We start from the raw sequence: 57,671 nt of genomic DNA, 5'->3' as shown, positions 1-57,671 counted from the left end.
CGTTGCGCGCCGAGGAATACGCCGAGGAAATCCAGTCCCCCGCGCAGCAGCAGGAATTCGTGCTGGCCCACTGCGACAACGTCGAGGCCGCTGGTTTCGTCTCGCACCTCAAGCTGCCGCACTACGTCGACTTCCAGTCCGAACTTGAACTGATCCGCAAACTGCGCAAGCCCTTCAACGGGCCGGCGCACGCCAAGGAGAACGGCCAATGAACGCCGCCACCCAACCCCGGCCCGCGCGGGACGAGGCTTACAACTTCGCCTACCTGGATGAACAGACCAAACGCATGATCCGCCGTGGCCTGCTCAAGGCCGTGGCGATCCCCGGTTATCAAGTGCCGTTCGGTGGCCGCGAAATGCCGCTGCCCTATGGCTGGGGCACCGGCGGCATGCAGCTGACGGCCGCGATTCTCGGCGCCGACGACGTGTTGAAAGTCACCGATCAGGGCGCCGACGACACCACCAACGCGGTGTCGATTCGCCGCTTTTTCGCCCGCACTGCAGGCGTTGCCACCACCGAGCGCACGCCTGACGCGACCATCATCCAGACCCGTCACCGGATTCCCGAAGTGCCCCTGCGTGCCGATCAGATCATGGTCTATCAGGTGCCCATTCCCGAGCCGCTGCGCTTCATCGAGCCGCTGGAAACCGAAACCCGGACCATGCACGCGCTCAACGATTACGGGGTGATGCACGTCAAGCTGTACGAAGACATCGCCACCTTCGGCCATATCGCCACGGCGTATGCGTACCCGGTCACGGTCAACGATCGCTATGTGATGGACCCGTCGCCGATTCCCAAATTCGACAACCCGAAACTGGACATGAGCCCGGCGCTGATGCTGTTCGGCGCCGGCCGCGAAAAGCGTCTGTACGCGGTGCCGCCGTACACCAAAGTCAGCAGCCTGGATTTTGAAGACCACCCGTTTGAAGTGCAGAAGTGGGAACACAGCTGCGCGATCTGCGGCAGCCACGACTCGTTCCTCGACGAACTGATTCTCGACGATCAGGGCACCCAGAGCTTCGTCTGTTCGGACACCGATTACTGCGCGCAACGCGTGCTTCACGGGGAGGGCGGCCAATGAATACGGTCCGTGCACTGAACGACGCGACGCCGATGGACCGTGCTACCGAGCGCGCCACCGACCGCGCGCAGCCGCTGCTCAAGGTCAGCGGCCTGGGCAAGTTGTATGGCCCGGACAAGGGCTGCCAGGACGTCAGTTTCGAGCTGTACCCCGGTGAGGTGCTGGGCATCGTCGGTGAGTCCGGTTCCGGCAAATCGACGCTGTTGTCGCTGCTCAGCGGCCGCTGCCCACCGGATGCCGGGCGCATCGATTACCGCCGCGCCGACGCCCGCAATGGCAACAGCGAGTGGCTTGACCTGTACAGCGCCAGCGAAGCCGAACGCCGCACCCTGCTGCGCACCGAATGGGGCTTTGTCGAGCAGAACCCCCGTGACGGCCTGCGCATGGCGGTCTCGGCGGGGGCCAATATCGGCGAGCGCCTGATGGCCCAGGGCGTGCGCAATTATCAGGCGCTGCGGGCGGCAGGGCTGGACTGGCTCAATCAGGTGGAAATCGACCCGGCGCGCATCGACGACCTGCCACGGACCTTTTCCGGCGGCATGCAACAGCGGCTGCAAGTGGCGCGCAATCTGGTGTCCGGCCCCCGTCTGGTGTTCATGGACGAACCCACGGGCGGCCTCGACGTGTCGGTGCAGGCACGGTTACTGGACCTGATGCGCGGCCTGGTGCGCGAACTCGATCTGGCGGTGGTCATCGTCACCCACGACCTGGCCGTGGCGCGCCTGCTGGCGGACCGGCTGATGGTGATGCGCCGTTCGCGGGTGGTGGAAACCGGCCTGACCGACCAGATCCTCGACGACCCACAACATCCGTACTCGCAGCTGCTGGTGTCCTCGGTCCTGCAACCGTGATCCGAACTTTGGGGTGCTTTTGATGAACATGCTGATCGAGGTCCGTGACCTCTCGAAAACCTTCACCCTGCACCAGCAGAACGGCGTGGTGCTCAACGTCCTGCGCGGCCTGAATTTCTCGGTGCGCGCCGGTGAATGCCTGGTGCTGCACGGCCAGTCCGGCGCGGGCAAAAGCACGCTGCTGCGCACGCTGTACGGCAACTACCTGCCCGCGGGCGGCAGCATTCGGGTTCAGCATCAAGGCCAATGGCTGGAACTGGTGGGCGCCGAACCCCGGCAAGTGTTGGCGGTGCGGCAGCAGACGCTGGGCTACGTCAGCCAGTTTCTGCGGGTGATCCCTCGGGTGTCGACGCTGGACGTGGTGATGGAACCGGCCATGGCCCGGGGCTGGGAACGCGCGGAGGCCAAGGCCCGCGCCGAACACCTGCTGGCGCGGCTGAACATCCCGCAGCGCCTGTGGCAGCTGGCGCCGGGGACCTTTTCCGGGGGCGAGCAACAGCGGGTCAATATCGCTCGCGGTTTCATGGTGCCGTGGCCGCTGATGCTGCTCGACGAACCCACCGCGTCCCTGGACGACACCAACCGCGAAGTGGTGCTTGAACTTATCAACGAAGCCAAGGCCGCCGGCGCCGCCGTGATCGGCATCTTCCACGACCGCCTGGCCCGTGAAGCCGTCGCCGACCGCCACCTGGACATGACCCCGGCCGCGCTGACCGCCAAGGAGTTGCTCGAATGCTGAACGAACAGATTCTGACCAATGCCCGCATCGTCACCGGCGACCGCATGTTCAACGGCACCGTGGTGCTGCGTGACGGCCTGATCAGCGAGGTCGACAGCGGCCTCAGCCGTTTGCCCCACGCCCAGAACCTGGGAGGCGATTACCTGCTGCCGGGGCTGGTGGAGCTGCACACCGACAACCTGGAAAAACACCTGAGCCCGCGCCCCGGCGTGGACTGGCCGTCGGCCTCGGCGGTGATGAGCCACGACGCGCAGATCATCGCGGCGGGCATCACCACCGTGTTCGACGCGCTGTCCATCGGCGACGTCAACCCCAAGGGCAAGCGCATGCAGCAGCTGCCGGGGATGATCGACGCCATCGCCAGGGCCAACGCCTCGGGCATGACCCGCGCCGAGCACCGCCTGCACCTGCGCTGCGAAGTCTGCCACCCGGACACCCTCAGCGTGTTCCGCGATCTGGTGGAGCAGCCGCTGGTGCAACTGGTGTCGGTGATGGACCACTCGCCGGGCCAGCGCCAGTTCGCCCTGGAATCCAAGTACCGCGAGTACTACATGGGCAAGTACCACCTGAGCGCGGCGCAGATGGACGAGTTCGTGGTGGAGCAGGTCGCCAACTCCAAGACCTACAGCGACCGTTACCGCAAGGCCATCGTCGACATCTGCCTGGCGCGCGGCCTGTCGGTGGCCAGTCACGATGACGCGACCCTGGCCCACGTGGAAGAATCGGCGGCCTACGGCATGTCCATCGCCGAGTTCCCGACCACCCTGGAAGCGGCCGAAGGTTGCCGCCGCCTGGGCATGAGCGTGTTGATGGGCGCGCCGAACATTGTGCGCGGCGGTTCGCACTCCGGGAACGTCGCGGCGGCCAGCCTCGCCAAAGAAGGGCTACTGGATATTCTGTCCAGCGACTATTATCCGGCGAGCCTGTTGCAGGCGGCGTTCGCGCTGGCCGCGCAATTGGACCAATCTGGTCAGGACGGCGGGCAGGACGCCGGTCTGGCGAAAGCCATGGACACGGTCAGTGGCGCGCCGGCCAGAGCTGCAGGCTTGAATGATCGCGGCGAAATCCGTGTCGGTCTGCGCGCCGACCTGATCCATGCCCGCAGCCATGTTCACAGCCACGGCACGCTGCCGGTGATCCAGCAGGTGTGGCGACAAGCGAAGAGGGTGTTTTGATGGCAGGCAGGTTGATCTATCTCATCGGACCGTCCGGTTCGGGCAAGGACAGCCTGCTGGACGCGGCGCGCGCACCCATGGCCGAGCGCGGCTGCCGGATCGTGCGCCGGGTCATTACCCGCTCGGCGGAGGCCAAGGGGGAGGCGGCCCAGGCGGTCAGCGTCGAGCAGTTCCTGACGCTGCAGGCTCAGGCCGCGTTTGCCCTGAGCTGGTTCGCCAATGGCCTGCATTACGGCATTCCGGTGGAGATCGACGCGTGGCTGGCGGACGGCCACGACGTGCTGATCAATGGCTCGCGCGGGCATTTGTCTCAAGCGCGCGAACGTTACCCGGACCTGCTGGCGGTGCTGTTGACCGTGGATCAGGCGGTGCTGCGTGAGCGCTTGCTGGCCCGGGGGCGGGAGTCGGTGGACGACATCGACGCGCGGCTGGCGCGCAATGCGCAGTTTGCCTCGGAGCTGATGGCCGGTGATGCGGGGCTGTTCCTGCTGGACAACTCCGGGCCCTTGACCGGCACCGTGGCGCGCTTGATTCACCGCATCGACCGGGAGCGGGCATGCGCCTGACCTTGCTCGGCACCGGCGATGCGCGCCAGGTGCCGGTCTACGGCTGCGAGTGCCCGGCGTGTCGGGCTGCGCACGCGGATGAGGGCAAGCAGCGATTGCCCTGTTGCGCCCTGGTGGAATGCGGCGACCAGCGCTGGTTGATCGACAGCGGCCTGACCGACCTCACCGAGCGGTTTGCGCCGGGCAGCCTGAGCGGGATTCTGCAAACCCACTACCACGCCGACCACGCCCAGGGGCTGCTGCATCTGCGCTGGGGGCAGGGCCTGGTGATCCCGGTGCACGGCCCGGCGGACCCCGAAGGGCTGGCCGATCTGTACAAGCATCCGGGGATACTGGATTTCAGCCAGCCGTTCCTGTCGTTCGAAACCCGCCTGTTGGGTGATTTGAGCGTCACGGCGCTGCCGCTGCTGCACTCCAGAATGACCCTGGGCTATCTGCTGCAAGGCGCCGGACGTCGTGTGGCGTACCTGACCGACACCGTGGGTGTTCCTGACGACACCCGCGCGCTTCTGCAGCAGCAGACGCTGGACGTGTTGATCCTCGACTGCTCGATGCCGCCGCAACCCCAGGCACCCCGCAACCACAACGACCTGAACCTGGCGCTGGTGATCATCGCTGACCTGAAGCCGCGTCAAGCCGTGCTCACCCATGTGGGGCATACGCTGGATGCGTGGCTGATGAGCGAACCGCGAACCTTGCCACCCAACGTGATCATCGCCCGCGACGGGATGGTGGTATAAACCTGTAGGAGCGCGCTTGCCCGCGATGGCGGTCTGTCAACGATAAATGCGTCGCCTGGCCCCCTCAATCGCGGGCAAGCGCGCTCCTACAATCTTCCTGCGTCACGAATGCTGCGTCTGGCGTGGGACCGCATTTTTCCGTGGGAGCGGACCTGTCCGCGAAGAGGCCTGAACCGCCAACGCAAGGCTCTAAAACAAGCACAATCCTTCAAGCGGCTTCGGCCATCAACGTCTAGGCTCAAGCGTTCTTGTTCGCCCATCCGTTCACCCACACGAGGACCGCTTCCCATGACCACCTTGACCCTGAAAGACGGCACCGAGTTTTTCTACAAAGACTGGGGCACCGGGCAACCCATCGTGTTCTCCCACGGCTGGCCGCTGGACGGCGATGCCTGGGACGCGCAGATGCTGTTCCTCGGTCAGAACGGCTACCGCGTCATCGCCCACGACCGTCGCGGTCACGGGCGTTCGGGCCAGACCTGGGACGGCAACGACATGGACACTTACGCCGACGACCTGGCGCAGCTGTTCGAGCACCTGGACCTGAGCGACGTGATCATGATCGGCCATTCCACCGGTGGCGGCGAAGTGGCGCGCTACATCGGCCGTCACGGCACCTCCCGCGTGGCCAAGGCGGTGTTGATCGGTGCCGTGCCGCCGATCATGCTCAAGACCGACGCCAACCCTGAAGGCTTGCCCATCGACGTCTTCGACGGCATTCGTGCGGGCGTCACCGCTGACCGTTCGCAATTTTTCAAGGACCTGGCGGTGCCGTTCTTTGGCTTCAACCGCGAAGGCGCGAAAGTCTCCCAGGGCGCCATCGATTCGTTCTGGGCCATCGGCATGCTGGGCGGCGTCAAGGCCGAGTACGACTGCATCAAGGCCTTCTCGGAAACCGACTTCACCGAGGACCTGAAAAAGATCGACGTGCCAACCTTGATCCTTCATGGCGACGAAGACCAGATCGTGCCTATCGTCGCTTCCGGCCTGAAAAGTCACGAACTGGTCCAGGGCTCGACCCTGCACATCGTCAAAGGCGGTTCCCACGGTATGTGCGCCGTGCAACCGGACGAGATCAACCAGATCCTGCTGGGCTTCCTCAAAGGCTGAGGCCATCTGAACATGCCCACGTTCCGCGTGGGCATGTCGCGCCACCTGCACCACACAACGACCGAATCAGGATCTTGCCGTGAACGCACCCTTGATCACCCAGCTGAGTCGCGACGACATCACCGCAACCCGCATGACCCACTCAGTGCCTGATCCGGAGCGGGTCATCGATATCCCGTGCGCGGATGCGTTTTCAATCATTGTGCAACTCCAGGATTTCTCGGATCACCGGCTCTGGCGCGGACAGCGCCTGAGTTACAGCGGCGGCTATCGGCAAGGCAGCGTGTCGCTGCCGTTCATGGGCGACGAGTTGCGTTGCCAGCACCGCACGGCCTACGACAACCTTCGGGTGAACATTCCCCGCCAGACGCTTGACCAACTGCAGGCCGAGCACGGCGGGGCGAAGGTCGACATGTTCCGCTACGAGCAAGGGGGCACCACAGATCCGGTGCTTTATCACCTGGCACACGCCATGCTGCCAGCACTGCAGCGTCCGGACATGGCCAATCGTTTGTTTGTCGATCACCTGTTGCTGGCGATGTGCGGGCACGCGTTGCAGCATTACGGCCGGGTACGACCCGCCTCGGGCAAGCCGTCAGCCAGCCTGACGCCGGTTCAACTGCGCCTGGCCAAGGAGTTGATCGCCAGCCAGTTGGGCAACGACTTGTCCGTGCAACGTATGGCGCAGGAATGCTCGCTGTCACGTAGCCACTTTTCCCGAGCGTTCAAACAGGCGACCGGCGTTGCGCCCCATACCTGGCTGCTGCACATGCGCGTCGAGCGCGCCAAGGCCATGCTGCTGGAGCAGCCCTTGATTCCGATGGCACGCGTGGCGCTGGAATGCGGTTTTGCCGACCAGCCGCACCTGACCCGGATTTTTACCCGTCATGTCGGTCAGACCCCCAGGGCCTGGCGCACAGGCCAGCAACGCCTGGTGTTCCTGCCGATTTGACGCTTGGTACACGTGGGGTGCGGACTGTCCCGGAGGCTGACTGCCGGGTTGGCGACAGGCCGCGCGCAGCACATTCGTCCAAGCCGCACCCGGCAGCGTTGTGTTCAGCTGGCACGCCAAATGCTTCAGAGGCTTTTCTCATCGCTGATCCCGGAACCCCTCCATGAACCGAAATGACCTGCGCCGCGTCGACATGAACCTGCTGGTGATCTTCGAAGCGCTGATGTTCGAACGCAACCTGACCCGCGTTGCGGAAAAGCTGTTCATGGGCCAGCCCGCCATCAGTGCGGCGCTGGCGCGGTTGCGGGACTTGTTCGACGACCCGCTGCTGCTGCGCAACGGCCGAGCGATGGAGCCCACTGCGCGGGCGCTGGCGATTCTCAAGGAACTGCAGCCGGCGCTGGACACCATTTCCGGGGCGGTCAGCCGGGCCAAGGAATTCGACCCGGCCAGCAGCTGTGACGTGTTCCGCATCGGCCTGTCGGATGACGCCGAATTCGGCCTGTTTCCGCCGTTGCTGACGCAGCTGCGGGAGGAGGCGCCGGGCATCATTGTGGTGGTGCGTCGGGCAAATTTCCTGTTGATGCCGGCGCTGCTGGCCTCCGGTGAAATCTCCGTGGGCATCAGCTACACCACCGAGCTGCCGGCCAACGCCAAGCGCAAGAAGCTGCGGGACATCGGGGTCAAGGTGCTGCGTGGCGACCAGCGCCCTGGCGAGCTGACGCTGGACGATTACTGCGCACGGCCGCACACCATGGTCTCGTTTTCCGGGGACTTGAGCGGCAACATCGACCTGGACCTGGCCAAGGTCGGACGGGCGAGAAGGGTGGTGGTGGCGGTGCCGCAGTTCAGCGGCTTGCGCCAGTTGCTGGCCGGCACCGAACTGATCGCCACCGTCCCCGATTACGCCGCCTGCGCCCTGGTGGAAGGCGGCGCACTACGGGCCGAAGACCCACCGTTCCCGATCGAGCCGGCCGAGCTGTCGATGGTCTGGAGCGGCGTCCACGACAACGACCCCGCCGAACGCTGGCTGCGTGCGCGCATCACCCGGTTTATGTCCCAGGAAACCCGGCCTATGCCGTGAGGGGCATCACCCACACCCTGTGCCAGGTTTGTATCAAGCCCGGAGATCAGCAGCGCCGCACCTTCACAGTGGGAGCGGACCTGTCCGCGAAGGCATTCTGCCCGGCGCTTAAGATGCATGAGCTGTACGGGCCTCTTCGCGGACAGGTCCGCTCCCACGGGTTTTGTGTCAGGCGTCGAATCTGCCGCAACCGCTGGACACCGCCGCCCTCCAGCCCGGCATGTGATCGTGCCCACGCAGAGAGTGGGAACAATCATCACCCACGTCAGAGCACACCTGTTCAATAACCGTTTTCCGACTATCGTCAAGATGGCATCGATCACTGCAGGAGCACCTGGTTATGCCCGATTCCCTGATTGAAGAAATGGACACTTCCCCCACCTCCGCGTTGGCAGCGGACGAGGTGGTCACGCTGGTGGTCAAGCACCGGATCAAGCAGGGGCAGGAGGTTCACTACGAGGCCTGGCTGCGTCGCACGGTGTCCATCGCCGCCGCTTATCCGGGCCATTTGGGCGTCGATGTCATTCGCGGCACTTCCGCCGGGCTGCACCTGTTTACCTGTGTCCTGCGTTACCGCTCCCTCGATGCGCTGCAAAGCTGGCTCGATTCCGCGCAGCGTCGGGCGCTGGTGGCGGAGGCCACGCCGATGCTGGCCGATGGCGACGTCACTCAGATCGAGCGCCACCACGAATTCTGGTTTGTCCCGCCCACCGACACGCCGCCACCGCCGCGCTGGAAGCAGGCCGTGCTGACCTTCTGCGTCATCTGCCCGCTGACCTTGCTGATCCCGCTGCTCTGGCAACCGGTGTTCAAACTGCACGCGCTGCTGAGCAATTACGTGATCAGCACCGCGCTGGTCACCGTGACCATCGTGCTGCTGGTGGTGTACCTGCTGATGCCGTTTGCTTCCCGACTCGCCGCGCCCTGGCTCAACGGCAAGCCGGCAGGTTGAACCTGCTCAATCCTCTGTCCAAGGAACTGCGATGAACGTCGATCTGATTCTCTTCAACGGCAACTTCCACACGGTTGATCACGAAAAACCTACAGCCAGCGCGGTCGGCGTGTCCGGTGGCAAATTCGTTGCGGTGGGCAGCGACGCCGAGGTCATGGCCCTGCGCGGCAACGCCACGCAGATCATCGACCTGCACACGCGCACGGTGATTCCCGGCCTCAACGACTCGCACCTGCACCTGATCCGTGGCGGGCTGAACTACAACCTCGAACTGCGCTGGGAAGGCGTACCGTCTCTCGCCGATGCGCTGCGCATGCTCAAGGCCCAGGCCGAGCGCACGCCGACCCCGCAATGGGTGCGTGTGGTGGGTGGCTGGAACGAATTCCAGTTCGCCGAAAAACGCATGCCGACCCTGGAAGAACTCAATCAGGCCGCCCCCGACACCCCGGTGTTCGTGCTGCATTTGTACGACCGCGCGCTGCTCAACCGCGCCGCGCTGCGGGTGGCCGGTTACACCCGCGACACGCCGAACCCGCCCGGTGGCGAGATCGTGCGCGACAGCAACGGCGACCCCACCGGCATGCTGGTGGCCAAGCCCAACGCGATGATCCTGTACGCGACCCTGGCCAAGGGGCCGAAGCTGCCACTGGAATACCAGGTCAACTCCACCCGCCAGTTCATGCGCGAACTGAACCGCCTGGGGGTCACCAGCGCCATTGATGCCGGCGGCGGTTTCCAGAATTATCCCGACGACTACGCGGTGATCGAGCAACTGGCCAAGGACAAACAACTCAGCGTGCGCATCGCCTACAACCTGTTCACCCAGAAGCCCAAGGAAGAGCTCACCGATTTCAAAAACTGGACCAGCACCGTGACCCTGCACCAGGGCGATGACTTTCTGCGGCACAACGGGGCAGGGGAGATGCTGACCTTCTCGGCCGCCGACTTCGAAGACTTCCTCGAACCGCGTCCTGACTTGCCAGCCGGCATGGAGCAGGACCTGGAACCGGTGGTGCGCCATCTGGTGGAGCACCGCTGGCCGTTTCGCTTGCACGCCACCTACGACGAATCCATCTCGCGCATGCTGGACGTGTTCGAGAAGGTCAATCGCGAGATCCCGTTCAACGGCATCCCGTGGTTTTTCGATCACTGCGAAACCATCACTCCGAAAAATATCGAGCGCGTGAAGGCATTGGGCGGCGGCATCGCGATTCAGGACCGCATGGCCTTTCAGGGCGAGTATTTCGTCGAGCGTTACGGCGCCAAGGCGGGGGAACACACGCCGCCGATCAAACGCATGCTGGCCGAAGGCGTGCCGGTGGGCGCGGGCACCGACGCCACCCGCGTGTCCAGCTACAACCCGTGGACCTCGCTGTACTGGATGGTCAGCGGCCGTACGGTGGGCGGTCTTGAGTTGTACCCGGAAGGCTTGTCCCGGGCCACGGCGCTGGAGCTGTACACCCGGGGCAGCGCCTGGTTTTCGTCGGAGCAGGGCAAGAAGGGCCAGATCAAGGTCGGCCAGTTGGCGGACATGGTGGCACTGTCCGCTGATTTCTTCAGCGTCGAGGAAGACGCCATCAAGTGGATCGAATCGGTGCTGACCGTCGTCGACGGCAAGGTGGTGTACGGCAGCGCCGAGTTCGATGACTTGTCGCCGCCCACCTTGCCGGTCATGCCGGACTGGTCGCCGGTGGCCAGGGTGCCGGGTCACTGGCGGCCGAATGCGCCCATGGCCGCCAGCGTTCACCAGTGCGCCGGGGCGTGCACGGTGCATGCCCACAGCCACGAACGCGCCCGGCTGTCCAACGTGCCGGTCAGCGATTTCCAGGGTTTCTGGGGCGCGTTCGGCTGTTCCTGTTTCGCGTTCTGACCGGTCGGCGCACCTCGTCGGCCTTATGACCTGTGTCTTTCCTAAAAGGAGTCAACCATGAGCACCCCCTACAAGCGTTTGAACAAAGATGATGCCGTTGTCCTGCTGGTCGATCACCAGACCGGCCTGATCTCGCTGGTGCAGGATTTCTCGCCCAACGAATTCAAGAACAACGTGCTGGCCCTGGCCGACGTGGCGAAGTTCTTCAACCTGCCGACCATCCTCACCACCAGTTTTGACAAAGGCCCCAACGGCCCGTTGGTGCCGGAACTCAAGGAGCTGTTCCCGGATGCGCCTTTCATTCAACGCCCGGGGCAGATCAATGCCTGGGACAACGCCGACTTCGTCAAGGCGATCAAGGACACCGGCCGCAAGCAAATCATCATCGCCGGCGTGGTGACCGACGTCTGCGTGGCGTTCCCGACCCTGTGCGCGCTGGAAGAGGGCTATGAAGTGTTCGTGGTCACCGATGCGTCGGGTACGTTCAACGAGACGGTTCAGCAGGCGGCCTGGTCGCGGATGACTGCCGCCGGCGCGCAGATGACCAACTGGTTCTCGGTGGCCTGCGAGCTGCAAGTGGACTGGCGCAACGACATGGAAGGCCTGGCCAACCTGCTGTCGCCGCGCATCCCCAACTATCGCAACCTGATGAACAGCTACTCGGCGCTGACTGCCAAGTAACGCCGTGTCTGATTGTTAGCCGCTCATGACGCGCCGCGTCGATCAGTATTCTGGCGTGAGGTGTTCGTAGACTGACCCACCGTCATCGCGGGCAAGCGCGCTCCTGCAGGGATTTTGAGGCCTTCAGGAAACCTGTGGGAGGGCGCTTGCTCGCGATGGCATGCTTCCTTCTCGCAGATGCATTGACTGACACACCGCTGTCGCGAGCAAGCGCCCTCCCTCAGGTTCACGGCGCGGCCACGGCTGCGCGCGACGCGCTGATCATCCAGCGGGAACTGCCGCAAGGTTTCATGGCCTCACGTCACTCGGGCGGCGTATCGTGCGGGTCTGTTCGTGTCCTAGTCGCTTTCGCGGTCAAGGGCACACCTGGTCCGAGATCGGCGACTCCGCCGTCCCACCGTCACACCTTTCTGGAGAGTTCCCATGGCTACTGCATCTGCAACCCTCAATCTGCCGGTATCCGCCGACACCGTCTGGCAATTGGTCGGCGGCTTTCTGTCCCTGCCGGACTGGCTGCCCTTCATCGCCAGCAGCGAGCCTGCCGAAGGCGGTCGCGTTCGCAAGCTGACCACCGAAGATGGCGCGTCGATCACCGAACGCCTGGAGTCCTTCGACAACCAGGCGCGGACCTACAGCTACTCCATCACCGAAGGACCGTTCCCGATCTCAGAGTACCTGGCAACGCTGCAGGTCACGGCCGTTGGCGACAACCAGACGCAGGTCACCTGGTCAGGCCGCTTTACCCCCAATGGCGTGTCTGACGCTGAAGTCACTGCCTTGTTCCAGGGCATTTACGACGGCGGGCTGGAAGCGCTGAAAGCGAACTTCTGAGGTGGCCCGTTCAACGCCTTACGAATAGGCGCAACGTAGATCCTGTGGGAGCGGACCTGTCCGCGAAGAGGCCGGTATGAACCCTAGAAATCGTCGCCCGGCCGACAGTCTTCGCGGACAGGTCCGCTCCCACGGGTCATGCATCGTCCGTTAACTCACTAGATCGTTCCTTACGCTCCGCGTGTGAATGGCTCCCTGGACGCCCCGCGTCCCATGACGAGCCCGCAGGACATTAAATTTTCCGAAACGGGCTGTAATACAATACGATTGCCGTGCGTGCCGCCCGTGATGAGGATCGGCGCGCTTGATCAGGTGATGGCCCGTGGGGCGTCGCAGCAATGAAGTACAGCTCTCAGGGAATTTCACATGAAAGTATTACGCCAGGCGTCTTCCTTGCGGCATCAGGTGCAGGATGCGCTGCGCAACGAAATCATCTCCGGCCGTTTCAAACCCGGCGACCGGCTGGTGGAGCAGCAGCTCTACACCGCGCTGGACGTCAGCCGCACGTCACTGCGCGAAGCGTTGCGTCAGCTGGAAGCCGAAGGGTTGGTGGAGCAGGTGCCCCATCGCGGGGCCTATGTGGCGTCGGTGGATGCCAAGGACGCGATTCAGATCTACGACGTGCGCGGCGCGCTGGAAGTGCTCGCCGTGCGCAATTTTGTGCGTTACGCCAGTGATGAAGACGTGGCCGAGCTGGCAGAAGTCTTCGACGAATTCGAGCTGCAATCACGCACCTCGAAAGTCGACGGCACCACCTTGCTGGACATCAAACGACGCTTTTATAACGTGCTGCTGGACATCGAGCAGAGCCGGGTGGTCGGCGGCATGCTGGAGCAATTGAACAACCGCGTCAGTCTGTTGCGCGCACTGTCTCTGGGGCGGGAAGGGCGCATGGTGCACACCCTGGCCGAGCTGAAGGAAATCGTGCGGATGATCCAGCTGCGCGACGAAACCGGCGCCTGTGCCGCCGCGCTGCTGCACGTCGAAAATGCCTCGAAGAACGTGTTGGAGTTGTTGGCGTTGAATGCTCACTCAACCCTCTGAATTCACGCGCACTCTGTAGGAGCTGACGAGCCCGAGCGAGGCTGCGATGCGGTACACCTGACACACCGCAATCGCAGCCTCCCGTTGGTCGTCAGCTCCTACATTTACCGCGTCGATCCTTCACTCAAGCCTCTGGCGAATACGCTGTCGACAACAAGAACTGGTTTTCGATGCGTTGCACGATAATCGCTTGGGCTTCGCTGGCTGCGCGTTTGGCGATCCACTCGGCGTCGCTCTGGAAGGCGTTCCACTTGGTTTCCCGGTCGGCCAGGCTGTCCCATTTGAGCATGTAGGTCAGGGTCTGGTTGCTCTCGCCGGTGAGCGAGGTCCAGAAGCCGATCGGCTCGATCCCGTATTTTTCGAAGAATCCCAACGTCGTACTGGTGAAGCGCTCGTGCAGCGCCGGCAGGCGGCCGGGTGCGCAGTGGTAAATACGTAGCTCAACGATCATGTCCAACTCCTCAATGCAGTGCCGATGATGAAATAGGCGAACTAGCCTATTGACCGATTGTATGACAGTCCTATAGTTTTGTGGCAACTGCTGGCGTGCACCGAGCAGAAAAAACCACCGGTGCCGCCGTGAACCCGCTGATGACAAAAACAATAGGGCACGATAATGACTCAACCACAACGGATTGGCTTCATCGGGCTGGGCATGATGGGCCTGCCGATGACCACCTGCCTGAGCAAGGCCGGCTTCGAGCTGTTCCTGTCGGACGCCGATGCCGGGCGCTTGCAGGACATCCAGGCCACCCTCGGCGCCAACGCGCTCACCCCTGAAAACGCCAACACCCTCGATGTATTGATCACCATGCTGCCCAACTCCGGCATCGTGGAAAGCGTGCTGCTGGGCGCAGACGGCCAATCGGGCTGGGCCGCGTCATTGGCCGCTGGCACCGTGGTCATGGACATGAGTTCTTCCGAGCCTGCACGCTCCCGCGCCTTGGGTGAAAAACTCGCTGCCCTTGGCCTCACGTATCTCGACGCACCCGTGTCGGGCGGCGTGAAGCGTGCGGTGGATGGCAGCCTGGCGATTCTGGTGGGCGGCGACCCGGCCGTGATGCAGCGCTGCCAGGCCGTACTCGACGCCATGGGCAAAAACATCCTGCACATCGGCGATGCCGGCGCCGGCCATGCGGCCAAGGCCCTGAACAACTTCGTCTCGGCGGCGGGCCTCATGGCCACCGTCGAGGCGCTGCACGTGGCCAAGCGCTTCGGCATCGACCCCGGCGTCATGGTCGATGTGCTCAACGCTTCCAGCGGCGGCAGCAACACCTCGCTGAACAAAGCCAGGCAATTCATGCTCAGCGGCACTTTCGGCTCCGGGTTCTCGATGCAACTGATGAACAAGGACTTGAAGATCGCCAAGGGCCTGGCCGACGGTCTGGATTACCCGCTGACGTTCGGCCAGCGCGCGATTCAGGTCTGGGACGAGGTGGCGCAGGGTGCCACGCCCACCACCGACCACACCGAGATGTACCGGATGCTGGCCAAAGAAGGCGAGTAACGCCGCCATCCCGCCTGATCCACCAGGGAGCACATCGCATGTCCCGAGCAGACAGTTTTTACATCGATGGACACTGGGTCGCACCTCACGCGCCGGCCTGGTTTGACGTGATCGACCCCGCCACTGAACAGGTGATCGACCGCCTGGCCCTGGGCGATGCCAGCGACGTGGACCGCGCCGTCGCCGCCGCCCGCAAGGCGTTGCCCGCGTATGCGCAGACCAGCGTCAAACAGCGCATTGATCTGCTGCGGCGGATCGTCTCGATCTACCACCGCCGCCAGGAAGAGTTCGCCCAGGCCATGCGCCAGGAAATGGGCTCGCCCATCAGCGCCTCGCGCAATTTTCAGGTGCCCCGGGGCTGGCTGCACCTTAACCAGCTGGTGGAAGTGCTTGAGCGTTTCGCCTTCGAGCAGCCCCAGGGCAGGACCGTGCTGCGCTACGAACCGGTTGGCGTCTGCGGGCTGATCACGCCGTGGAACTGGCCGATCAACCAGATCGTGGTCAAGGTCGGCCCGGCGCTGGCGGCCGGTTGCACCATGGTTCTCAAGCCCAGCGAGTATTCGCCGCTCAGCAGCCTGTTGTTCGCCGAGGTGCTGGACGAAGCCGGGGTGCCGGCGGGCGTGTTCAACCTGGTCAACGGCGATGGCCCCGGCGTGGGCGCGGCGTTATCGGCGCACCCGGACATCGACATGCTGTCGTTCACCGGCTCGACCCGGGCCGGGGTGCAGGTGGCCAGATCCGCCGCGGACACGGTCAAGCGCGTGGCCCAGGAACTGGGCGGCAAGTCGGCTAATATCCTGCTGGACGACGTCAATCTGCAGGACGCCGTGACCCGTGGCGTGGCGGCGTGCTTCACCAACAGCGGGCAGTCGTGTTCGATTCCGACACGGATGCTGGTCCCCCGCAGCCTGATGAGTGACGCCGCGCAGATCGCCCGGCACGCTGCCGAAGCCTTCACCGTCGGCGCCACGGACGATGAATCGACCCAGCTCGGGCCTTTGGTCAACCGCGCGCAATTTCGCCGGGTGCAGGCGCTGATTCAACAGGGCATCGATGAAGGTGCGCAGCTGGTCACCGGCGGCGTCGGCAAGCCGGAAGGGCTGCATCAGGGCTACTTCGTCAAGCCGACGGTGTTCGCCAACGTCACGCCGGGGATGAGCATCGCCCAGGAAGAAATCTTCGGCCCGGTGCTGTCGATGATCGCCTACGACAGCGAATCCGAGGCCATCGACATCGCCAACGGCACGCCGTACGGGCTGGCGGCGTACGTGCAATCGGCCGATCAACAGCGGGCCCGCCGTGTCGCTCGCGCCTTGCAGGCCGGCAGTGTGCATTTGAACTACCCGCCAGCGGATTTTTCCGCACCGTTCGGCGGCTACAAGCGCTCCGGCAACGGCCGCGAGTGGGGCGAGTTCGGACTGCGGGAGTACCTCGAAGTGAAAGCCATGGTGGGGTACGGCGATTGAGGCAAGTACCCCGGCGCCGGGCATTGCACAAAAAAATTTGGGTGTAACGACTGTATGACAATCAGTCGATCTTACGTAAAAGTGGAGATGAAGATGGACGACAACGAACGCTTCAATCAGGGCTTTAACAACCGCAAGGAAGTGCTGGGCGACCGCCACGTGGAGAAATCCTGGGCTGCGGCCGACGACTTCAACCGGCCGATGCAAAAGCTGGTCACCGAAGTCTGCTGGGGTGAAATCTGGGGTGACGCGACGTTGCCCTTCAAGACCAGGAGCATCATTAATCTTGCGATGCTCACCGCCCTCAGCCAGCACCATGAACTGGGCGTGCATGTGCGCGGCGCCCTGCGTAACGGCGTCACCAAAGACGAGATCCGCGCGGTGCTGATGCAGGCCTCGGTCTACTGCGGCGTGCCGTTGGGGTTGGCGGCGTTCCGGGTCGCGTCCGAGGCGATCAAGGCCTACGAAGCGGAAGTCGCGGCCGACTGACATAACCACACCTGCACACACTTGCCGTTCAACAATAATTATAAGGAACCGTCATGAGCACCATTGCCCAGGCCAGACCGCTGGCCGAGACCGATCAGTCGATCGAGAAGAAAAGAAGAAACGCTATCAAGGGCGCGTTCTTCTCCGAATACATCGATATGTTCGACATTTACCTGCCGGTCGTCGTGCTGTCCCCGGTGTTGTTCTTCTTCCAGCCAGCCCAGCTGTCGCCGGGCATGGCCGCGATTCTCGCTTCCCTGGTGTTCATCACCACGCTGCTGGGACGGCCCATCGGGGCATTGCTGTTCGGCATGATCGCCGACAAGACCGGGCGGCGCATGGCGTCGATCTACTCGGTGTCGGGCTTCGGGATCGTGACGCTGCTGATTGCCTTGCTGCCCGGCTACGAAACCATCGGCATCGCCTCGTACTGGCTGCTGGTGATTCTGCGCTTCGTCGACGGGATATTCCTCGGCGGCGGCTACACCGGCGCCATGCCACTGGCCATCGAGTACTCGAAAAAGCACCAGCGCGGCTTCGTCGGCGGCCTGATCATCGCCGGGTTCCCGCTGGCTTACGTCAGCATCAACCTGGTGGCGATGCTGATGTTCATGCTGTTTCCACTGGACGGTCCGGGTTCGCCGTACGTGCAGTGGGGCTGGCGGATTCCGTTCGTGATCGGCGCGGTACTGGCCGGGGTGCTGGCGCTGTACTACGTGTTCGCGGTCTCGGAATCGGAAATCTGGGAAGAAGACGCCGAGAAAAAGCCCCGGGAAAAACTGCCCCTGACCGACCTGCTCAAGGGCAAAAGCGGGCGCAACCTGCTGCAGGTGCTGCTGATGATGACCGGGTTCTGGCTGACCCAGAACATCATCACCATCTTCCTGCCCACCGGTTTGCTGGTGAACATCCTGCACCTCTCCGGGTTGCAAGTGACCGGCACGCTGCTGATCTGCTACTCGGTGCTGTTCTTCACCTACATCGGCTCGGGGATCATCGGCCAGAAAATCGGCCGCCGGCGTTTCTTCCTGACCCTCGGCCCGATCATCGCCACCGTGGGCGCCGGCATCATGTACGTGCTGGCCAACGTGCCGGGGCTGTCGCTGCCGGTGGTCATGACCCTGGTCTGCCTGATGTCGGTGCTGGTGACCTCGCCGTGGGGCGTGATCGTGACCTACATTAACGAGCGCTTTGTCACCGATGTGCGCGCCACCGGTTTCGGCGTTGGTTTCAGCCTGTCGGTGATCATCCCTTCGTTCTACGCGTTTTACATGGCCTGGCTGGGTCAGATCATTCCGTTCAGCGTGACGCCTGCGGTGCTGCTGGTGATTGGCGGCGTGATCGCGACGATTGGCGCGTACATGGGCCCGGAAACCAAAGACGTGGATTTCTGATGCGCGACCTCTATGGCGCGCGGCACACAGGAGAACAGTTGTGACGAACCAAACCATTGGCTTCATCGGCCTGGGCAACATGGGTGGCCGCATGACGCGCTGCCTGGTGGACGCGGGCCTCAACGTGATCGGCTACGACACCGACGCTGCGCGGGTGAAAACCGCAGGCGCGCAAGTGGCCGAATCCATCGCCACGGTGGCGGCCGAGTCCGGCGTGATTCTGCTGTCGCTACCGGACAGCAAGGTGGTCGAGGCGGTGGTCGAGGGCAGCGACGGTTTGCTGCGCCATTGCCGCGAGGGTCAGATCGTCGTTGACCTGAGCACCGCGGCGACGCGTTCGACGGTGCGCCTGCACGGCCTGTTCGCCGAGCGCGGTGTGCAGTACGTCGACGCCGGGATTTCCGGTGGCGCAGCGGCGGCGGAAAAGGGCGCCCTGACCCTGATGGTGGGCGGCGATGCGGCCACGGTCACCGCGCTGGACTGGGTGTTCGCGCCCATCGCCAGCAAGGTCTTCCGCATGGGCGATAGCGGCGCCGGGCACACCACCAAGACCCTGAACAACTTCCTCAATGCGGTGAGTCTGGCGGCCACCGCCGAGGTGATGGTTGCCGGCAAGAAAGCCGGGCTCGATCTGCACCAGTTGCTGGACGTGCTCAACAGCAGCAGCGGGGTCAATTTCGCCACGCAGAAGCGCTTTCCGTACATCGTCGAGGGCGATTACCTGGAGGGCGGGCTGACCGGCAAATTGATGAACAAAGACGTGGTGCTCTACATCGACCGTCTGCGGGAACTGGGCGTCGCGTCGCTCAACGCCTCCGGGCCGCTGGCGAGCTTCGGCTTGCAGGTGGCGCTGGGTTACGGCGATCAGATCAGCAACAAAGTCGTGGACGCCATCGGCGATATGTCGGGCGGCGTGCGGCTTCACGAACCCTATACAGGAGACAAGGCATGAAGGTTATTCACGGCAGCGCCCCGAGCGAAATGTCCGAGCAGCGCAGTGCAACGTTCACCGGCGTGGTCTGGGCCGACCCGGTGATGTCGAGCACCGACGGCGTGGCCATCAATAACGTGGCGTTCAACCCTGGGGCGCGTACGTTCTGGCACTTTCACGAAGTAGGGCAGGTGCTCTACGTCACGGCGGGCAGCGGCTGGATCTGTCTGGAAGGCCAGGAGCCCCAGGTGATCCGCCAGGGCGACACGGTGTGGATCGGCCCCAACGAACGGCACTGGCACGGCGCCAATACCGAGCATTTTATGGTCCACACCGCCACCTCCATCGGCAAAACCGTGTGGCAGGAAGAAGTGGCCGAACAGGATTATTTGCGCGCGGTGCGGTGAGCACCCCGGGCCGACGCGGACCTCTGTAGGAGCTGACGAGCCCGTGCGAGGCTGCGAAGCGGTTCACCTGACACACCGCAATCGCAGCCTCGCACGGGCTCGTCAGCTCCTACACGGTCATTGTCGTTCCACATCATGCGTCAAGAGGTAAACCCAATGAACCTCACACCAAAACAACAACACGCCAAAAACGCCTTCGAACGCAGCGGCAGTACCTGGAACCCGGCATGGGACAGCCTGCTGCGGCTGGACCCCGGCTTTGTCGAGGCTTATGCCGGTTTCGCTGCCGTGCCATGGCAAAAAAACCATCTGGAAAACAAGGTCAAGGCCTTCATCGGCATTGCGGCCTGTGCGGCGGCAACGCACCTGTTTCAGCCCGGCATCCAGGAACACCTGCGCATCGCCATCGCCCACGGCGCCACCCGCGCGGAATTGACCGAAGTGCTGGAATTGATCAGCACCGTTGGCATCCACGCGTCCAACGTCGGCGTGCCGGTGCTGCTGGAAGTGCTGGAAGAAGAGGGCCTGCGCGACGGCCCGCAGCCACTGGATGCCCGGCGCGAGACCCTGAAAGCCAGCTTCATCGAAAACCGCGGCTACTGGCATTCATCGTGGGAAGGCCTGCTGGAACTGGACCCCGAACTGTTCGAGGCCTACGTCGAGTTTTCCTCCGTTCCCTGGCGCACCGGCGTGCTGTCGCCGCTGGTCAAGGAGCTGATGTATTGCGCCTTCGACGCCGCCGCGACGCACCTCTACGTGCCGGGCCTGAAACTGCACATGCGCAACGCCCTGCGCTACGGCGGCAGCAAAGAACAGCTGATGGAAATGCTGGAAATCGTCAGCGTCATCGGCATTCACGGCGCGCTGGTGGCGGCGCCGATGCTGGAGCAGGCGCTGGGCGAGTCTGTCAGTCAGCCTTCCTGAACAACCGGAGTCGACATGAACAACAACAACCCGACTGCAGTAAAACCGAACTGGGTTAACCCCGAGGTGATTGTGGTGCGCTACGGCACCCGGCAGACCACCAAAGGCGAATGCTACTACAACTATGGTGCGTACCGGGAACCGGACGCCGCGCTGACCATGGATTACTTTTTCTGGATCTTCCGCACCGACGACCAGGTCATCGTCATCGACACCGGTTTCAGCCCGGAAGCGGCCATCGCGCGCAAGCGTCAGCCGGTGGTCAAGCCTGCCGATGCGCTGGCGCGGCTGGGCATCGATCCGGCGCAGGTGAAGCTGTTGGTGCTGACCCACGCCCATTACGATCACGCCGGGAATGTGGGCTTGTACCCCAACGCCGAGATCGTGATGTCGCGCCGGGAATTCGAGTTCTGGGGCACGGACATGGGCAAGCGCCCGCAGTACGCCCATCACATCGATCCACTGGACATCGAACGCATCCAGGCGCTGGCGGACGCCGGTCGCATTACCCTGCTGGACGGGCCGCGCAACACGCTGATCCCCGGCATCGAACTGCACGAGATCGGCGGCCACACGCCGGGGCAACTGGCGGTGGTGGTGGAGATGCCGGAAGGCCCGGTGATCCTTGCCTCCGACGCGGTGCACTACTACGAGGAGTTCGAGCTGGATCGGCCGTTCGCCGTGCTCGACCGGCTCTCCGACATGTACCAGGGCTACGAGAAGATACGCGAGTGGCTGCAGCGTCCGGGCGCGTTGATGATTCCCGGCCATGACCCGGAAGTGATGAAGCGCTTTGCTCCGGTGGACCCGGCGGATCCATCGATCGCCGTGCGCATTGATGCCTCGGGGGCGGGGGTATGAGGGGTAAGCGGGCGCTGATCACGGGATCGTCCGACGGCCTCGGTCTGGCGATGGCGTCGGGCCTGGCGGCGGCGGGGTGTGACGTGGTGCTTCATGGGCTGGAATCGCTGGCCGACATGCGCGAGACCTGCGAGGACCTGACGCGGCGATACGGCGTGTCCGCGAGCTATGTGCGGGCCGACCTGGCGCAGGCCGAGGGGGTCGAGGCAATGATGGACGCGGCGGGGGCGATTGATGTGCTGGTCAACAACGCCGTGGTCCGGCACTTTGCGCCGATTGAGGCGTTCCCGTTGGAGCGCTGGGATCAGGCATTGGCGGTGAACCTCACGGCGGTGTTCCGCGCGGTGCAACTGAGCCTGCCTGGCATGCGTGCCCGGGGCTGGGGGCGGATTTTCAATCTGTCCTCGGCGTATGGCTCGCGGGCCATTGCCAACCGTATCGACTACGTCACGACCAAGACCGCGCTGCTGGGCTTCACCCGCGCCGTCGCCCTCGAAACCCAGGGGCAGGGCATCACCTGCAACGCGGTGTGCCCCGGCTCCACGTTGACCCCGAATATCGAAGCGCGGCTGACCGAATTGATGGCCCGCAAACAGCTGGACCGTGACGCCGCCACCCGTGAGTTTCTGGTGGGCAAACAGGGCACCGGACGGTTCGTGGAAGCGCGGCATGTGGCGGATTTGATCGTGTTCCTGTGCAGCGAATCCGCCGCCTCCATCACCGGCGCGACCTTGCCGGTGGATGATGGGTGGTTGGCGGGGTGAGCGTTCATGCACCTGCATGTACGTTGCAACACGCCACACCGGGACACTGTTGGAGCGAGGCTTGCCCGCGAAGCGATGTGTCAGGCGATGCAGATGCAGCGGATGCACCGGCCTCTTCGCGAGCAAGCGCCCTCCCACCATGATTGCGGGTGTCGGGCTAATTCCGGTCGAACACAAAACCTGTGGGAGGGAGCTTGCTCGCGAAGCGCCAATAATCACAACAACGGAGTCACCATGAGTTCACCCGCTGTCACCCGCCCGCTCTGCGAATTCATCGCGCGCACGACCTGGGCCGACATTCCGCCCGTTGTCCGCCATGACGCCAAGCGCGCGCTGATCAATTACTTCGCCGTGGCACTGGCGGGCTGCAATGACCCCGACGTGGACAAAGCCGCCAGACTGTTCCAGCGCTTCAACGCCGGAAACTCGGCCCATGTCATCGGCCGATCAGACGCCACCGACATGCTCAACGCCGCGTCGCTCAACGCCATGAGCGCCAACGTCTTCGACTTCGACGACACCCACATCCCCACCATAATCCACCCGACTGCTCCGGTGGCTGCGGCCTTGTTCGCCCTGGCCGAAACCCAGCCTATGTCCGGCGAACAGTTTCTGCTGGCGTTCGTCCTGGGCGTCGAGGTCGAGTGCCGCCTGGGCATGGCCATCTCGCCGGAGCACTACCGCCGCGGCTGGCACATCACCTCCACGTGCGGCGTATTCGGCGCGGCCGCTGCCGTCGGCAAAGCCCTGAAACTGCCAACACAACAACTGGAATGGGCCATGGGCAACGCCAGCGCCCAAGCCTCCGGCCTGGTGGAAACCCTGGGCAGCGCGTCGAAAAGCCTCGGCGTTGGCAACGCGGCGCGCAACGGTCTGCTCTCGGCATTGCTGGCGCAGGACGGCTTCAGCGGGCCGCCGTTCCCGCTGGAAGGCGAGCGCGGTTTTCTCAACGTGGTGGGCGAGCAACCGCGCTTTGATGAAATCACCCAGGGCCTGGGCGAGCACTGGGCCTTGAGCGCCAACACCTACAAACCGTATCCGTGCGGTGTGGTGCTCAATCCGGTGATCGAGGCCTGTTTGCAGCTGTCGCTGAATCGCACGTGGGACCTGCACGACATCACCCGCATCGAACTCACTGGCCATCCCTTGCTGCGCCAGCGCACGGATCGTCCGGCTATCGAGTCCGGGCGCGAGTCCCAGGTCAGCGCGCAACATGCGGTGGCGGTGTCGCTGTCCACCGGCAGGGCAGGCTTGGCCGAGTTCAGCGATGCCGCCGTCGGCGACTCGGTGTTGCGGGCGATTTATCCGTTGGTGCAGTTCATCGACGACACCGCCTACGCCCTGGAATCGGCGCAGGTCAGGGTGACGCTGCGCTCCGGCGAAATCCTCACCCACTCGGTGGATGTGTCGCTCGGCAGCCTGGCTGCGCCACTGAGCGATGACTTTCTGGAAAACAAACTGCGCGAACTCGCGGCTTACGGCGGTTCCGGCTGCGCGACCCAGCCGCTGATCGATGCGCTGTGGTCGATCGATACCGCCACCGACGCCGCCAGCGTCATGCGCATTGCGCACCCTTGAATCCCCTTATTCATTCAGGAAACTCGTCATGACCAACACACTACTGGGCTTTATCGGCGTCGGCGTCATGGGCCGTCCCATGGCGCGACGGCTGCTGGAACAGGGCCATTCACTGATCATTTTCGACAAGGACCCGGCTGCGCTGGCCGAGCTGTCGGCGCTGGGCGCACAGGTGGCCGACAGCGTGCGGGCCGTGGCCGACAGCGCTGAAATCATCTTCACCAGCCTGCCCAGCCCGGCGATTTTCAAGGCGGTGGCGCTGGGGGCCGACGGGATCGTCGCAGGCTGCGCGGTGCGGATTCTGGTGGACCTGTCGACCGTGGGTTCCCGCGCCGAGCAGGAGGTGGCGGCCGGCTTGCTCGAACGCGGCATCGACACCGTCGACGCGCCCATCAGTGGTGGTGCGGCCGGCGCCAGCAAGGGCACGCTGGCAATGATGGTCGCGGGCAAACCCGAGGCGGTGGCGCGGGTTCGGCCGTTGTTCGACGTGTTCGGCAAGGTGTTCATCGTCGGTGAACAGCCGGGGCAGGGGCAGTTGCTCAAGCTGCTGAACAACATGCTGTCCACCACCGCATTCGCCATCACCAGCGAGGCGTTCGTCGCCGGGGTCAAGGGCGGGCTCGATCCGCAGGTGATGATGGATGTGATCAATGCCGGCAGCGGCAAGAACGGCGCGACCCTGGACAAGTTTCCCAGGCACGTGCTGCCGGGCACCTTCGATTTCGGCTTCCCGGTGTCCAGCGTGTGCAAGGACATCGGCCTGGCGGTCGAGGAATGCCAGGCGCTGGGCGTGCCCATGTGGCTGGGGCAGGCGGCGCGGCAGTTGTGGAACGTCGCTGCGCAGCAGGACGGCGGGGGGCGTGACCTGACCGAGCTGGTGCGGACGGTAGAAGGGTGGTCCGGGAAAGGCCCGGAACATTTGTAATCAGCGCAGGCAAAACCTAGTCTGTGGCGCACGCCCACCTTTCCCGGAGTCCCCATGACTTGGTCTGCCAAACAGTATTCGACCTTCGAACAGGAACGCACCCGCCCGGTCCGCGATCTGGTGGCGGCCATCGCCACACCCGACGTGCGTGTGGCGGTGGACCTGGGCTGCGGCCCCGGCAACTCCACCGAAGTGCTGGCCGAGCGCTTTCCCCAGGCCGACGTCACCGGCATGGACAGTTCCGACGACATGCTGGTCAGCGCCCGCGAACGGTTGCCAACGCTGAATTTTGCCCTGGCGGACATCGCGTCCTGGAACCCCGGGCAGAGGTTCGACGTGATCCTGGCCAACGCCTCGCTGCAATGGGTGCCGGACCACGCCGAGCTGTACCCGCGCCTGCTGGGCCAGCTTAATCCCGGCGGCAGCCTCGCCGTGCAGACCCCGGACAACATGCAGGAGCCGTCCCACCGCCTGGCCCGGGAAGTGGCGGCGCAGGGCCCGTGGGCGAGCAAGATCGGCGAGGTGCGCCATCCGCCGCGCCACGACGCGACCTTCTACTACGAACTGCTGCAACCGCTGTGCGCGTCGGTGGATGTGTGGCGCACTACCTACCACCATCCGCTGAAGGGCGGGCATCAAGCGGTGGTCGAATGGTTCAAGGGCTCGGCGTTGCGCCCGTATCTGGCGCCGCTGGACGAGGGCGAAAAGGCCGCGTATCTGGCGCAGTATCTGGAGGCGATCAGCGAAGCGTATCCGGCGCTGGCCGACGGCACCGTGCTGCTGCCGTTTCCGCGGTTGTTCGTTGTAGCGCGGCGCTGCGCACAATCTGAATCGGATGCATAACTCGTGGGAGCGGACCTGTCCGCGAAGAGGCCAATACAGGCGCTGTATCTCCGTTGCCAGACACATCGCTTCGCAGCCTTCGGCGGCTCGTCAGCGCCTACAAAAGCGGGTGCCTGGCTGAGCATCCCGGTCCGCTCCCACAATGATCGTTCCTGTGGGTGTGGGCACGATCAATACCGGCTGAACTATCCGCGCCGGTTTCAGGTCGGTTTTACACGATTGATGAAACTGACTCGGAGCCGAATATGAAGCCTTACGTGATCTGCCACATGATGTCGTCCCTGGACGGCCACGCGCTGACTGACGGTTGGGACCGGCCGTTCAAGAAGGCCGCCGGCGAGTTGTATGAAAAGCTCGCCGACACCTTCGCCTTCGATGCCTGGGTGTGCGGTCGGGTGACGATGCAGGAAGTCGCCCACGACGAGGGCTATCCGTCGGGCCTGGCAACTTCGCCGATCCCGCGCACGCACCATTTCGCCAAGCGCGACGCCGACAAGTACGCCATCTCCATCGACCCCCACGGCAAGGTCGGCTGGAAAAGCAGCGAAGCGTTGGGCTCCCACGTGGTGGAAGTGGTCACCGAAGCGGTCTCGGACGACTACCTGGCGTACCTGCAATCCATCGGCGCGTCGTACCTGTTCGGCGGCAAAACCGAGATCGACCTGCACACCGTGGTGGACCTGCTCGCCAACGAACTGGGGATCAAGCGCATCGTGGTCGAAGGTGGCCCGAACGTCAGCGGGTCGTTCGTGGCGGCCGGTCTGGTGGACGAAGTCAGCGTGCTGCTGTTGCCACTGATCGACGGGCGAGGGGCTCACCCGGCGTCGTTTGAAATCTCGCCTGACGCCTGGAAGCAACCGGCGCACCTGGTCCTGAACTCGGCTGAAGTCCAGGAAGGCGGCGGCGTGTGGTTACGCTACCGCACTGCGGAATAAACCCTGTCTGAGCACGGCTAATCAGGCCAGCGCTTCCACCGGCATGGGTTGCAGCAACTCGATCAGCGCGTTCAACGCCGGTGAACGCTGCCCCCGACGCCACGCCAGCCAGATGTTCAGGTAACGAAACGCCTCGCCCAACGGGTAGGCGTTGACGTTGCGGCTGCCCGGCATGCTTTCGAGCATGCTGCGCGGCACCATCGCGATACCGGCCCCGGCCGTCACGCAGGCGAGCATGCCGTGGTAGGACTCCATTTCGAAAATCTTGCCCGGTGTTGCCAAATCCGCCTTGAACCACGACTCGAAATGCCGACGGTACGAGCAGTTCTGCCGGAACGCGTACACGGTCTTGCCGCTGACATCCTGCGCCCGCCCGACCGCCGCGTGGCTGGTCGGCGTGATCAGCACCATTTCCTCTTCGAACAGTTCGACGCCTTCCAGCTCCGGATGACGCAGCGGGCCGTCGACGAACGCTGCACTCAACCGACCCGACACCACGCCGTCGATCATGTCGCCGGACGGGCCGGTGGACAGCGCCAATTCGACCTTGGGGTAGCGCTGGTGATACCCGGCGAGCAGGGCGGGGATGCGCACGGCGGCGGTGCTCTCCAGCGAGCCCAGGGTGAAGATGCCCTGGGGTTCGCTGCCCGATGTGGCCTGCCGGGCTTCTTCCACCAGTTCGAGAATCCGCCGGGCGTAATCGAGGAAGGTGTGGCCAGCGGCAGACAGCCGCAGGCGCAGCTTTTCCCGGATGAACAGGTCGACGCCCAGTTCCTGCTCCAGCTGCTTGACCCGGGTGGTCAGGTTCGAGGGCACGCGGTGCAGGCGTTGCGCGGCGGCGGTGATGCTGCCTTCTTCGGCGACGGCTTTAAACAGTTCAAGCTGGGTCAGGTCCATGCTTTCTCCGATAGAGAATAAATCTTTGATTATTATTCATTATTAAATTAATTCGCCGCAGCCTATCGTGGTGGTCAGTTTCAAGCAATAGACGGCCGTAACCCACCGACGGCACGCCCACGAATTTGGAGAACACCTCATGTCAAAGCACGCCTCCGCGTCACACGCCATTTCCCTGAACCCGGCCACCGGGCAGGTGTTTGCCGAGTACCCGTTTGAAAGCGCCGAGCAGTTGGAACAGTCCCTGGTCCGCGCCGCTTCGGGCTTCAAGGTCTGGCGTGATCAGCCGGTCAGCGCCCGCGCCCAGATCCTGCTGAACCTGGCCAAGGTCTTGCGTCAGAACGCCGAAGCCATGGCGCAGATGATCACCGCTGAAATGGGCAAGCCGATTGCCCAGGCCCGCGCCGAAATCGAAAAATGCGCCGTGACCGCCGAGTGGTACGCGGCCAATGGCCCAGCCATGCTGACGCCGGAAAAGACCTCGGTGGAGAACGACAAGGCCTACATCGCTTACCAGCCCCTGGGCCCGGTGCTGGCAGTGATGCCGTGGAATTTCCCGATCTGGCAGGTGCTGCGCGGCGCGATCCCTATGATCCTGGCGGGCAACGGTTATGTGCTCAAGCACGCGCCGAACGTCATGGGTTGCGCCTTCTTGCTGCGTGATGCGTGGCGTGAAGCGGGCCTGACCGAAGGCGTGTTCGAGGTGATCAACGTCACCAACGAAGGGGTTTCCAAGGCCATCGCCGACCCGCGCATTGCGGCGGTGACGGTGACCGGCAGCGTGCGCGCCGGATCGGCCATCGCCAGTCAGGCCGGTGCTGCGCTGAAAAAGTGCGTGCTGGAACTGGGCGGCTCCGATCCGTTCATCGTGCTGGCCGACGCGGACCTGGACGAGGCGGTCAAGGCGGCCATGGTCGGGCGCTTCCAGAACAGCGGGCAGATTTGCGTGGCGGCCAAACGCATCATCGTCGAGGCCAGTGTGCTGTCGGCATTCACCGAGAAGTTCGTTGCCGCGGCCAAGGCCCTGAAGGTCGGCGACCCGCTGAGGGACGACACCTACGTCGGCCCGATGGCGCGCTACGACCTGCGTGACGAATTGCACGGTCAGGTCAAAGCGACGTTGGCCGAAGGCGCGGCGCTGTTGTTGGGCGGCGACGTGATCGAAGGCGAGGGCAACTACTACGCGCCGACCATTCTCGGTGACGTGCGCCAGGGCATGACCTCGTTCAAAGAGGAATTGTTCGGGCCGGTGGCCTCGCTGATCGAAGCCCGTGACGCCGAGCATGCGGTGGAACTGGCCAACGACAGCGAGTTCGGCCTGGCCGGCAGCGTCTGGACCGCCGACGAAGCGCTCGCCCAGCGCATCGCATCACGCCTGGAGACGGGTGGGGTGTTCATCAACGGCTACACCGCGTCCGATGCGCGGGTGCCGATTGGTGGCGTGAAGAAAAGTGGTTTCGGCCGCGAGCTGTCGCACTACGGCATCCGCGAGTTCTGCAACGCGCAGACCGTGTGGATTGATCGCCGCTGATCGATGGCTGCCCCGCAAAACCCGCCCGGCTCGCCGCGCGGGTTTTTTGTTGTCTCAACGGGGGTGAGGCGTCGATCGATCCTGCAGGTTTGATTGCACCACAAGTTCGGGATAGCACCGCATCTCCCCGTGGGAGCGGACCTGTCCGCGAAATGGCCGGTACATCCGGTACATCCCTGCCGGCTGAACCCTCGCATTCGCTCCCGCAGGGGAGGTCCGGTTTATCCAGCGTGAGCGGCGTGCGTTATGATGGCCGCGTTCCGGGCCAGATGCTGCGCTCCGGGCATGCCTCAAATTCTGGAGCCCGTACCAAGATGTTCAGCATCACCCATTTCGAAACCCCGCCCCCCGAGTCCGTCGACAGTCAGATCATGCAGATGGTTGTGGATTACCTGACCGATATCAGCATGGTCGCCATCGCGCCGAGCAATCCGCTCTACCCGCTGTACCAGTACGGCGTCGGCTATGAGATTCACCTGTACCTGGAAGCCATGAACGGCGCCAAAGGCCTTTTGGTCGAGCTGATCGTGGCCTTCGATGAAAAGGATCCGGAGCAGGTGATCGGCTTTGTGTTGTACCTGCCGGTCACCGACGACCCGCAGGCATGCGCGGTGGCCTACATGGCGGTGCGTGCGACCCATCGGCGTAAAGGCGTCGCGCGGCAGATGCTCAGTGAAATGACCGCCCGTTATCCCCACGCCGAACTCGGCTGTTTCGTCTCCAAAGTGCCGGCCTTCGAAGCCATGGGCTTCCAGGTGTTGGGTGTGCGGGGGCCGCAGGTGCTGATGAACACCCGCGACCACGTCACCGAAGGGATGGTGGCAGTGCTGGACATCGCACCGATCTACCAGACGCTGGAAGTTCGGCAGATCCACACCTACCTGCTGGGCCTGCACGGCAAACGGGTCATGGCCGATGCCGAGAAGCAGCGCGATCGACAATTCGACCGGATGATCCGTCACGCCAGAAGCTTTGTCGAACAGCGCCTTGGCCAGCATGCGGTGCCCTATATCGGCAACGCCCCGCGCCGGGTCTGACCGGTTAAACGAACCTCAACGACGACCGCTGCGGGTGCTGACGTCGACCCACACGGCCAGCACCAGGATGCTGCCCTTGACGATCATCTGCCAGTAGCTGTCGACGTCGAGCATCGACATGCCGTTGTCCAGGCTGCTGATCACCAGCGCCCCGAGCAACGCGCCGTACACCGTGCCCGAACCGCCGCGCATGGAGGTGCCGCCGATGAAGCAGGCGGCGATGGCGTCCAGCTCGCCCATATTCCCAGCCGATGGCGAGCCAGCGGCCAAACGCGCGGTGTTGACCAGCCCGGCCAGCGCGCACATGACGCCCATGATCCCGAAAATCCACAGCTTGACCGCCTGCACGTTGATGCCCGACAGCCGCGTCGCCTCCATGTTGCTGCCCACCGAGTAGATGCGCCGGCCAAACACGGTCTGACTGGTGACGTAGCTGAACACGCCCAGCAGGATCAGCAGCAGCAAGACCGGCACCGGAATCCCGTCGTAGCTGTTGAGGGTGTAGACGAAGCCCGCCAGCACCACGGCGATCACCACCACCCGCACGCCGTCCCGCGCCCACGAATGCTGTTTCAGGCCGTGGAGCGCGCGGTTGCGGCGCTGGCGCCAGGTCAGAATCAGCGTCAGCGCGAACAGCACCAGCCCGAGAATCACCCCCACCACTGGCGGCAAATAACCCTGGCCGACATACACCAGCCCCGGCGACACCGGCGCAATCGTGGTCCCGCCGGTGATGCCCAGCAGCACGCCGCGAAACGCCAGCATCCCGCCCAGGCCGACGATAAACGACGGGATGCGCAAGTAGGCGGTCATGTAGCCGTTGCTCAGGCCGATCAGCAAACCGCAGAACGCAACGATGGCCAGGTTCAGGGGCAACGGCACGTGATAGACCACGTCCAGAATCGCCGCGACGCCGCCCAGTAAACCGAGCATCGAGCCTACCGACAGGTCGATCTCACCGCTGATGATCACCAGCACCATGCCGCAGGCGAGAATCCCGGTAATCGACATCTGCCGCAGCAGGTTCGACAGGTTGCGCGGGGTCAGGAAACCGCCCTCGGTCTGCCAGCTGAAGAACAGCCAGATCAGCACCACGGCGATCAGCAGGGCGAGCATTTTGTAGCGCGTGAAGAGCTGTTTGAGTTGATTCATTCAAGCGGTTTTCCGGTCAGAGGCGTCAGGGGCGGTGAGGGCGGCTGCGAGGACCTGTTCCTGGGTCAGATCGCGATTGATGAAATCTCCGCGCAACTGACCTTCGCCGATCACCAGCACCCGGTCCGACACCCCCAGCACTTCGGCCAGTTCCGACGAGACCATGATGATCGACACGCCCTCGGCGGCCAGTGCCCCCATCAGTTTGTAGATCTCGTACTTGGCGCCCACATCGACGCCCCGGGTCGGCTCGTCGAGGATCAGCACCCGCGGTTTGGTCAGCAGCATCTTGGCCAGCACCGCTTTCTGCTGATTGCCGCCGGAGAGGCTGGTGATCGGCAAAAACGAGGTGGCGGTCTTGAGGTGCATGCGCGCGATTTCCCGTTCGACGCTGCCCAGTTCGGCTTCGGCATCGATCCGCGTCAGCTTCGAAAACGTGTCCAGCACGGCGAGGGTGATGTTCTGCCCGACGCCCAAATCCGGGACGATGCCCTGGCGCTTGCGGTCTTCCGGCACCATGCACAGCCCGGCGCGGATGGATTTGAGCGGGGTGCGGGTGTCGATCGGGTGGCCGTCCAGCCAGACCTCGCCCTCGTGGCGACCGGGGTAGGCACCGAACAGCGCCGACACCAGTTCGGTACGGCCGGCGCCCACCAGCCCGGCGATGCCGAGGATTTCCCCACGGCGCAGGGTGAATGAGATGTCGTCCACCCGCTTGCGCTTGGGGTTGTCGACGTCGTAACAGGTGATGTGCCGCGCTTCGAACAGGACCTCGCCCACCGCGTGGGGCTCGGTGGGGTACAGGTTGCTCATCTCGCGGCCGACCATCTGCGTGATGATCCGCGCCACGTCCATCTCGGCCATGGGCGTGGTCGCAATGTGCTTGCCGTCGCGGATCACCGAAATGGTGTCGCACACCGCCGCCACTTCATCGAGCTTGTGGGAGATGTACACGCAGGCCACGCCCTTGGCTTTCAGCGCGCGGATGATGTCCAGCAGCACGTCGATTTCCGAGCGGGTCAGGGCCGAGGAGGGCTCGTCGAGGATCAGCAGGCGCGCCTGCTTGTTCAGCGCCTTGGCGATCTCCACCAGTTGCTGGTAGCCGCCGCCGTACTGGGACACCGGCAGCGACACATTGATGTCCGGCACTTTCAGTTCGCGCATCAGGGCTTCGGCGCGGTGGATCATCGCCGGGTAATTCATGCGCCCGCCGGGCAGGGTGATTTCGTGGCCCATGAAGATGTTTTCCGCCACGGACAGGTCCGGCACCAGGGTCAGCTCCTGATGAATGATGACGATGCCTGCGGCTTCGGTCTCGGCGATGGACTGGGCCTTGAGCGGCTGGCCGTCCCAGAGGATTTCCCCCTCCCAGGTGCCAAACGGGTAGACCGCCGACAGCACCTTCATCAGCGTCGATTTGCCCGCGCCGTTCTCACCGCACAGGCCCACGCATTCACCCGGTTTGACGTTGATGTCGATGCCATTGAGCGCGCGGACGCCGTCGAAGGTTTTGACGATGCCGCGCATTTCCAGCAGATAGTCGGACATGACCAGTTCTCACACAGCGATAGGCCGTCGGGGTTGTATCGGGCTGACGCTCGCTGTGGGAGGGAGCTTGCTCGCGAAATGAGGCCGCTACATCCACCAAAGCTCAGGTGGCTGAAACAGGGCTTTCGCGAGCAAGCTCCCTCCCACAGGGCGTCATAGCCGCTGAGTAATGCTACTGCCCGGCGATTTGCGCCTGGGTGTAGAACCCGTCCTCCACCAGCAGGTTGACGTTGTCCTTGGTCAGCGGCGTCGGCTTGAGCAGGATCGTCTCGACCTTCTTGCTGCCGTTGTCGTACTCGGAGTTGTAGGCGGGCTTCTCGTTGCGCACCAGTTGCACCGACAACTTGGCGGCCTCGGAAGCGATCAGTTTCAGCGGTTTGTAGACGGTCATGGTCTGGGTGCCGGCGATCACCCGCTTGATGGCGGCCAGGTCAGCATCCTGACCCGAGACCGGCACTTTACCCGCCAGCTTCTGCGCGTTGAGCGCCTGGATCGCGCCGCCGGCGGTGGCGTCGTTGGAGGCAACGATGCAGTCGATTTTGTTGTTGTTGGCGGTCAGGGCATTTTCGATGATGCTCAGGGCTTCGGTGGGGTTCCACTCCTTGACCCACTGCTGGCCGACCACCTTGATGTCGCCCTTGTCGATGGCCGGTTGCAGCACCTTCATCTGGCCTTCGCGCAGGATCTTCGCGTTGTTGTCGGTAGGCGCGCCGCCCAGCAGGAAGTAGTTGCCCTTGGGTTGCGCGTTGAGCACGCCCTGGGCCTGCATCTCGCCGACCTTCTCGTTATCGAACGAAATGTAGGCGTCGATATCGGCGTTGAGGATCAGCCGGTCGTAGGACACCACCTTGACCTTGGCCTTCTTCGCTTCGGCCACCACGTTGTTCAGCACCGTGGCGTTGAACGGCACGATGACGATCACGTCCACGCCCCGGGAAATCAGGTTTTCGATCTGGGAAATCTGCCGCTGCTCGTTGGCATCGGCTGACTGTACATAGACCTTGGCGCCCATCTGCTCGGCGGCGGCGGTGAAGTAGTCGCGGTCCCGGGCCCAGCGTTCCAGGCGCAGGTCGTCGATGGAGAAGCCGATCTTGGGGTTTTTCGCGTCAGCCATGGCAACCGGGCTGCAGAGCACGGCCAGCACACTGGCGAGTAGGGCGGTTTGCAGGAGTTTCATAGTAGCTGTGTCCTTTTATTGTTGTTTAGAGGCACATCGATACCGTGAGCGGTGGCGGTAGAACTGTAGGTAATCCTCAGCGTGCACGGCGCAGGGAATTGTCGTGAGAATGTAACCGCCGTGATCACGGCGACCTTATCTGTAGGAGCGCGCTTGCCCGCGATAGACTTTGGCAACGACGGCGGATGTAACGACGCCTTCGCGGGCAAGCGCGCTCCTACAGGCGAAGCTTTTGACGCGGTGTGTCAGGTACGACGCCTTCGCGGGCAAGCGCGCTCCTACAGGCGAAGCTTTTGACGCGGTGTGTCAGGTACGACGCCTTCGCGAACAAGTTCGCTCCTACAGATGACGCTAAGGGTAAATAAACCGGTTTACCACGCCTTCGAGCATTTCCTGCCGGCCGCTCACCGCCTGCGGGTTCAATTGCGCGTCGAACGCATGTTCGGCCAGGGACGCCAGGCTGTAATCGCCCGCCAGCACCCCCTTGCCCAGCGCTTGATCCCACCCGGCATAGCGCTGGGCCTTGAACTGCTCCAGCACATCGTCCTGAACCATGGCCGCAGCCCGTTCCAACGCCAGGGCCAGCACGTCCATCCCGGCCACATGGCCGTAGAACAGATCCACTTCGTCCAGGCTCTGGCGACGGACCTTGGAGTCGAAGTTGAAGCCGCCCTGTTTGAAGCCGCCGGCCTTGAGGATTTCGTAGGTGGCCAGGGTCAGCTCCTCGACGCTGTTGGGGAACTGATCGGTGTCCCAGCCGTTTTGCGGGTCGCCCCGGTTGGCGTCGATGCTGCCGAAAATCCCCAGGGACGCCGCCGTAGCAATCTCATGCTGAAAGCTGTGCCCGGCGAGCGTCGCGTGGTTGGCCTCGATATTGAGCTTGATCTCCTTCTCCAGCCCGTACTGATGCAGAAAGCCGAACACCGTCGCGCTGTCGTAATCGTACTGGTGCTTGGTGGGCTCCTGGGGTTTTGGCTCGATCAGCAGGTCCCCGCTGAAACCGATCTTGTACTTGTGCTCCACCACCATGCGCAGGAAGCGCCCCAGTTGCTCGCGCTCGCGTTTCAGGTCGGTGTTGAGCAGCGTTTCATAACCCTCGCGACCGCCCCACAGCACGTAGTTGGCGCCCTTGAGCCGATGCGTCGCGTTCATTGCGCTGAACACCTGCGCCGCCGCGTAGGCAAACACCTCGGGGTCCGGGTTACTGGCGGCGCCGGCGGCAAAACGCGGATTGGAAAAGCAATTGGCCGTGCCCCACAGCAACTGGATGCCCGTCTGCTCCTGATGACGCTCCAGCTCGTCGACCATCTGCGCGAAGTTGTTGCGGTACTCCGCCAGGCTCGCGCCTTCGGGGGCGACGTCGGTGTCGTGAAAACTGTAGTAATCGATGCCCAGCTTGGTGAAGAACTCAAAGGCGGCGGCGGACTTGTGCCGGGCCAGTTCCATCGCGTCACCGGGCTGCTGCCACGGCCGTTTGAAGGTGCCGACGCCGAACATGTCGCTGCCCGGCCAGACAAAGCTGTGCCAATAGCACGCCGCCATGCGCAGGTGCTCGCGCATGGGTTTGCCGAGGATGATTTTGTCGGCCTGGTAATGCCGGAAGGCGAGCGGGGAATCGCTGTCGCGGCCCTCGTAAAGGATCTGATCGACAGCAGGAAAGTAAAGCATCGCGGTCTCCTTGTTGTTATTGGACGAGTCATGAGCGAGTACGGAATCGTCGCTTGATAGTAGCAACGCCGCCTCGGCCGACGATTGCGAAACTCACCAAACCGGGGTGCGATTTTAGTTATTGAGGTCTGCCCCCGGCGCGCTTAGTCTTGGCGCACTGGCCCGGAGAACAACAATGAAAACCGTCCCGCCCGTGCACCGCATTGCGCTGCTGTTCAACGGCAGCAAGATCTACGACCGCGGCATCATCGCCGGCATCGGCAACTACCTGAGCAGCACCCGTGCGTCCTGGGACCTGTTTCTGGAAGAGGATTTTCTCTGCCGGCTCAAGGGCATCGAGCGCTGGCACGGCGACGGCATCATCGCCGACTTCGACGACCCGGCCATGGGCCCGGCGCTGGCCGAGATCAAGGTCCCGGTGGTGGCGGTGGGCGGGTCGTACGAAGATGCGAGCGCCTATCCCCGGCACATTCCCTACGTCGCGACCGACAATTACGCGCTGATCGAACTGGCCTACCGGCACCTGATCGAAGCCGGGCTGACCCGCTTCGCCTGCTTCAGCCTGCCCGTGGCCGAAACCAATCGCTGGGCCCAGGAACGGGAAAAAGCCTTCGGCCGCCTCTTGGCACGGGACGGTCTGGACGCGCCGGTTTACCGCGGCCTCAACACCAGCGCGCCGTCGTGGGACACCGCCGTCGAACAGCAGATCGCCTGGTTGCACAGCCTGCCCAAACCCATCGGCATCATCGCCGTCAGCGACGCCCGCGCCCGACAACTGCTGCAGGCGTGCCTGACGGCAGGGATCGCCGTCCCCGAGCAAGTGGCGCTGATCGGCATCGACAACGACCCGCTGACCCGCACCCTGACCCGCGTGCCACTGAGCTCCGTGATCCAGGGCACCGAACAGATGGGACGCACGGCCGCGAAGCTGTTGCACCAGATGCTCCACGGCCTGCCGTCCACCGGAACCCAGGTGCTGTTGCCGCCAGAGGCGATCAACGTGCAGACCTCCAGCCTGCACCAGCCGCTGGGCCATCCGTATGTCATGCAGGCGCTGCACTTCATTCGCCAGTACGCGTGCCAAGGGATCAAGACCGCCCAGGTCGCCGGATACGTCGGCGTGTCGCGCTCCTCGCTGGAAGCGCACTTCCGCAGCGAACTGGGCCGCAGCGTTCACGACGAAATTTTGCGCTTCAAACTCACCGCAGCCGCCACCGGCCTGGAAACCACCGACGCCGGCATCGCCGACATCGCACAGACCTGTGGCTTCAAATCCGCGCAATACCTGCACACCGTGTTCAAACGCGAATTCGGCTGCACCCCGCGCGAGTACCAACACGGACGCCTGGCCGGGTGAGGGCAGGGCGCGGGACTTTTGACAGGCTCGCTTGACTTCCCGTTTTCAATCAGTAAGATAGCGCGCATTCCGCGATAGCTCAGTTGGTAGAGCAAGTGACTGTTAATCACTGGGTCCCTGGTTCGAGTCCAGGTCGTGGAGCCAGACGAAGTACGAAAGAGGCCAGCGCTTAGCTGGCCTTTTTTTGTGGGATTTTTTTGAGCAAAGGCGATGGATGACCGACAGTCTCGTTGCAGATCAAAAAGATTGAACCGCTTTTGCGCGGATTCACCTAATGATCAGCGTGTGGAGATTCCCGCACGACCTGCGCCAATATCGGCGTTCTGCGAGAGGTAGATAACGTGGCTAAAGACGACAAGAAAAGCAAAGACGACGCTTCCAAAGCCAGCAAGGACATGAAGGACAAAAAAGCCTCACCTGCAAAGAAATCAGCCGCGGCTTCGGCGCTGTCTAAATCTTCCGAGAAGAAAGACAAGAAAAAAGACGCTGAGCCGAAGAAATCTGCGAAAAAAGCGGACAGCAAGCCGGAGAAGGCCAAGAAGGCTGACAAGGCAGAGAAGCCTGCAAAAAAGAAAAAGTGAGATGTGTGGGTTTGTTGTAGAGCCAGTGACTGGTGAATATCGGTCACTGGTTTGGGTCCTTTTTGGGGAGTCAGAGGTTGTAGGAAAGGCCAGCGCTTAGCTGGCTTTTTTTATGGGGATTTTTTGATGTAGTGCGTGCTCGCCATCACGATCTTTTACCGCGCAAAAGGGAAGGGGTCGAATTCGAGTGGCGCGCGTGAGATAACGACAACGCCTTGCTGATCCGAACTCGCTTAGACCGCCTTTAGGTATTGGGTGCGGATGGGCATGGGGAGCAACGATTGTGTTGGCGCTTTGCTTTGGCTGGGAGATGCTGAGAGGCTCCTATCACCCAAAGCTGCCCGTCGCACTGGGAAACAATCTACGGAAACCGGTCATCTTGAGGAAATCCATCGAGACGGTTTGCATCATGAATCGCGATTGGCAAATCACCACTCTATGTAGGCATAATGCTACCGCTTGTGGTTTGGCATTAAAAATTTTTTCCCGAATTAGCTGGCGGTCCCAATTTATTAGTCACTAGTTTTACATGGAGGGGTGCATGGCGCATTTAACGGACATGGAAGAGTTAGTATCTTCTATAAAAAATGAAGATATTCGGGACTATATGAGCGAATCACTTGCTTGCTACATGGCGGGCGCTTATCGAGCCTCGGTAGTTCTTACATTCATAGCATTGTTCGACGATATTATTGATAAGCTTGGAGAGCTTGGGAAGGTCAATAAAAAAGCTAAAACCATATTTGATACAGCCTCGCAAAAACGTGCAGATCAAGATGTATTTGAAACATATTTGATTGATCAGCTGAAGTCTAATCTGTTATTTTCTACTCTTGATGCTGAATTCCTTGAAATACTTCGTAAGCTGAGGAATAAGGCTGCGCATCCGTCAGGTCATCATGCTTCCGCAGAGGAGGCACGTTTTGTATATCACGAGTCAGTATCTCGATTTTTATCTCGCCCTATACTGTCTACCACCCAGCTCGCGGATGAGATATTAGCCTCGTTAAGTAATGCAAATATGTTCCCGTCAACAAGCATTGATATTATTACAAAAGTCGTCAAAAAAGAGCTTGAAAATATTCATTTTGAGGTTTACCCGTACTTGATCTCAAAGGTGTTAGACAAAACGCAAGAGACCGACACCGAAACATCAAAGAATTCACGATTTTTTCTAACTGGCATGGCTCGTGCGGGAGATTTATCAGCGATTGCGGCACTAAAAAAATATGTCATCGAAAAGAAAATTTCTAACAAAGCATATAAAAATGCGATTTTTTCGTTACTGTGTTCTAATGGAAAGCTATTTTCGGATTTAGACGAAGTGACGTATCATAGAGTATCTGTTTTGGTGGCAGAACAAATTGCCGCTGTAGAACTTACCGTTGAACATACCCGATTTTCACACCCAGCAACACTTTTCATTTCTCTCCTCACTGAAAATGCTCATGCCTTTGTAATTGAAAAACTCGGCGGCGAATTTGATGCGTTTCTCGAAAAATTCACTTATAGCGCTTATTTCTGTGGCCATGTCTACAAATTCGAAACCGCAAAAGCCCTACTGCTAACGAAGTTTTTTAATAGAGCGGGCTCGAGTGACTTCCAAACAGCTAATAGCTTTATAAAAAATGCATCCGATATTGAAAAATCAATGGGCAATTCATTTTTACCTATTGAAGCTTTTAAGTTAATCATCAATATAATTCTAGCCGCGAACTGGGGCGCGTTCGCAGCAGTGGACATGCGCAATGCGTCTTTCGGTACCATTCCAAAATTTAAAAAACTTGCTAATGATTTTTTAAATGAACAGCTTGGGGAGGCCAAGGTTATTGCAGCTGAGTTATTTCACGTAAAAGAGGACAAGTTGGACGAATATTTCGACTATTTTAAACAGACTCAGGATTAACGCGCGTCTGTTTCAGGCTTGCTGCTTCGTGCACTGGCTAGGAGGTTTGCGTGTCATAACAGACAGAGTCCGTTTCTGGTCGTGTGCCGCCGGTCGCAACACGCAGCAGTCAACCCCTAGCGCCCCTTGCGCCCATAGGGTGATGCTAGACACGGCGTTAGACCGTCGACTAGATCCTACTGTCGCTGTATTCAAAATTGCTGATAAGCTCAGCATGATAATTACACGGAAAATTTGATGAACATCTTTAAATTCGATCAAGGCAATGCCGGTGAGAACTTGGCTGCAAGTGTCTTATCTCTAATTTTCAACGGTGAAGCTCATCGAGAGACCATGCGCGGCGAAGGAATAGGTGCCCTTGATCTTCAGCTGAAGTATCCGGTCGATTTTCCTAGCCCAACCCACGCACAACTAGCTGTGCAAGTTAAAACTGGGGCGAGCTTTGGGCGCTGGACGCCGACCAAAAAACGATGGCGCTTACAGAATATTGATCAAGAACACTTGAGAAAGTGGAAAGCCACCAATCAACCCGTAATTTTGATTTGGGTACGCCTTGATCCAGAAACAAAGATTTACTGGAAGCTCATCGACAAAAAAACACCAATTGAGACCTTATCAGTTTCTGAAAATCACACTCTGACGCCGGCCTCCAGATTTGAAATCGAACGGCTGATACACAAACATCGCCGACCTGTAAGCGGAATGGGAAGGTTCACCGTTCCGATCTTCGCCACAACTGCTCAAGTACGAGAATGGTCCCGCCCTAAATTTTCTAAAATCCGAGGAGTTGTGCCTTGCTGCCTTGGAAAAGTATCTATCAGCAATTATGCATGGCGGCATCTAACGAGAGTCACACGCGCCCAATCGCACATTCAAGATAGCTTGACAGCTTTACCGTATGCCAAAATAATACTCAAAAAAACTCCGCACCAGATCCAAACCCTACCTGGAATAACCGTGCAAAATGGAAACAAGATAATAGTAAACAGAAAAGTGCTGGCCGTGTATAGAAACGTGCATTTCTCAGATAAAGGCGACTGCGTAGTATATGTAAGGCTCGACGAGCAAATCATCTACGAAGACAACTGGAAGGAAAAAGCTTTGATTAGGCAGGAACTCTGTCAAGAACTTAGGCTGGAAAGCATTTATAGGAAGACAAAGAAGAAATAGTGCGCTTCCCCCCTCTTCACAATCCTGTCCTACTCACAGACATGAATGCCTGCGAGATCAGACACATACCTGAGAAGCGCGTTTAGGTATGATCGCGCGCGAGAGCCGGGGAGCGCGCTTGTAAGATACGGGATGCACCAATTTTGTCAAGTGAAGACTCTAGCTGGACCTGGGAGGCGGAAAAAAATCTTTTGAGCCAAAAAGCTGACCACTTTGATCGCTACCGTATTTACTGCGAAAACTTCCTGTTGAGCTTCTCTCCCGCTAGGCAGAGTCGCGTCGCTAGAAAACGTGGTGAGCAATTTTTGACTGCTGGTTACTCTTCAGTATTTCTCAAAACCCATTCAGCAAAGCTTCGGTCATGAAGATCAGGCTCATAGATATCCCTTAGATCTGACTCATACATTTTCGTCGGAATGTCTAAGTGGATATTTGATCGGTTAGAAAGCTCCTGATCCAAAAACGATTCTAGCAGGTAGTCTAAATACATTTCTGCTTGTTCAAACTCGACCCTGAACCATTCAGAATTTGTATCCTCATAATTGGTGATCCTATAGTCTTTAAATTCGTGATGAATACTGGACTCAATCTTTGAGATTATAGCCAATTTTGTGGGCACATAATATGCTGCGTGAAACGCTAGGTTGGGATCGCCAGTTCTAAGATTTCTGAATCTTATTAAAGGATTTCCATCGGTTCGGCCTATCTTGCAGCGAGTGTAATCCGAAGAGCTAAGCAAAATATATATCCAGCTGCCAGGAAGTGTTGTCATGCACATAGGTTTTTTTCAGTTTGGAAGTTGCTCATTATAGCTCGGCGCGAAAGTTTTGGATTTTTTCTGCTCGTGCCCGCTAAGCGGTGGCCCAGATTTTGCAAATTTCCAAAAATAGATATACGGTTAGACACGATTGACTTGAAAACTTTCCGCTTCTGACAGACTGTGTTCAAACAGCCAAGTGTGATTTTTACGGCAGAAAAAAGGCCGAGAAGCCGATTTTAACAGATCCGGCCGTTTGCTACATTTCGTGAAGGGCAGCATCTGGCCGACTTCTGTCTTTCTTCAATGTCATCTTTCTGGTCAATACCCCTCACCGCCGCCCATCCCCACAGTCCCCCAACCCTTTAACCAACGTAAACCGATCCCAAGGCCCGCAATACCTACTCACCTTCGCCACAAGTTCATACCCCAACCGCTGATACCAGGCCGCAACCCCGTCATCCATGGTCTCAATGATCGAATCCACGCATCCCCGTTCCACGGCTAACGCTTCAAGTCGTTGCAGTACCTGAGCGCCCAACCCAGTGCTGCGCCATGGTTGATCCACCCACAGGAAATCGACAAACAGGCGCTGAAATTCTGTGCGGCCTGTGGCGCCGCCGATGAGCAGGGTGTTTTCGGTGACTACGCAGGCGATGCTGTCGGCGTGTCCTTCCAGCGACTGTGATAAGTCGCGACCTACGTTGATGACGCCGTCTCTGATCGCTTGCAGATGGTTGCCATCCACAGTGCCGTTGGTTGTCCAGGTCTTCATTGCCATACTCCCTGCGTGATTGATTGCAAATTACACAGGCAAAAGCCAAGCCAGCGCGACCGGCTTGGCAACTCACTAGGCCACAGGGCACCGTCAGCAACGTGTGACTGCGGTCTACCGGACACACCTCTGACGTGCAACATCTTCATTGCCTGACCCTGCGCGATTCGCGGGCAAGCGCTTTCCTACAGGAGGGTGCCCGGCGTCAGGTGAATGCCGCAGCGCACATCCGCGACACCTCGGTCGCCTGTTTTCAGGGCCGCTACGCAGTCGGACGCGACCCCGGCCCATCGCAGGACAAGCCAGCTCCCACGGTCTCCGGCCAGAATCAAAAGCCAATCAGGCCGATTTGCTTCTGCCAAGGTCGTACGGCCCGCCGTTAGTCGCGCACCCGCTCAGCCCCACTGATCAAATTCACGCTATTTATTCCCCCATTCCAGATCATCTCGTAATGCGCCGTCTGGTGAATCGACACCACCATCGGGGTCATCAACGCCCAGCAATGATTCCCTTCCGATCTCACCGAGCGGTACTTCAAGCCGGGGCAGGCGGCGGCTTTGACGTCGCGTCCGAGCTGGCGGGCGTGGGTGTAGTCGTCGGTGTGGTAGATGGGGTCGTTCATGGGCAGCGCCGTTGCGTCTTTCATCCCGCTGTCGGTGAACCGGCAGCTCAGGCCGCGGAAGACGAACCGCTCGTAGCTGAGGTTTTCCACTTTCGACCAGTACTGTTGCTGGTGATAGGCGACTTCGGCCAGGGCGGTTTCCATGGTGTCGGCCAGGTAGAGGACGCCAAAGCTGCCGTCGCTGAAGCGCGAGCCTTGCGGGTTGACGTGGGTGAAGGGGCCGGTGGCGTAGGAGCATCCCGGGATGCCGAAGGGGATCTGGTCGCGGGGGATCAGTTCGATCACGCCGACTTCGTTCAGCAGGCGCGGATTGGTCAGCGCCTGGATCTGGTACAGGGCGTCGAATTCGTTGGCGTCGGCCACGTCGTCGAACAAGGCGATGGGCGGGAATTTGGAGTTGATCAGTCGGTAGGCCTGTAACGGTTCGCCGGCCAGGTCGGGCAACTGGCTCATCGTTACCACTGCGCACCCCGCAAGGCGTTGATCCGCCGGAAGGTTTCGTAAAGCGAGACCATGTCGCCCTGGGACAGGATGTCCAGCGGGGAGCGGCCGTTGAAGAAGTCGTTGTGGTTAGCCTTGGCAGGGAAGCCGTAGACGTTATCCGGGTTGTCGAAGATGGTGCGCAGGGCGGCGTGGATGTTCAGCACGAAGCTGATGCGCTGCATTTGATCGGTGTCCAGGCTGACGGACCACTTGGGGTCTCGCTGTTTGGCGCGGGTGTAGGTGCTGCGGGAAATACGCAGCGTGCGGCACACTTGATCAACGCTGGCGTTCCATTTTTCGAAAATGGTGATCGCCGTTTGCAGACCAATGACGCACTGGCTTTTGGTGAGGGCTTGAGCTTGAAGAGCGGATTCCATGCGAGCGTCCTGATAGATCTACAGACGCAAATATAGGCTAATTAAATCTGTAGAGCAATTTTCCTGATGAATGTAATGCGCATGGCACCCAATGTTCACCGCCGACGCCCGCTTCAAAACAATCTCTTACGGACGAACATAAATAAATTGTTATGTCTTTCGCTCAAAAACCCACATTCTTGCATCGGGTCGTTTTACCCCTTCGACCCACCGCACTGAATGTCATCGGGCTGAACGCCCGGTGACGCAGCATTAAAGATGAACCGGATCGCCCCAGGCAGCTTGAGCCCGCTAACGGCACATGCATGACCACCCTCAAGAGTCGCCATCCGTGAACGCCCTTTGCTTTATCCCTGCCAGCTACATCGCCGGGTCTCGACCGCTGTGTCGTGACCGGGTTCGCAGGCTTCGCGCCGTCCGTTTACATACTTTTGAGAGAAGCCATGAACCTATTTCGTCGTTGTCTGTTGAGCGCCATGCTGGCCGGTGCTGCGTGTGCGGCCGTACCTTTCGCCCACGCTGACGTGTTGTCCGATATCACCAGCAGGGGTGTGTTGAAAGTGGCGGTTCCCCAGGACTTCCCGCCGTTTGGCTCGGTCGGCACGGACATGAAGCCGCGCGGCCTGGACATCGACATGGCGCAATTGATCGCTGACAAGCTGGGCGTGAAGCTGGTCCTGACGCCGGTCACGTCGGCCAACCGGATTCCGTTCCTGACCACGGGCAAGGTGGACCTGGTCATTTCCAGCCTGGGCAAAACCCCTGAGCGCGAGGAAGTGATCGGCTTCAGCAGCAAGTACGCGCCGTTCTACATGGGCGTCTACGGGCCGAAAGAAGTGGAGGTGAGCAAAGCGGCCGATCTGGACGGCAAGTCCATCGGTTTGAGCCGCGGCGCGCTGGAAGACATTGAAGTGTCCAAGGTCGCGCCACCGGGCACCAAGATCAAACGCTTTGAAGACAACAACACCACCATCGCCGCCTTCCTGGCCAATCAGGTCGACCTGATCGCCAGCGGCAACGCCACGATGGCGGTGATTGCCGATCAGAACCCGCACCGTCCGCCGCTGCTCAAGTTCAAGCTCAAGGACTCGGGTTGCTACGTGGGTTTCGGCAAGGATGAAACTGCGCTTAAAGAGAAGGTCAACGCCATCGTTGCTGCTGCCAAGGCTGACGGCACGTTGAACAAGATGTCCGAGCAATGGCTGAAAGAGGCGCTGCCTGCTGATTTCTGACGGGCAGCGATCACCGTTCGTGCGTCGTTTGGTTTGAAATCGTCCTGAACAAGGCCAGCCCTCAGCTGGCCTTTTTCATGGGATGGAGTTGACCGGCGTCATCAGCCCGCCGCCCGAGATACCAGCCCGTCACCGCCCAGAGCGCGGCACACAGCGCGCCGACGATGGCCACCAGCACGGTGCCCTGACCGAGCATGTCCAGCAGGCTTTTGGCCCAGGCGCTGATGGCATCGCCGCCGCGATAGACCACGGTGTCGATGAAGTTCTTGGCCTTGTATTTGGTCTCGGCGTCCAGCGGCGCGAACAGCATTTCGCGGCCCGGGCGGATGAACGCGTACTCGCCGATCCGCCGCACGATCATCAGCCCCGCCAGCATGGCGAACGACGGCGCCAGCGCCAGGCCGAGGAAGCCGATGCAGACCAGCGCTGGCACCGCAGCCAGCAAGGTGCTGACGCCAAAGCGCTGGGCGATGCGGCCGGTGATGAACACTTGCGACACCAGCGCGCCGGCCTGCACCGCGAAGTCGATCAGGCCGAACACGCGGATCTGCTCTTCGCGGGTGGTGAACAGCTGCGCCACCAGTCGTGCCTGTTCGAAATAGAGGAAGGTGCTTGCCGTTGCGAGCAACACCACGAACAGGCACATCATCAGCAGGTACGGCGAGCGCAGCACCCGGCTCACGCCGCTGAACGGGTTGCCGGCCACCGGGTGGCGCGGGTTTTCAGCGGCGGGCGCGCCCGGTCGACCGGCACCACCGCGCTCACGCCAGGCCATCAGGTAACGCTTGAGCACCAGCGCCAGCAGCAGCAAAACGGCGCTGACAAAAGCGAGCCCGGCTTGGCCGAGCAGGTTGATGGAGAATGCGCTGATCAACGGGCCCACCAGCCCGCCGACACTGGCGCCGGCGGCGATGAACGCGAACAGGCGCTTGGCCTGGGCGGCGTCGAACGCATCGGCCATCAGGCTCCACGCCACTGACACCACGTACAGGTTGTAGACCGAAATCCACACGTAGAACCCGCGCGCCAGCCAGACACTGCCGTCGTGCACGGCGAAGGTCACCGCGAACAGCAGCAGGTTGAGGGCGAAGAATCCGTACACCCAATCGACGAATTGCACCCGTGGCACCACCGAGTTCAGCCAGCCAAACAGCGGCACGGCGATCAGCATCACCACAAAAGTGGCGGTAAACAGCCATTGCAGGTTCTCGACGCCGCCCTGGATGCCCATGGCCTCGCGGATCGGTCGCAGCATGAAGTAGCCGCAGAACAGGCAGAAGAACAGCGCGAACCCGGCCAGCGCCGGGATCAGTTCATCGGGCTGCGCATTGATCGCCCTCGCGGCGCGGTGCATCAGTGACGTGTCGGCGACGGACAAGGGCAGGCTCCAGAGGCGATGTGATCAGGCGAACAGTTCGACGATGCGTTCGCGCAGGGCGGCGTCCGGCAAGCGACCCTGGCCGGCCAGCAAATTGTCTGCGGCGTAGCGTGGGTTGCTGGTGGCGGGGATAACCACGGTGATGGCCGGGTGGGCGAGCACGAACTTTAGCAGCAACTGTGCCCACGAACTGGCGTCCAGCTCCGCGGACGCCCAGTCCGGCAGGGTCTTGCCCTTGACCTTGGCGAACAGTCGCCCGGCTTCGAACGTGCGATTGGCCAACACCGCCACGCCGTTGTCGGCGCACCAGGGCAGCAGCCGTTTCTCGGCATTGCGCGCGCCCACCGAATAATTGACCTGAACGAAATCGACCTTCTCTTTCTGCAGCACGGCGAGCAGGTCGTCGTGGGCGGATTCGAGGTAGTGGGTCACGCCGACGTAGCGAATGCGGCCTTGTTGCTTGAGTTCACGCAGGGTTTTGAGCTGGGTGGCGGTGTCCTGCAGGTTGTGCACCTGGATCAGGTCGATGCGTTGGGTCTGCAGCTGTTTGAACGCGTCCTCGATCTGACGCAGGCCGGCGTCGCGCCCGGTGGACGAGACTTTGGTGGCGATAAACGCCTGGTCATGGGCCTTGGCGCGGGTCAGCAATTCACCGGTCACCGCCTGGGCGTCACCGTAGCTGGGCGCGGTGTCGATGACCCTGGAGCCGCCGGCCAGCAGGGTCTTGAGGACTTCGAGGGCGGCGGTCATTTCGCTGGAGGTCACGTCGATGTCGAAGGTGCGCGAGGTGCCGAGGCCGATCACCGGCAGGGTTTCGCCCGTGGCCGGGATTTTGCGGGTCAGCAGGGACGTGGCGGCGAACGCCGGGAGCAGGGGGGAGAGGGCGGCCATGGCAGTGATGGCGGCACTGGCCTGAATGAAATCGCGACGGTTGAACGAGTGAATGGGCATGGCAGCTTCCTGTCGTTCGTGAGGGGGAAATGTCAGGAGGTGTAACAACGCTGTCATCGATAGAAGCACATCCACGGCCTGGCTGCGGGGGCGCAGGGAGCCATGGGCACGGGAAAGTTTTGCAAATCATTTCCCGATGCGCGGCTGTTGTCCAGGGACGCTGCCGGGGCCTGCCGTTTGGTCTGAAGATTGCACAGGGTTACCCCAAGCGTGCCTGATCACCAAATCTTGACGCGGATCATCCCTTAGCCACGCAACGACTGGCTCCTCGCGGAGCATGTGTCATGGAGCCGACCTTGAGTACCCTCGCAGAAATCGCCGCTAATCTTTTGAAACTTGAGCGGCGTGTTGGCAGCACGTTGTCGGACACCGCGGCACAGGATGCGAAAGCGTGGGAAGAATTGATGCCGTTTGGCCCGGCCCCCCATCTTCTCGGCCAACCGGTCCTCGCCCACGCGCCTATATCGCCACGCCCCCGCGTGACCGTGTTGCGATTGTTGGGGGGTGGGTTGGTCTGAGGCTGGCGGAGGGCTGCAGTCTTTACTGCGGGTCGTCGGGCCTGATGGCTTTTGATTCTGGCCGAAGGCCGTGGGAGCTGACTTGTCTGCGATGGGCTGCGTAGCGGCCCTGAAACCGGGTGATCGGGGTGTGGCAGGTGATACCGCATCCACAGGTTTTACTGCCGCTTCGCGCCAGATCGCGGGCAAGCCACGCTCCCACGCCTATCGGCAGAAGCAGATCGTGTGCGCTCGGGCTTTTGATTCTGGCCGAAGGCCGTGGGAGCGCAGCTTGCTCGCGATGGGCTGCGCAGCAGTCCTGAAACCAAGCGACTGGGGTGTACGGCCCTGCACACATTGATCGTGCCCACGCTCTGCGTGGTAATGCCGCCCCGACGCTCCGCGTCACCGAAAATAGAGCCTCCCGCTCTCCGTCACCCCGCCAGGCGCGGATCGATGAATGAAAATTCCCGAGCCCCCACCGCCGGCGCTGCTACTGTTAATAACGGTTGTTTGGCTTGCGTAACAGGCGCCAGAACGTGTCAGCAGTTTCAGGGGTTAGCGCCAGAGTCAGTGCAACCGTGCAGTCATTGGACGGAGCCTGGCTGATGTACCCACTGGACAAACACCCGCGTGCCTCCCATGGCGCGGCACTACGAATGGCAATCAGGGCCCGGCGTTCAGCGACCCTGAGTTGCGTACTGTTCTTATCCCCCATGGCGGCGGCCGATTGCACGTCGGTGACCACACCTGCCACCACGCAGTACACCTGCAGCAGCGGCACCAGCGGGTTCGGGCTGACGGACCTGATCGGCAACAACACCCTCACTTTCCCCGCGTCCGGCACCGGCACGATCAATGGGCCGGTGCGCTTCGGCCCGGGCAATGACCTGATCCTGATGGACTCCGGGCAGATACTGGGTGCTGTGGACCAGGGCGACGGGGCCAATGTGATGCGCATCGGCGCAGGGACGGTCAACGGCGACGTGCAGCAGGGCAACGGCATCGATACGTTCCAGATGAGCGGCGGGCTGGTTCAGTCGGTGGCGCAGGGCGACGGCCGTGATGTGTTCCAGATGACCGGCGGGACGATCGTGGGCGGTTTCGACGATGGCGACATTGCGACCATGACCGGCGGCACCTTGGGCCGCGCCAACATGAAGCTCGATAACAATATTTTCGACCTGTCCGGTGGCCAGATCGTCGGCAACCTGGTCGCGGGGCTGGGGCGCGACACGATCATCGTCTCGGGCGGCAGCATTGGCGGCAACATCAGCGTGAGTGGCGGAGACGATGACGTGACAGTCAGCGGCGGCGTCGTGGACGGCGAAATCCGGACCAGCTTCGGCAACGACCGCTTCACCTGGGACACCGCTGGCGTGATCCGCTCGGCGATCCTCATGGGCGACGGCGACGACACCGCGCAGCTCAACGGGCTGGATGAAAGCCGGCTGGCGCCAACGCCGTCGCTGGACGGCGGCACCGGCTTCGACACGCTGACACTGAACGCCACCACGTCGTCCAGCGCCTCGAGGTACATCGGCTGGGAGTCGATCAACCTGACCAACGCCTCGCGACTCGACCTGACCGGCGACCTGTTCCTGGGCGACAGCCTCAGCGGCACCGGCACTCTGGCGCTGGATGGCAGCAGCGCCATGACCGTCACGCAGGGCGCGGTCCGACCCTACAACGCCGGGCAACTGACGACGGTGAGCAACGCCGGCCGTATCGACATGAGCAGTGCCAGCGCGACGGCCACCGATGCCTTGACCGTGTACGGCAACTACGTGGGAAACAACGGCGCACTGTTGCTGCAAACCGAGCTGGGCGACGACGCATCGCCCAGCGACAAACTGATCGTCTCCCAAGGCACCCTCAGCGGTTTCACCCGCCTGGGGGTGACGAACCTGGGTGGGCTCGGCGGACTGACCCGGCAAAACGGCATCGAGGTGGTGCAGGCCAGCAACGGTGCAACCAGTGCTGACGGTGCGTTCGCGCTGAGCGGTTCGCTGTCGGCGGGCGCGTATCGGTACTACCTGTTCAAGGGGGGCGTGACCGCCGGTTCCGAAAACAACTGGTACCTGCGTTCGACGGTGGTGGCCGTGCGGGCGCTGGCGGCGGCACCCCAGCCTCCCGTCGTGGCGCCGCCTGTGGTCCCGCCGCCCGTCATCACGCCTCCGCCCGTTACGCCGCCCATTACGCCGCCGGTCACAGAGCCGCAAGGCGCGGAGGAACCCCCTGTCGAACCTGCGACGGCGACCCCTGTCGTCACGCCTGAGCCACCGGCCAACACCCCCGGCCAAGGCCCCAGCGAAACCCCGTCCCCCGAAATCGCCCAGGCGTCCCCTGTGGCAGCGTCGGGCACGCCGGCACTGCCGACCCCGATTGCCGGCGCGCAGCCCATTCCCTTATATCGCGTGGAAGTCCCGGTCTGGTCGGTGGTCATCCCCGGTGCGCAACTGATGATGCTCAGCGCACTGGGCACCTTCCATGACCGCCAGGGCGAGCAAAGCCTGTTGACCGAAACCGGCGCGGTCCCGGCAGGGTGGGGGCGGATTTACAACAATGACCTGCGCAAACGCTGGTCCGGCACCGTGTCGCCGCGCTTCGACGGTTCGGTCGATGGTTATCAGGTCGGCCATGACCTCTATGCGTCGGACATTGGCGAAGGGCGTGTCCAGAGGTTGGGTTTTTTTGTCGGGCACAGCCAGTTGCAGGGCGGGGTGAAAGGCTTTGCTGACGGGTTTCAGGGCACCAAGGCAGGTCGCACGAAGCTTGCGGGTGACAGCGTCGGCGCGTACTGGACGCTGACCGACGACAGCGGCGGGTACGTCGATGCGGTGGTCATGGGCACGCGGCTGGAGGGGAAAAGTCGTTCCGAGCGCGGCATCACGCTGGACACCGACGGCCACGGCCTGACGGTGTCGGTGGAAGGCGGTTACCCGATCAAGGTGTCCGATCGGTGGGTGGTGGAGCCGCAGGTGCAGGTCATCCACCAGCGCATCGAGCTGGATGATCAAAACGACGGCATTTCCACCGTCGCGTTCGATGCCCAGGCCTACACCACCGGCCGGGTGGGCGCGCGCGTGAAAGGCCGTTATGCGGTCGGCAACACGCCGCTGGAGCCTTACCTGCGGGCCAATCTGTGGCACACCTTCGACGGCAAGGACACCGTGACGTATGACGGGATTGACCGGATCAAGAGCGAGCACCGGTCATCGTCCGCCGACATCGGTCTGGGCGTGATGGCGAAGCTGTCTCCCCGTGTCGCGATCTATCTAAGCGCCGATTACAACACCCATCTGGATAGCCAGGCGATGGAAGGTATACAGGGGAGTCTGGGCCTGCGAATGAGCTGGTAGGCTGTGGGCAGGGCTGCAACCTGCGGCGGATTTGGTCAATTGCACACAGACTTGCCCATGCGGGTAGGCTTACGGGCTGCGCTCCCCTATAATCCGCCGCTCAAAATGAGGGCAAGCACCCTCCGATTGAGTGTCACCCAGGCAGCTGAGACCAACGACTAACAAGAAGTCAGCGCAGTAGGGGGCTAAAAGTGAGGTCGACGTTGTGTGTCGATCTTGTATGTCCACGCCAGATCTTGTGAGTGCGGGAGCCTGCGGCATGCAGCAATGCATGCGGTGAACCAGGGCGATTCGTGATCAGGGACGGTACGGACGGCGTTCTATCCTAGGTATTACTGCATGTTTAATAAAGTCAACACGGCGCTCTTGGGCCTGGCCCTGTCGGTGGGCAGTTCTGCACACGCGGCTGATGCAAAGAAAGTGGATGTCCTGCTCGTGGGCGGCGGCATCATGAGTGCAACCCTCGGCGTCTGGCTCAACGAGCTGGAGCCGGGCTGGACGATGGAAATGGTCGAGCGTCTCGACGCCGTCGCCGAAGAAAGCTCCAACGGCTGGAACAACGCCGGTACCGGTCACTCCGGCCTTGCCGAGCTGAACTACACCCCTGAAGACAAAGACGGCAACGTCAACATCTCCAAAGCCATCGAAATCAACGAAGCCTTCCAGATCACCCGTCAGTTCCTGTCGTGGCAGGTCAAGAGCGACGTCCTGAAGAACCCGCATTCGTTCATCAACACCACACCGCACATGAGCTTCGTGTGGGGCGATGACAACATCAAGTTCCTGAAGAAGCGTTACGAAGCGCTGCAAGCCAGCCCGCTGTTCCGCCCGATGCAGTATTCCGAAGACCCGGCGCAGATCGCCAAGTGGGTCCCGCTGATGATGGAAGGGCGTGATCCTTCGCAGAAGCTGGCGGCCACCTGGACGCCTATCGGCACCGACGTCAACTGGGGTGAAGTCACCCGTCAGTACGTGTCCGCGCTGCAAACCCGTCCCAACTTCGACCTGAAGCTGTCCAGTGAAGTCAACGACATCACGCGCAACAAGGACGGCTCCTGGCACGTCGAGTACAAAAACCTGAAAGACGGCACCACCAGTGCAACGGACGCCAAGTTCCTGTTCATCGGTGCCGGCGGCGGCGCGCTGAAGCTGCTGCAGAAAGCCGACGTGCCCGAGGGTCACGAATACGCAGGCTTCCCGGTCGGCGGTTCGTTCCTGGTCACCGAGAACCCGACCATCGCCATGCAGCACATGGCCAAGGCCTACGGCATCGCGTCGACCGGCGCGCCGCCAATGTCGGTTCCGCACCTGGACACCCGCGTGCTGGACGGCAAGCGCATGATCCTGTTCGGGCCATTCGCGACGTTCTCCACCAAGTTCCTGAAAGAAGGTTCGTACCTGGACCTGTTCAGCACCATGACCACGCACAACTTCTGGCCGATGACCAAAGTCGGCGTCGAACAGTACCCGCTGGTCGAGTACCTCGCCGGTCAACTGATGCTGTCGGACGACGACCGCTTCAACGCCCTGAAAGAGTACTTCCCGCACGCCAAGAAAGAAGACTGGCGTCTGTGGCAGGCCGGTCAGCGCGTGCAGATCATCAAGCGTGACGCGGACAAGGGCGGCGTGCTCAAGCTGGGCACTGAAGTCGTTTCCTCCAAGGACGGCACCATTGCCGCGCTGCTAGGTGCATCGCCAGGTGCCTCCACCGCTGCGCCGATCATGCTGAACGTGATGGAAAAGGTCTTCAAGGACAAAGTGGCAACGCCGGAATGGCAGGCCAAGATCCGCCAGATCGTGCCGAGCTACGGCACCAAGCTGAACGAGTCACCGGCTGCTGTGCAGCAGGAATGGAACTACACCTCCGAAGTGCTGGAACTTGGCAAGCCGCCAGTACTGGACCAGGCCGTGCCAACCGGTTCGGCGCCGGCCCAGAGCAAGCCAAACCCGGCGGCGGACATGGCTTTGTAAATAAGCCTTTGCCCCCGGCGCCCCGCGCCTGGGGCGATCCGACGCAGGACACCTGTCCGGCCCCAGCTTCGTGCTGTGGCCGGACAGTCGTTTCCGGGCCCCGTAAAACCTCGGCGCTTGCCACGTTTCGCCCCGGATTTGACGAACCTGTAGTGCGGCAAACCTTTTGCTACCCAGGGTCAGTGGCGTAGTGTGTGCCCGGATGTTACGTAACCTGCCCGATTGAAGAGGTGAAACGAGATGACGCTGCACACCCGCCTGGACAACCTGTACCCGAGTGCCGATCAGATCCCCGAGCAGTTTCGTGCAGGCCCTGCCATCGAGCAGCGTGAGTACCTGGTCAACGGCCAGCTGCACCGGTGGGAAGGCCCCTTGGCGCCGGTGCTCAGTCCGGTGTCACTCAAGACCGAGACGGGCCTGGAGTCGGTGGTGCTGGGCAGCACGCCGTTGATGGACGAAGCCACGGCGATGACTGCGCTGGACGCGGCCGTCAAGGCCTGGGACCGGGGGCAGGGCGCCTGGCCGACGATGCGCGTGGCGGACCGGATTCATCACGTGGAGACGTTTCTCAAAGGCATGCGCCAACAGCGCGATGCCGTGGTCAAGCTGCTGATGTGGGAAATCGGCAAGAACCTCAAGGACTCGCAGAAAGAGTTCGACCGCACCTGCGACTACATCGTCGACACCATCAATGCGCTCAAGGAACTGGACCGTCGTTCCAGCCGTTTCGAGCTTGAGCAGGACACCCTCGGCCAGATCCGTCGCGTGCCGCTGGGCGTAACCCTGTGCATGGGGCCCTACAACTACCCGCTCAACGAGACCTTCACCACGCTGATTCCGGCGCTGATCATGGGCAATCCGGTGGTGTTCAAGCCGGCCAAGTTCGGCGTGCTGCTGATCCGCCCGCTGCTGGAAGTGTTCCGCGACAGTTTCCCCGCCGGCGTGATCAACGTGATCTACGGCAGCGGCCGCGAGACCGTGAGTGCCCTGATGGCCAGCGGCAAGATCGACGTGTTTGCGTTTATCGGCACCAACAAGGCCGCCAGCGCGCTGAAAAAGCTGCACCCCAAGCCGCACCGCCTGCGTGCGGCCCTGGGCCTGGACGCCAAGAACCCCGGCATCGTGCTGCCGGACGTCAACCTGGACAATGCCGTCAGCGAAGCCATCACCGGCAGCCTGTCGTTCAACGGCCAGCGCTGCACCGCGCTGAAAATCCTGTTCGTGCACGAAAACGTGGTGGGCAGTTTCCTCGAAAAATTCGAGGAGAAACTGGCGCAGCTCAAACCCGGCATGCCGTGGGAAGAGGGCGTGGCCCTGACGCCATTGCCGGAACCGGGCAAGACCGAATACCTGCAGGGCCTGGTCGAAGATGCCGTGAGCAAGGGCGCCCGGATGGTCAACGAAGGCGGCGGCGAGATCCATCAGCAGTTTTTCTACCCGGCTGTGCTGTACCCGGTGACGCCGGAGATGCGCGTCTACCACGAAGAGCAGTTCGGTCCGGTGGTGCCGGTGGTGGCGTATCGCGACCTGGAGACGGTGATCGAGTACGTGCTCGATTCGGACTTCGGCCAGCAGCTGAGTATCTTCGGCAACGACCCCAAGCAGGTCGGGCGGCTGGTGGATGCGTTCGCCAATCAGGTGGGCCGGATCAACATCAACGCACAATGCCAGCGCGGGCCGGACAGCTTCCCGTTCAATGGGCGTAAAAACTCGGCCGAAGGCACGCTGTCGGTGGACGATGCGCTGCGGGTGTTTTCGATCCGCACGCTGGTGGCGACCAAGTTCCAGGAGAGCAACAAGGCTTTGATCAGCGACATCATTCACGACCGTGACTCCAGCTTCCTGACCACCGACTACATCTTCTGATCGACGACGGTGCTGTGCAGGCGTCTTTGCTACCGCTGGGTGGCTCGGCGCCTGCATAATGCCGCCACCCGCCATTCTTTGGATCGCGCCTCTTGATTGACGCCCCTGTTGAATCCCCACCCGTGCTCACGCCAACGACCGGCATGCCCGTGCTGCAGTGGTTGCGCGTGGCCACGGGCGCTTCCCATAAATCGCTGGAAGACCGGCTGCCGTTCATGCGTCCCGAGCTGGACCGGGCGTTGTACGTTCGGCTGATTCAAGCGTATTACGGCTTTTATCGCCCGCTGGAACGGTTGATTGCCGGGGTCGACGATGCCTGCCCGAATGCCGGGCAACGGCGTAAAGTCCCGGCACTGTTGCGCGACCTGACCGCATTGGGCTTGTCCGATGCGCAGATACAGGCACTGCCGTTGTGTGAAGACCTCCCGGTGATCAAAAACGCGCTGCAACTGCTGGGCGCGCGTTACGTGATCGAGGGCGCCACGCTGGGCGGGCAGGTGCTGCGGCGGGTGGTCAAGGGCGCGCTGGGAATCGAGGCGGACAGCGGCGGCGAGTTTCTGGATGTCTACGGGCGTGAGACCGGGCCGCTGTGGAAAGCGTTTCTGCAGCAACTGGCCGAGGCGGACGATCCGCAACACAACGCTCAAATCGTCGAGGCGGCGTGCGCCACGTTCAGCAGTTTCGAGGCCTGGCTGGCGCGGGCCGGCGTCCTGGACACCCAAACACCCCAAACCCTGTAGGAGCGCGCTTGCCCGCGATGGCGACTTTTCTGCAACGTATTCATCGAATGACACACCGCCATCGCGGGCAAGCGCGCTCCTACAGATGAAATCACCGGGCGCGTCACCTTTGTTTGGTGATCGACCCACAGCTTCTATATGCTTTCAGCGTCTACTCAGCCCCGTGCCGCGCTGAAGGTAGGCCACGTATTCACGCAAGGGCAAAGGAAACCTGATGAGTACTCCCAGCACGCCGCTGTCCGGCGTCAACCAGCCGCTCAAGGGCATCGCCTTTATCGTCCTGGCGACCCTGCTGTTTTCCAGTCACGACACCCTGTCCAAATACCTGTCCGGCTTCTACCCGATCATCATGGTGGTCTGGGTCCGATATCTGGTGCACACCCTGTTGATGGCCTGCATTTTCATGCCCTCGGCGGGTTTGCGTGTGCTGCGCACCAAAAGGCCGGGCATGCAGGCCCTGCGCGCGGCCTGTCTGCTGGGCACCAGCCTGTTGTTCACCACCGGTTTGATGTTCATTCCCCTGGCCGAGGCCACGGCGGTCAACTTCCTTGCGCCGCTGCTGGTCACCGCGCTATCGGTGCCGCTGCTCAAGGAACATGTCTCGCGCGGTCAATGGATCGCCGTGCTGGTGGGCTTCAGCGGGGTGCTGGTCATCGTCCACCCGGGTGGCGAGTTGTTCACGCCGGCGGTGCTGCTGCCACTGGGTTCGGCCATGTGCTTTGCCTGCTACCAGTTGTTGACGCGCCTGGTGGCGGCCCACGACAGCCCGACCACCAGCAACTTCTTCGCCGGGCTGTTCAACACCCTGGTGATGAGCGCGCTGGTGCCGTTCTTCTGGCAACCGCCGCAGTGGCAACACATCCCGCTGATGCTCGCCCTGGGCAGCTGCGGCATGGTCGCGCACTTGCTGCTGACCCAGGCCTTCCGCTTCGCCGCCCCGGCCATGCTGGCCCCGTTCGGCTACTGCCAGATTGTGTTCGCCGGGCTGCTCGGCTTCATCTTCTTCGATCACGCCCCCTCACTCACGGCGCAGATCGGCATCGCCATCATCTGCCTCAGCGGCCTGGCTGCCGCATGGCAACAGGGCAGAAAGGGCGCCTGACGATTGTGGACGCCGATCCGCTTCTGCCCGGAGGGCGTGGGAGCGTGGCTTGCCCGCGATGAGGCCGGTACATCCGACGCATTTCCAGCGACCAATCCATTGCCATCGCGGGCAAGCGCGCTCCTACAAATCGAAATGCCTGCAAATGCGTGACGCCTGACACACCGCAAGCGCCTGGTTTGATGACTGCTGCGCAGCCAATCGCGGGACAAGCCACGCTCCCACGGCCTGCGGCCAGAATCAAAAGCCTGCCAGGCTTTGATCGTTCCCACGCTCTGTGTGGTAACGGCGATCCTGACGCTCCGCGTCCCTGTGACGCAGAGCATCAGTCACGGCGTGCCCACGCAGAGCGCGGGTACGATCAGTGGACGCCGATCCGCTTCTGCCCGGAGGGCGTGGGAGCGTGGCTTGCCCGCGATGAGGCCGGTACATCCGACGCATTTCCAGCGACCGATCCATTGCCATCGCGGGCAAGCGCGCTCCTACAAATCGAAACGCCTGCAACTGCGTGCCGCCTGATACGCCGCAGGCGCCTGGTTTCATGACTGCTGCGCAGCCAATCGCGGGACAAGCCACGCTCCCACGGCCTGCGGCCAGAATCAAAAGCCTGTGCGCACTATGGTCGATCGTTCCCACGCTCGGCGTGGTAACGGTGATCTGGACGCTCCGCGTCCCTTAGACGCGGAGCGTCAGTCACGGCGTGCCCACGCAGAGCGTGGGTACCATCAGTGGACGCCGATCCGCTTCTGCCCGGAGGGCGTGGGAGCGTGGCTTGCCCGCGATGAGGCCGGCACATCCGACGCATTTCCAGCCACCGATCCATTGCCATCG

General features: G+C 61.9%; 53 protein-coding genes and 1 tRNA gene (1 of these 54 running past the window's edge). 42 read left to right on the top strand and 12 right to left on the bottom strand.

Features of this window, described 5'->3' with window-relative positions; all coding sequences use genetic code 11:
• From ABQX22_RS20615 to ABQX22_RS20545, 15 genes are all read left to right on the top strand, one after another.
• Positions 1-212: the 3' end of a carbon-phosphorus lyase complex subunit PhnI gene (locus tag ABQX22_RS20615; protein WP_349801705.1), read on the top strand. Its footprint begins 880 nt before the window's first position; 212 of the gene's 1,092 nt are visible here — the last part of the coding sequence; its start codon lies beyond the left edge, outside the window; its stop codon occupies positions 210-212.
• Positions 209-1,084, top strand: a complete 876-nt coding sequence (locus ABQX22_RS20610) for an alpha-D-ribose 1-methylphosphonate 5-phosphate C-P-lyase PhnJ (protein ID WP_349801704.1) — start codon at positions 209-211, stop codon at positions 1,082-1,084. Before ABQX22_RS20615 ends, ABQX22_RS20610 begins: the two co-directional genes overlap by 4 nt.
• On the top strand, positions 1,081-1,935 hold the full coding sequence (phnK, locus tag ABQX22_RS20605) for a phosphonate C-P lyase system protein PhnK (protein ID WP_349801703.1): 855 nt from the start codon (positions 1,081-1,083) through the stop codon (positions 1,933-1,935). The genes ABQX22_RS20610 and phnK overlap by 4 nt, the downstream gene beginning before the upstream one ends.
• Before the next feature lie 22 nt (positions 1,936-1,957).
• Positions 1,958-2,674 carry a phosphonate C-P lyase system protein PhnL gene (gene phnL / locus ABQX22_RS20600; protein WP_349801702.1) on the top strand — a complete coding sequence of 239 codons (717 nt, stop codon included), beginning with the start codon at positions 1,958-1,960 and terminating at the stop codon, positions 2,672-2,674.
• Positions 2,668-3,849 carry an alpha-D-ribose 1-methylphosphonate 5-triphosphate diphosphatase gene (locus ABQX22_RS20595; RefSeq protein ID WP_349801701.1) on the top strand — a complete coding sequence of 394 codons (1,182 nt, stop codon included), beginning with the start codon at positions 2,668-2,670 and terminating at the stop codon, positions 3,847-3,849. The genes phnL and ABQX22_RS20595 overlap by 7 nt, the downstream gene beginning before the upstream one ends.
• Positions 3,849-4,415, top strand: a complete 567-nt coding sequence (phnN, locus tag ABQX22_RS20590; RefSeq protein WP_349801700.1) for a phosphonate metabolism protein/1,5-bisphosphokinase (PRPP-forming) PhnN — start codon at positions 3,849-3,851, stop codon at positions 4,413-4,415. Before ABQX22_RS20595 ends, phnN begins: the two co-directional genes overlap by 1 nt.
• Positions 4,406-5,155: a phosphonate metabolism protein PhnP gene (phnP, locus tag ABQX22_RS20585; RefSeq protein ID WP_349801699.1), complete on the top strand. Its 750-nt coding sequence runs from the start codon at positions 4,406-4,408 to the stop codon at positions 5,153-5,155. Before phnN ends, phnP begins: the two co-directional genes overlap by 10 nt.
• Before the next feature lie 288 nt (positions 5,156-5,443).
• A complete protein-coding gene (locus ABQX22_RS20580) occupies positions 5,444-6,265 on the top strand; it encodes an alpha/beta fold hydrolase (RefSeq protein WP_349801698.1) in 822 nt (273 codons plus the stop codon).
• A 79-nt stretch (positions 6,266-6,344) separates the two neighbouring features.
• On the top strand, positions 6,345-7,217 hold the full coding sequence (locus ABQX22_RS20575) for an AraC family transcriptional regulator (protein WP_349801697.1): 873 nt from the start codon (positions 6,345-6,347) through the stop codon (positions 7,215-7,217).
• 163 nt (positions 7,218-7,380) lie between these two features.
• Positions 7,381-8,301 carry a LysR family transcriptional regulator gene (locus tag ABQX22_RS20570; protein WP_349801696.1) on the top strand — a complete coding sequence of 307 codons (921 nt, stop codon included), beginning with the start codon at positions 7,381-7,383 and terminating at the stop codon, positions 8,299-8,301.
• A 340-nt stretch (positions 8,302-8,641) separates the two neighbouring features.
• A complete protein-coding gene (locus ABQX22_RS20565; protein ID WP_349801695.1) occupies positions 8,642-9,253 on the top strand; it encodes an antibiotic biosynthesis monooxygenase in 612 nt (203 codons plus the stop codon).
• A gap of 31 nt (positions 9,254-9,284) precedes the next feature.
• Positions 9,285-11,123, top strand: coding sequence for an amidohydrolase (locus tag ABQX22_RS20560; RefSeq protein WP_349801694.1), 1,839 nt, complete (start codon positions 9,285-9,287; stop codon positions 11,121-11,123).
• A gap of 57 nt (positions 11,124-11,180) precedes the next feature.
• Entirely contained in the window at positions 11,181-11,804 is a 624-nt protein-coding gene (gene ycaC, locus ABQX22_RS20555) for an isochorismate family cysteine hydrolase YcaC (protein ID WP_349801693.1), read from the top strand.
• Between the two features lie 423 nt (positions 11,805-12,227).
• Positions 12,228-12,635: an SRPBCC family protein gene (locus ABQX22_RS20550; protein WP_349801692.1), complete on the top strand. Its 408-nt coding sequence runs from the start codon at positions 12,228-12,230 to the stop codon at positions 12,633-12,635.
• 366 nt (positions 12,636-13,001) lie between these two features.
• A complete protein-coding gene (locus tag ABQX22_RS20545; protein ID WP_349801691.1) occupies positions 13,002-13,679 on the top strand; it encodes a GntR family transcriptional regulator in 678 nt (225 codons plus the stop codon).
• Positions 13,680-13,803: 124 nt separating this feature from the next.
• Here the strand turns inward: ABQX22_RS20545 and ABQX22_RS20540 are convergent, their stop codons facing one another.
• Positions 13,804-14,130 (bottom strand): NIPSNAP family protein, encoded by a 327-nt coding sequence (locus ABQX22_RS20540; protein ID WP_349801690.1) that lies wholly within the window; start codon positions 14,128-14,130, stop codon positions 13,804-13,806.
• A gap of 165 nt (positions 14,131-14,295) precedes the next feature.
• Here ABQX22_RS20540 and ABQX22_RS20535 point away from each other — a divergent pair, with 165 nt between their 5' ends.
• The 13 genes from ABQX22_RS20535 to ABQX22_RS20475 all read left to right on the top strand — a co-directional run bounded on the left by ABQX22_RS20535 (position 14,296) and on the right by ABQX22_RS20475 (position 26,703).
• On the top strand, positions 14,296-15,186 hold the full coding sequence (locus ABQX22_RS20535) for an NAD(P)-dependent oxidoreductase (protein WP_349801689.1): 891 nt from the start codon (positions 14,296-14,298) through the stop codon (positions 15,184-15,186).
• 38 nt (positions 15,187-15,224) lie between these two features.
• Positions 15,225-16,652: an aldehyde dehydrogenase family protein gene (locus ABQX22_RS20530; protein WP_349801688.1), complete on the top strand. Its 1,428-nt coding sequence runs from the start codon at positions 15,225-15,227 to the stop codon at positions 16,650-16,652.
• Positions 16,653-16,745: 93 nt separating this feature from the next.
• Positions 16,746-17,141: a carboxymuconolactone decarboxylase family protein gene (locus ABQX22_RS20525; protein WP_349801687.1), complete on the top strand. Its 396-nt coding sequence runs from the start codon at positions 16,746-16,748 to the stop codon at positions 17,139-17,141.
• Between the two features lie 53 nt (positions 17,142-17,194).
• Positions 17,195-18,535 (top strand): MFS transporter, encoded by a 1,341-nt coding sequence (locus tag ABQX22_RS20520; protein ID WP_349801686.1) that lies wholly within the window; start codon positions 17,195-17,197, stop codon positions 18,533-18,535.
• Positions 18,492-19,487, top strand: a complete 996-nt coding sequence (locus tag ABQX22_RS20515; RefSeq protein WP_349801685.1) for an NAD(P)-dependent oxidoreductase — start codon at positions 18,492-18,494, stop codon at positions 19,485-19,487. Before ABQX22_RS20520 ends, ABQX22_RS20515 begins: the two co-directional genes overlap by 44 nt.
• Complete coding sequence (locus ABQX22_RS20510; RefSeq protein WP_349801684.1) at positions 19,484-19,873, top strand: cupin domain-containing protein; 390 nt, start codon at positions 19,484-19,486, stop codon at positions 19,871-19,873. The genes ABQX22_RS20515 and ABQX22_RS20510 overlap by 4 nt, the downstream gene beginning before the upstream one ends.
• 156 nt (positions 19,874-20,029) lie before the next feature.
• The gene (locus ABQX22_RS20505) at positions 20,030-20,797 is read left to right on the top strand and encodes a carboxymuconolactone decarboxylase family protein (RefSeq protein WP_349801683.1); all 768 of its coding nucleotides are present in this window, start codon (positions 20,030-20,032) and stop codon (positions 20,795-20,797) included.
• Positions 20,798-20,812: 15 nt separating this feature from the next.
• A complete protein-coding gene (locus ABQX22_RS20500) occupies positions 20,813-21,658 on the top strand; it encodes an N-acyl homoserine lactonase family protein (protein ID WP_349801682.1) in 846 nt (281 codons plus the stop codon).
• On the top strand, positions 21,655-22,422 hold the full coding sequence (locus ABQX22_RS20495; protein ID WP_349801681.1) for an SDR family NAD(P)-dependent oxidoreductase: 768 nt from the start codon (positions 21,655-21,657) through the stop codon (positions 22,420-22,422). Before ABQX22_RS20500 ends, ABQX22_RS20495 begins: the two co-directional genes overlap by 4 nt.
• 234 nt (positions 22,423-22,656) lie before the next feature.
• Positions 22,657-24,000, top strand: a complete 1,344-nt coding sequence (locus tag ABQX22_RS20490) for an MmgE/PrpD family protein (RefSeq protein ID WP_349801680.1) — start codon at positions 22,657-22,659, stop codon at positions 23,998-24,000.
• 28 nt (positions 24,001-24,028) lie between these two features.
• A complete protein-coding gene (locus tag ABQX22_RS20485; RefSeq protein WP_349801679.1) occupies positions 24,029-24,925 on the top strand; it encodes an NAD(P)-dependent oxidoreductase in 897 nt (298 codons plus the stop codon).
• Between the two features lie 54 nt (positions 24,926-24,979).
• Entirely contained in the window at positions 24,980-25,768 is a 789-nt protein-coding gene (gene tam, locus ABQX22_RS20480; protein ID WP_349801678.1) for a trans-aconitate 2-methyltransferase, read from the top strand.
• Positions 25,769-26,013: 245 nt separating this feature from the next.
• Entirely contained in the window at positions 26,014-26,703 is a 690-nt protein-coding gene (locus ABQX22_RS20475; RefSeq protein WP_349801677.1) for a dihydrofolate reductase family protein, read from the top strand.
• 21 nt (positions 26,704-26,724) lie between these two features.
• Here the strand turns inward: ABQX22_RS20475 and ptrR are convergent, their stop codons facing one another.
• Positions 26,725-27,600, bottom strand: coding sequence for a putrescine utilization regulator PtrR (gene ptrR, locus ABQX22_RS20470; RefSeq protein WP_349801675.1), 876 nt, complete (start codon positions 27,598-27,600; stop codon positions 26,725-26,727).
• A gap of 139 nt (positions 27,601-27,739) precedes the next feature.
• Here ptrR and ABQX22_RS20465 point away from each other — a divergent pair, with 139 nt between their 5' ends.
• Both ABQX22_RS20465 and ABQX22_RS20460 read left to right on the top strand, forming a co-directional pair.
• Entirely contained in the window at positions 27,740-29,131 is a 1,392-nt protein-coding gene (locus tag ABQX22_RS20465) for an aldehyde dehydrogenase family protein (RefSeq protein ID WP_349801674.1), read from the top strand.
• A 314-nt stretch (positions 29,132-29,445) separates the two neighbouring features.
• Entirely contained in the window at positions 29,446-30,168 is a 723-nt protein-coding gene (locus tag ABQX22_RS20460) for a GNAT family N-acetyltransferase (protein ID WP_349801673.1), read from the top strand.
• A 15-nt stretch (positions 30,169-30,183) separates the two neighbouring features.
• Here the strand turns inward: ABQX22_RS20460 and ABQX22_RS20455 are convergent, their stop codons facing one another.
• From ABQX22_RS20455 to xylA, 4 genes are all read right to left on the bottom strand, one after another.
• A complete protein-coding gene (locus ABQX22_RS20455; RefSeq protein ID WP_349801672.1) occupies positions 30,184-31,320 on the bottom strand; it encodes a sugar ABC transporter permease in 1,137 nt (378 codons plus the stop codon).
• On the bottom strand, positions 31,321-32,868 hold the full coding sequence (xylG, locus tag ABQX22_RS20450; RefSeq protein ID WP_349801671.1) for a D-xylose ABC transporter ATP-binding protein: 1,548 nt from the start codon (positions 32,866-32,868) through the stop codon (positions 31,321-31,323). It abuts the gene before it with no gap.
• A gap of 172 nt (positions 32,869-33,040) precedes the next feature.
• Entirely contained in the window at positions 33,041-34,045 is a 1,005-nt protein-coding gene (xylF, locus tag ABQX22_RS20445; protein WP_349801670.1) for a D-xylose ABC transporter substrate-binding protein, read from the bottom strand.
• Positions 34,046-34,396: 351 nt separating this feature from the next.
• On the bottom strand, positions 34,397-35,713 hold the full coding sequence (xylA, locus tag ABQX22_RS20440; protein WP_349801669.1) for a xylose isomerase: 1,317 nt from the start codon (positions 35,711-35,713) through the stop codon (positions 34,397-34,399).
• A gap of 175 nt (positions 35,714-35,888) precedes the next feature.
• Between xylA and ABQX22_RS20435 the strand changes: the two genes are divergently transcribed.
• The 5 genes from ABQX22_RS20435 to ABQX22_RS20415 all read left to right on the top strand — a co-directional run bounded on the left by ABQX22_RS20435 (position 35,889) and on the right by ABQX22_RS20415 (position 40,727).
• Positions 35,889-37,070: a XylR family transcriptional regulator gene (locus ABQX22_RS20435; RefSeq protein WP_349801668.1), complete on the top strand. Its 1,182-nt coding sequence runs from the start codon at positions 35,889-35,891 to the stop codon at positions 37,068-37,070.
• A 68-nt stretch (positions 37,071-37,138) separates the two neighbouring features.
• A tRNA-Asn gene (locus ABQX22_RS20430) sits at positions 37,139-37,214 on the top strand.
• 197 nt (positions 37,215-37,411) lie between these two features.
• On the top strand, positions 37,412-37,651 hold the full coding sequence (locus ABQX22_RS20425; RefSeq protein WP_349801667.1) for a hypothetical protein: 240 nt from the start codon (positions 37,412-37,414) through the stop codon (positions 37,649-37,651).
• A gap of 541 nt (positions 37,652-38,192) precedes the next feature.
• A complete protein-coding gene (locus ABQX22_RS20420; protein ID WP_349801666.1) occupies positions 38,193-39,557 on the top strand; it encodes a hypothetical protein in 1,365 nt (454 codons plus the stop codon).
• Positions 39,558-39,794: 237 nt separating this feature from the next.
• Positions 39,795-40,727 (top strand): DUF4365 domain-containing protein, encoded by a 933-nt coding sequence (locus ABQX22_RS20415; RefSeq protein WP_349801665.1) that lies wholly within the window; start codon positions 39,795-39,797, stop codon positions 40,725-40,727.
• Between the two features lie 316 nt (positions 40,728-41,043).
• On the opposite strand, the gene ABQX22_RS26995 is transcribed toward ABQX22_RS20415, so the two are convergent.
• The 4 genes from ABQX22_RS26995 to ABQX22_RS20400 all read right to left on the bottom strand — a co-directional run bounded on the left by ABQX22_RS26995 (position 41,044) and on the right by ABQX22_RS20400 (position 43,741).
• Positions 41,044-41,499: a GIY-YIG nuclease family protein gene (locus ABQX22_RS26995; protein ID WP_441005315.1), complete on the bottom strand. Its 456-nt coding sequence runs from the start codon at positions 41,497-41,499 to the stop codon at positions 41,044-41,046.
• Positions 41,500-41,815: 316 nt separating this feature from the next.
• On the bottom strand, positions 41,816-42,259 hold the full coding sequence (locus ABQX22_RS20410) for a GNAT family N-acetyltransferase (RefSeq protein WP_349801664.1): 444 nt from the start codon (positions 42,257-42,259) through the stop codon (positions 41,816-41,818).
• Positions 42,260-42,638: 379 nt separating this feature from the next.
• Entirely contained in the window at positions 42,639-43,334 is a 696-nt protein-coding gene (locus tag ABQX22_RS20405; protein WP_349801663.1) for an RES family NAD+ phosphorylase, read from the bottom strand.
• 2 nt (positions 43,335-43,336) lie between these two features.
• Positions 43,337-43,741: a hypothetical protein gene (locus tag ABQX22_RS20400; protein ID WP_349801662.1), complete on the bottom strand. Its 405-nt coding sequence runs from the start codon at positions 43,739-43,741 to the stop codon at positions 43,337-43,339.
• A gap of 443 nt (positions 43,742-44,184) precedes the next feature.
• Between ABQX22_RS20400 and ABQX22_RS20395 the strand changes: the two genes are divergently transcribed.
• Positions 44,185-44,973 carry a transporter substrate-binding domain-containing protein gene (locus tag ABQX22_RS20395; RefSeq protein ID WP_349801661.1) on the top strand — a complete coding sequence of 263 codons (789 nt, stop codon included), beginning with the start codon at positions 44,185-44,187 and terminating at the stop codon, positions 44,971-44,973.
• Positions 44,974-45,034: 61 nt separating this feature from the next.
• Here ABQX22_RS20395 and ABQX22_RS20390 read toward each other — a convergent pair whose 3' ends face one another.
• Complete coding sequence (locus tag ABQX22_RS20390; protein WP_349801660.1) at positions 45,035-46,351, bottom strand: NTP/NDP exchange transporter; 1,317 nt, start codon at positions 46,349-46,351, stop codon at positions 45,035-45,037.
• Between the two features lie 24 nt (positions 46,352-46,375).
• Positions 46,376-47,302: an aldo/keto reductase gene (locus tag ABQX22_RS20385; RefSeq protein WP_349801659.1), complete on the bottom strand. Its 927-nt coding sequence runs from the start codon at positions 47,300-47,302 to the stop codon at positions 46,376-46,378.
• Between the two features lie 296 nt (positions 47,303-47,598).
• Between ABQX22_RS20385 and ABQX22_RS20380 the strand changes: the two genes are divergently transcribed.
• The 6 genes from ABQX22_RS20380 to ABQX22_RS20355 all read left to right on the top strand — a co-directional run bounded on the left by ABQX22_RS20380 (position 47,599) and on the right by ABQX22_RS20355 (position 56,840).
• Positions 47,599-47,820 carry a hypothetical protein gene (locus tag ABQX22_RS20380; protein WP_349801658.1) on the top strand — a complete coding sequence of 74 codons (222 nt, stop codon included), beginning with the start codon at positions 47,599-47,601 and terminating at the stop codon, positions 47,818-47,820.
• A 587-nt stretch (positions 47,821-48,407) separates the two neighbouring features.
• Positions 48,408-51,161, top strand: a complete 2,754-nt coding sequence (locus ABQX22_RS20375; RefSeq protein ID WP_349801657.1) for an autotransporter outer membrane beta-barrel domain-containing protein — start codon at positions 48,408-48,410, stop codon at positions 51,159-51,161.
• A gap of 339 nt (positions 51,162-51,500) precedes the next feature.
• On the top strand, positions 51,501-53,132 hold the full coding sequence (gene mqo, locus ABQX22_RS20370) for a malate dehydrogenase (quinone) (RefSeq protein WP_349801656.1): 1,632 nt from the start codon (positions 51,501-51,503) through the stop codon (positions 53,130-53,132).
• A 240-nt stretch (positions 53,133-53,372) separates the two neighbouring features.
• On the top strand, positions 53,373-54,998 hold the full coding sequence (locus tag ABQX22_RS20365; protein WP_349801655.1) for an NADP-dependent glyceraldehyde-3-phosphate dehydrogenase: 1,626 nt from the start codon (positions 53,373-53,375) through the stop codon (positions 54,996-54,998).
• Positions 54,999-55,090: 92 nt separating this feature from the next.
• On the top strand, positions 55,091-55,738 hold the full coding sequence (locus ABQX22_RS20360; protein ID WP_349801654.1) for a biliverdin-producing heme oxygenase: 648 nt from the start codon (positions 55,091-55,093) through the stop codon (positions 55,736-55,738).
• A 214-nt stretch (positions 55,739-55,952) separates the two neighbouring features.
• Positions 55,953-56,840, top strand: a complete 888-nt coding sequence (locus ABQX22_RS20355; protein ID WP_349801653.1) for a DMT family transporter — start codon at positions 55,953-55,955, stop codon at positions 56,838-56,840.
• Positions 56,841-57,671: the final 831 nt, after the last annotated feature.

It is taken from the genome of Xanthomonas sp. WHRI 1810A (assembly GCF_040202885.1).
In the GTDB taxonomy this organism is placed as follows: Bacteria; Pseudomonadota; Gammaproteobacteria; order Pseudomonadales; family Pseudomonadaceae; genus Aquipseudomonas.
This window is presented reverse-complemented; position numbering and strand designations above follow the sequence as displayed.

Coding starts and splice junctions, on each gene's coding strand:
- ABQX22_RS20610 (WP_349801704.1), top strand. CDS start 209: ATGAACGCCGCCACCCAACCCCGGCCCGCGCGGGACGAGGCTTACAAC.
- phnK (WP_349801703.1), top strand. CDS start 1,081: ATGAATACGGTCCGTGCACTGAACGACGCGACGCCGATGGACCGTGCT.
- phnL (WP_349801702.1), top strand. CDS start 1,958: ATGAACATGCTGATCGAGGTCCGTGACCTCTCGAAAACCTTCACCCTG.
- ABQX22_RS20595 (WP_349801701.1), top strand. CDS start 2,668: ATGCTGAACGAACAGATTCTGACCAATGCCCGCATCGTCACCGGCGAC.
- phnN (WP_349801700.1), top strand. CDS start 3,849: ATGGCAGGCAGGTTGATCTATCTCATCGGACCGTCCGGTTCGGGCAAG.
- phnP (WP_349801699.1), top strand. CDS start 4,406: ATGCGCCTGACCTTGCTCGGCACCGGCGATGCGCGCCAGGTGCCGGTC.
- ABQX22_RS20580 (WP_349801698.1), top strand. CDS start 5,444: ATGACCACCTTGACCCTGAAAGACGGCACCGAGTTTTTCTACAAAGAC.
- ABQX22_RS20570 (WP_349801696.1), top strand. CDS start 7,381: ATGAACCGAAATGACCTGCGCCGCGTCGACATGAACCTGCTGGTGATC.
- ABQX22_RS20565 (WP_349801695.1), top strand. CDS start 8,642: ATGCCCGATTCCCTGATTGAAGAAATGGACACTTCCCCCACCTCCGCG.
- ABQX22_RS20560 (WP_349801694.1), top strand. CDS start 9,285: ATGAACGTCGATCTGATTCTCTTCAACGGCAACTTCCACACGGTTGAT.
- ycaC (WP_349801693.1), top strand. CDS start 11,181: ATGAGCACCCCCTACAAGCGTTTGAACAAAGATGATGCCGTTGTCCTG.
- ABQX22_RS20550 (WP_349801692.1), top strand. CDS start 12,228: ATGGCTACTGCATCTGCAACCCTCAATCTGCCGGTATCCGCCGACACC.
- ABQX22_RS20545 (WP_349801691.1), top strand. CDS start 13,002: ATGAAAGTATTACGCCAGGCGTCTTCCTTGCGGCATCAGGTGCAGGAT.
- ABQX22_RS20540 (WP_349801690.1), bottom strand. CDS start 14,130: ATGATCGTTGAGCTACGTATTTACCACTGCGCACCCGGCCGCCTGCCG.
- ABQX22_RS20535 (WP_349801689.1), top strand. CDS start 14,296: ATGACTCAACCACAACGGATTGGCTTCATCGGGCTGGGCATGATGGGC.
- ABQX22_RS20530 (WP_349801688.1), top strand. CDS start 15,225: ATGTCCCGAGCAGACAGTTTTTACATCGATGGACACTGGGTCGCACCT.
- ABQX22_RS20525 (WP_349801687.1), top strand. CDS start 16,746: ATGGACGACAACGAACGCTTCAATCAGGGCTTTAACAACCGCAAGGAA.
- ABQX22_RS20520 (WP_349801686.1), top strand. CDS start 17,195: ATGAGCACCATTGCCCAGGCCAGACCGCTGGCCGAGACCGATCAGTCG.
- ABQX22_RS20510 (WP_349801684.1), top strand. CDS start 19,484: ATGAAGGTTATTCACGGCAGCGCCCCGAGCGAAATGTCCGAGCAGCGC.
- ABQX22_RS20505 (WP_349801683.1), top strand. CDS start 20,030: ATGAACCTCACACCAAAACAACAACACGCCAAAAACGCCTTCGAACGC.
- ABQX22_RS20500 (WP_349801682.1), top strand. CDS start 20,813: ATGAACAACAACAACCCGACTGCAGTAAAACCGAACTGGGTTAACCCC.
- ABQX22_RS20495 (WP_349801681.1), top strand. CDS start 21,655: ATGAGGGGTAAGCGGGCGCTGATCACGGGATCGTCCGACGGCCTCGGT.
- ABQX22_RS20490 (WP_349801680.1), top strand. CDS start 22,657: ATGAGTTCACCCGCTGTCACCCGCCCGCTCTGCGAATTCATCGCGCGC.
- ABQX22_RS20485 (WP_349801679.1), top strand. CDS start 24,029: ATGACCAACACACTACTGGGCTTTATCGGCGTCGGCGTCATGGGCCGT.
- tam (WP_349801678.1), top strand. CDS start 24,980: ATGACTTGGTCTGCCAAACAGTATTCGACCTTCGAACAGGAACGCACC.
- ABQX22_RS20475 (WP_349801677.1), top strand. CDS start 26,014: ATGAAGCCTTACGTGATCTGCCACATGATGTCGTCCCTGGACGGCCAC.
- ptrR (WP_349801675.1), bottom strand. CDS start 27,600: ATGGACCTGACCCAGCTTGAACTGTTTAAAGCCGTCGCCGAAGAAGGC.
- ABQX22_RS20465 (WP_349801674.1), top strand. CDS start 27,740: ATGTCAAAGCACGCCTCCGCGTCACACGCCATTTCCCTGAACCCGGCC.
- ABQX22_RS20460 (WP_349801673.1), top strand. CDS start 29,446: ATGTTCAGCATCACCCATTTCGAAACCCCGCCCCCCGAGTCCGTCGAC.
- ABQX22_RS20455 (WP_349801672.1), bottom strand. CDS start 31,320: ATGAATCAACTCAAACAGCTCTTCACGCGCTACAAAATGCTCGCCCTG.
- xylG (WP_349801671.1), bottom strand. CDS start 32,868: ATGTCCGACTATCTGCTGGAAATGCGCGGCATCGTCAAAACCTTCGAC.
- xylF (WP_349801670.1), bottom strand. CDS start 34,045: ATGAAACTCCTGCAAACCGCCCTACTCGCCAGTGTGCTGGCCGTGCTC.
- xylA (WP_349801669.1), bottom strand. CDS start 35,713: ATGCTTTACTTTCCTGCTGTCGATCAGATCCTTTACGAGGGCCGCGAC.
- ABQX22_RS20435 (WP_349801668.1), top strand. CDS start 35,889: ATGAAAACCGTCCCGCCCGTGCACCGCATTGCGCTGCTGTTCAACGGC.
- ABQX22_RS20420 (WP_349801666.1), top strand. CDS start 38,193: ATGGCGCATTTAACGGACATGGAAGAGTTAGTATCTTCTATAAAAAAT.
- ABQX22_RS20415 (WP_349801665.1), top strand. CDS start 39,795: ATGAACATCTTTAAATTCGATCAAGGCAATGCCGGTGAGAACTTGGCT.
- ABQX22_RS26995 (WP_441005315.1), bottom strand. CDS start 41,499: ATGACAACACTTCCTGGCAGCTGGATATATATTTTGCTTAGCTCTTCG.
- ABQX22_RS20410 (WP_349801664.1), bottom strand. CDS start 42,259: ATGAAGACCTGGACAACCAACGGCACTGTGGATGGCAACCATCTGCAA.
- ABQX22_RS20405 (WP_349801663.1), bottom strand. CDS start 43,334: ATGAGCCAGTTGCCCGACCTGGCCGGCGAACCGTTACAGGCCTACCGA.
- ABQX22_RS20400 (WP_349801662.1), bottom strand. CDS start 43,741: ATGGAATCCGCTCTTCAAGCTCAAGCCCTCACCAAAAGCCAGTGCGTC.
- ABQX22_RS20395 (WP_349801661.1), top strand. CDS start 44,185: ATGAACCTATTTCGTCGTTGTCTGTTGAGCGCCATGCTGGCCGGTGCT.
- ABQX22_RS20385 (WP_349801659.1), bottom strand. CDS start 47,302: ATGCCCATTCACTCGTTCAACCGTCGCGATTTCATTCAGGCCAGTGCC.
- ABQX22_RS20375 (WP_349801657.1), top strand. CDS start 48,408: ATGTACCCACTGGACAAACACCCGCGTGCCTCCCATGGCGCGGCACTA.
- mqo (WP_349801656.1), top strand. CDS start 51,501: ATGTTTAATAAAGTCAACACGGCGCTCTTGGGCCTGGCCCTGTCGGTG.
- ABQX22_RS20365 (WP_349801655.1), top strand. CDS start 53,373: ATGACGCTGCACACCCGCCTGGACAACCTGTACCCGAGTGCCGATCAG.
- ABQX22_RS20355 (WP_349801653.1), top strand. CDS start 55,953: ATGAGTACTCCCAGCACGCCGCTGTCCGGCGTCAACCAGCCGCTCAAG.